The 57,671-nt window shown below is 34.1% G+C and carries 57 protein-coding genes and 1 tRNA gene (1 of these 58 running past the window's edge); 25 read left to right on the top strand and 33 right to left on the bottom strand.

Annotated elements, in window-relative coordinates:
• On the top strand, positions 1–310 hold the end of the coding sequence (locus ACFX5D_RS03185; protein WP_379856814.1) for a CoA transferase subunit B. It extends 350 nt beyond the left edge of the window; only the last 310 of its 660 coding nucleotides appear in the window; the start codon falls outside the window, past its left edge; it ends in the stop codon at positions 308–310.
• 116 nt (positions 311–426) lie between these two features.
• Here ACFX5D_RS03185 and ACFX5D_RS03180 read toward each other — a convergent pair whose 3' ends face one another.
• The 3 genes from ACFX5D_RS03180 to ACFX5D_RS03170 form a co-directional block, all read right to left on the bottom strand.
• Positions 427–1,866: a nucleoside recognition domain-containing protein gene (locus ACFX5D_RS03180; RefSeq protein WP_379856813.1), complete on the bottom strand. Its 1,440-nt coding sequence runs from the start codon at positions 1,864–1,866 to the stop codon at positions 427–429.
• A 102-nt stretch (positions 1,867–1,968) separates the two neighbouring features.
• Positions 1,969–2,682 (bottom strand): 3'-5' exonuclease, encoded by a 714-nt coding sequence (locus tag ACFX5D_RS03175; RefSeq protein WP_379856812.1) that lies wholly within the window; start codon positions 2,680–2,682, stop codon positions 1,969–1,971.
• 138 nt (positions 2,683–2,820) lie between these two features.
• A complete protein-coding gene (locus tag ACFX5D_RS03170; protein WP_379856811.1) occupies positions 2,821–3,291 on the bottom strand; it encodes a methylated-DNA--[protein]-cysteine S-methyltransferase in 471 nt (156 codons plus the stop codon).
• On the opposite strand from ACFX5D_RS03170, the gene ACFX5D_RS03165 reads away from it, so the two are divergent.
• On the top strand, positions 3,279–3,509 hold the full coding sequence (locus ACFX5D_RS03165) for a hypothetical protein (protein ID WP_379856810.1): 231 nt from the start codon (positions 3,279–3,281) through the stop codon (positions 3,507–3,509). The two genes, ACFX5D_RS03170 and ACFX5D_RS03165, sit on opposite strands and share 13 nt — an antisense overlap.
• A 19-nt stretch (positions 3,510–3,528) precedes the next feature.
• Here ACFX5D_RS03165 and ACFX5D_RS03160 read toward each other — a convergent pair whose 3' ends face one another.
• From ACFX5D_RS03160 to hemA, 10 genes are all read right to left on the bottom strand, one after another.
• Complete coding sequence (locus ACFX5D_RS03160; protein WP_379856809.1) at positions 3,529–3,915, bottom strand: c-type cytochrome; 387 nt, start codon at positions 3,913–3,915, stop codon at positions 3,529–3,531.
• Between the two features lie 37 nt (positions 3,916–3,952).
• Positions 3,953–4,462, bottom strand: a complete 510-nt coding sequence (locus ACFX5D_RS03155; RefSeq protein WP_379856808.1) for a DinB family protein — start codon at positions 4,460–4,462, stop codon at positions 3,953–3,955.
• Positions 4,463–4,464: 2 nt separating this feature from the next.
• On the bottom strand, positions 4,465–5,457 hold the full coding sequence (gene hemB / locus ACFX5D_RS03150; protein WP_379856807.1) for a porphobilinogen synthase: 993 nt from the start codon (positions 5,455–5,457) through the stop codon (positions 4,465–4,467).
• A gap of 109 nt (positions 5,458–5,566) precedes the next feature.
• A complete protein-coding gene (gene hemF / locus ACFX5D_RS03145; protein WP_379856806.1) occupies positions 5,567–6,469 on the bottom strand; it encodes an oxygen-dependent coproporphyrinogen oxidase in 903 nt (300 codons plus the stop codon).
• Positions 6,459–6,995, bottom strand: coding sequence for a GNAT family N-acetyltransferase (locus tag ACFX5D_RS03140; RefSeq protein WP_379856805.1), 537 nt, complete (start codon positions 6,993–6,995; stop codon positions 6,459–6,461). Before ACFX5D_RS03140 ends, hemF begins: the two co-directional genes overlap by 11 nt.
• On the bottom strand, positions 6,996–7,376 hold the full coding sequence (locus tag ACFX5D_RS03135; protein WP_379856804.1) for a hypothetical protein: 381 nt from the start codon (positions 7,374–7,376) through the stop codon (positions 6,996–6,998). It abuts the gene before it with no gap.
• Between the two features lie 145 nt (positions 7,377–7,521).
• On the bottom strand, positions 7,522–8,547 hold the full coding sequence (gene hemE / locus ACFX5D_RS03130) for a uroporphyrinogen decarboxylase (protein WP_379856803.1): 1,026 nt from the start codon (positions 8,545–8,547) through the stop codon (positions 7,522–7,524).
• Between the two features lie 22 nt (positions 8,548–8,569).
• On the bottom strand, positions 8,570–9,253 hold the full coding sequence (locus tag ACFX5D_RS03125; protein ID WP_379856802.1) for a uroporphyrinogen-III synthase: 684 nt from the start codon (positions 9,251–9,253) through the stop codon (positions 8,570–8,572).
• The gene (gene hemC / locus ACFX5D_RS03120) at positions 9,253–10,173 is read right to left on the bottom strand and encodes a hydroxymethylbilane synthase (RefSeq protein WP_379857212.1); all 921 of its coding nucleotides are present in this window, start codon (positions 10,171–10,173) and stop codon (positions 9,253–9,255) included. Before hemC ends, ACFX5D_RS03125 begins: the two co-directional genes overlap by 1 nt.
• Positions 10,170–11,426: a glutamyl-tRNA reductase gene (hemA, locus tag ACFX5D_RS03115; RefSeq protein WP_379856801.1), complete on the bottom strand. Its 1,257-nt coding sequence runs from the start codon at positions 11,424–11,426 to the stop codon at positions 10,170–10,172. Before hemA ends, hemC begins: the two co-directional genes overlap by 4 nt.
• A 228-nt stretch (positions 11,427–11,654) precedes the next feature.
• Here hemA and ACFX5D_RS03110 point away from each other — a divergent pair, with 228 nt between their 5' ends.
• The 7 genes from ACFX5D_RS03110 (at position 11,655) to ACFX5D_RS03080 (ending at position 18,325) form a co-directional block, all read left to right on the top strand.
• Positions 11,655–12,530, top strand: a complete 876-nt coding sequence (locus ACFX5D_RS03110) for a helix-turn-helix domain-containing protein (protein WP_379856800.1) — start codon at positions 11,655–11,657, stop codon at positions 12,528–12,530.
• A gap of 100 nt (positions 12,531–12,630) precedes the next feature.
• Positions 12,631–13,686, top strand: a complete 1,056-nt coding sequence (gene hemH, locus ACFX5D_RS03105; RefSeq protein WP_379856799.1) for a ferrochelatase — start codon at positions 12,631–12,633, stop codon at positions 13,684–13,686.
• Complete coding sequence (locus tag ACFX5D_RS03100) at positions 13,687–15,042, top strand: MATE family efflux transporter (RefSeq protein WP_379856798.1); 1,356 nt, start codon at positions 13,687–13,689, stop codon at positions 15,040–15,042. It begins immediately after the preceding gene.
• Entirely contained in the window at positions 15,029–15,583 is a 555-nt protein-coding gene (locus ACFX5D_RS03095) for a CopD family protein (RefSeq protein WP_379856797.1), read from the top strand. Before ACFX5D_RS03100 ends, ACFX5D_RS03095 begins: the two co-directional genes overlap by 14 nt.
• Positions 15,584–15,585: 2 nt before the next feature.
• Positions 15,586–17,058 carry a sensor histidine kinase gene (locus ACFX5D_RS03090; RefSeq protein WP_379856796.1) on the top strand — a complete coding sequence of 491 codons (1,473 nt, stop codon included), beginning with the start codon at positions 15,586–15,588 and terminating at the stop codon, positions 17,056–17,058.
• An 11-nt stretch (positions 17,059–17,069) separates the two neighbouring features.
• Positions 17,070–17,852 carry an enoyl-CoA hydratase/isomerase family protein gene (locus tag ACFX5D_RS03085; RefSeq protein ID WP_379856795.1) on the top strand — a complete coding sequence of 261 codons (783 nt, stop codon included), beginning with the start codon at positions 17,070–17,072 and terminating at the stop codon, positions 17,850–17,852.
• A gap of 74 nt (positions 17,853–17,926) precedes the next feature.
• Positions 17,927–18,325 (top strand): hypothetical protein, encoded by a 399-nt coding sequence (locus ACFX5D_RS03080; RefSeq protein ID WP_379856794.1) that lies wholly within the window; start codon positions 17,927–17,929, stop codon positions 18,323–18,325.
• A gap of 54 nt (positions 18,326–18,379) precedes the next feature.
• On the opposite strand, the gene ACFX5D_RS03075 is transcribed toward ACFX5D_RS03080, so the two are convergent.
• From ACFX5D_RS03075 to ACFX5D_RS03065, 3 genes are all read right to left on the bottom strand, one after another.
• Positions 18,380–19,033 (bottom strand): HD domain-containing protein, encoded by a 654-nt coding sequence (locus ACFX5D_RS03075; RefSeq protein WP_379856793.1) that lies wholly within the window; start codon positions 19,031–19,033, stop codon positions 18,380–18,382.
• 92 nt (positions 19,034–19,125) lie between these two features.
• Positions 19,126–20,115 (bottom strand): acyl-ACP desaturase, encoded by a 990-nt coding sequence (locus ACFX5D_RS03070; protein ID WP_379856792.1) that lies wholly within the window; start codon positions 20,113–20,115, stop codon positions 19,126–19,128.
• An 11-nt stretch (positions 20,116–20,126) separates the two neighbouring features.
• A complete protein-coding gene (locus ACFX5D_RS03065) occupies positions 20,127–20,861 on the bottom strand; it encodes a lysophospholipid acyltransferase family protein (RefSeq protein WP_379856791.1) in 735 nt (244 codons plus the stop codon).
• A gap of 126 nt (positions 20,862–20,987) precedes the next feature.
• Here ACFX5D_RS03065 and ACFX5D_RS03060 point away from each other — a divergent pair, with 126 nt between their 5' ends.
• From ACFX5D_RS03060 to ACFX5D_RS03050, 3 genes are all read left to right on the top strand, one after another.
• Positions 20,988–21,413, top strand: a complete 426-nt coding sequence (locus ACFX5D_RS03060) for a ribonuclease P protein component (RefSeq protein WP_379856790.1) — start codon at positions 20,988–20,990, stop codon at positions 21,411–21,413.
• Between the two features lie 104 nt (positions 21,414–21,517).
• Positions 21,518–23,155, top strand: a complete 1,638-nt coding sequence (locus tag ACFX5D_RS03055) for a S41 family peptidase (protein ID WP_379856789.1) — start codon at positions 21,518–21,520, stop codon at positions 23,153–23,155.
• Positions 23,155–23,961 carry an OmpA family protein gene (locus ACFX5D_RS03050; RefSeq protein ID WP_379856788.1) on the top strand — a complete coding sequence of 269 codons (807 nt, stop codon included), beginning with the start codon at positions 23,155–23,157 and terminating at the stop codon, positions 23,959–23,961. The genes ACFX5D_RS03055 and ACFX5D_RS03050 overlap by 1 nt, the downstream gene beginning before the upstream one ends.
• Position 23,962: 1 nt before the next feature.
• Here ACFX5D_RS03050 and ACFX5D_RS03045 read toward each other — a convergent pair whose 3' ends face one another.
• The 3 genes from ACFX5D_RS03045 to ACFX5D_RS03035 all read right to left on the bottom strand — a co-directional run bounded on the left by ACFX5D_RS03045 (position 23,963) and on the right by ACFX5D_RS03035 (position 26,812).
• A complete protein-coding gene (locus ACFX5D_RS03045; protein ID WP_379856787.1) occupies positions 23,963–24,406 on the bottom strand; it encodes a GNAT family N-acetyltransferase in 444 nt (147 codons plus the stop codon).
• Between the two features lie 50 nt (positions 24,407–24,456).
• Positions 24,457–25,434, bottom strand: coding sequence for a DUF4837 family protein (locus ACFX5D_RS03040; RefSeq protein WP_379856786.1), 978 nt, complete (start codon positions 25,432–25,434; stop codon positions 24,457–24,459).
• Between the two features lie 190 nt (positions 25,435–25,624).
• The gene (locus ACFX5D_RS03035) at positions 25,625–26,812 is read right to left on the bottom strand and encodes a phosphoglycerate kinase (protein ID WP_379856785.1); all 1,188 of its coding nucleotides are present in this window, start codon (positions 26,810–26,812) and stop codon (positions 25,625–25,627) included.
• 286 nt (positions 26,813–27,098) lie between these two features.
• On the opposite strand from ACFX5D_RS03035, the gene ACFX5D_RS03030 reads away from it, so the two are divergent.
• The 4 genes from ACFX5D_RS03030 (at position 27,099) to recA (ending at position 30,401) form a co-directional block, all read left to right on the top strand.
• Positions 27,099–28,247 (top strand): DNA polymerase III subunit, encoded by a 1,149-nt coding sequence (locus ACFX5D_RS03030; protein ID WP_379856784.1) that lies wholly within the window; start codon positions 27,099–27,101, stop codon positions 28,245–28,247.
• Positions 28,248–28,251: 4 nt separating this feature from the next.
• Positions 28,252–28,635, top strand: a complete 384-nt coding sequence (locus tag ACFX5D_RS03025) for a DoxX family membrane protein (protein WP_379852662.1) — start codon at positions 28,252–28,254, stop codon at positions 28,633–28,635.
• A 45-nt stretch (positions 28,636–28,680) separates the two neighbouring features.
• A complete protein-coding gene (locus tag ACFX5D_RS03020; RefSeq protein WP_379856783.1) occupies positions 28,681–29,190 on the top strand; it encodes an acyl-CoA thioesterase in 510 nt (169 codons plus the stop codon).
• Positions 29,191–29,393: 203 nt separating this feature from the next.
• Positions 29,394–30,401 carry a recombinase RecA gene (gene recA / locus ACFX5D_RS03015; protein ID WP_073209530.1) on the top strand — a complete coding sequence of 336 codons (1,008 nt, stop codon included), beginning with the start codon at positions 29,394–29,396 and terminating at the stop codon, positions 30,399–30,401.
• A gap of 50 nt (positions 30,402–30,451) precedes the next feature.
• Here the strand turns inward: recA and ACFX5D_RS03010 are convergent, their stop codons facing one another.
• Positions 30,452–31,219 (bottom strand): lysophospholipid acyltransferase family protein, encoded by a 768-nt coding sequence (locus tag ACFX5D_RS03010; protein ID WP_379857211.1) that lies wholly within the window; start codon positions 31,217–31,219, stop codon positions 30,452–30,454.
• A gap of 138 nt (positions 31,220–31,357) precedes the next feature.
• On the opposite strand from ACFX5D_RS03010, the gene trpS reads away from it, so the two are divergent.
• The 4 genes from trpS (at position 31,358) to ACFX5D_RS02990 (ending at position 35,650) form a co-directional block, all read left to right on the top strand.
• Positions 31,358–32,332: a tryptophan--tRNA ligase gene (trpS, locus tag ACFX5D_RS03005; RefSeq protein ID WP_379856782.1), complete on the top strand. Its 975-nt coding sequence runs from the start codon at positions 31,358–31,360 to the stop codon at positions 32,330–32,332.
• Between the two features lie 261 nt (positions 32,333–32,593).
• Complete coding sequence (locus tag ACFX5D_RS03000; protein WP_379856781.1) at positions 32,594–34,231, top strand: hypothetical protein; 1,638 nt, start codon at positions 32,594–32,596, stop codon at positions 34,229–34,231.
• A 2-nt stretch (positions 34,232–34,233) separates the two neighbouring features.
• The gene (locus tag ACFX5D_RS02995) at positions 34,234–34,878 is read left to right on the top strand and encodes a hypothetical protein (RefSeq protein WP_379856780.1); all 645 of its coding nucleotides are present in this window, start codon (positions 34,234–34,236) and stop codon (positions 34,876–34,878) included.
• 256 nt (positions 34,879–35,134) lie between these two features.
• Positions 35,135–35,650 carry a hypothetical protein gene (locus ACFX5D_RS02990; protein ID WP_379856779.1) on the top strand — a complete coding sequence of 172 codons (516 nt, stop codon included), beginning with the start codon at positions 35,135–35,137 and terminating at the stop codon, positions 35,648–35,650.
• A 42-nt stretch (positions 35,651–35,692) separates the two neighbouring features.
• On the opposite strand, the gene dprA is transcribed toward ACFX5D_RS02990, so the two are convergent.
• Positions 35,693–36,793: a DNA-processing protein DprA gene (gene dprA / locus ACFX5D_RS02985; RefSeq protein WP_379856778.1), complete on the bottom strand. Its 1,101-nt coding sequence runs from the start codon at positions 36,791–36,793 to the stop codon at positions 35,693–35,695.
• A gap of 102 nt (positions 36,794–36,895) precedes the next feature.
• Here dprA and ACFX5D_RS02980 point away from each other — a divergent pair, with 102 nt between their 5' ends.
• Positions 36,896–37,840: an HU domain-containing protein gene (locus ACFX5D_RS02980; protein ID WP_379856777.1), complete on the top strand. Its 945-nt coding sequence runs from the start codon at positions 36,896–36,898 to the stop codon at positions 37,838–37,840.
• Positions 37,841–37,897: 57 nt separating this feature from the next.
• Here the strand turns inward: ACFX5D_RS02980 and ACFX5D_RS02975 are convergent, their stop codons facing one another.
• The 6 genes from ACFX5D_RS02975 to ACFX5D_RS02950 form a co-directional block, all read right to left on the bottom strand.
• The gene (locus ACFX5D_RS02975; protein WP_379856776.1) at positions 37,898–40,168 is read right to left on the bottom strand and encodes a helix-turn-helix domain-containing protein; all 2,271 of its coding nucleotides are present in this window, start codon (positions 40,166–40,168) and stop codon (positions 37,898–37,900) included.
• Positions 40,169–40,463: 295 nt separating this feature from the next.
• Entirely contained in the window at positions 40,464–41,027 is a 564-nt protein-coding gene (locus ACFX5D_RS02970; protein WP_379856775.1) for an OmpH/Skp family outer membrane protein, read from the bottom strand.
• Positions 41,028–41,316: 289 nt separating this feature from the next.
• Positions 41,317–42,165: a class I SAM-dependent methyltransferase gene (locus ACFX5D_RS02965; RefSeq protein WP_379856774.1), complete on the bottom strand. Its 849-nt coding sequence runs from the start codon at positions 42,163–42,165 to the stop codon at positions 41,317–41,319.
• Positions 42,166–42,342: 177 nt separating this feature from the next.
• Positions 42,343–44,214 (bottom strand): tRNA uridine-5-carboxymethylaminomethyl(34) synthesis enzyme MnmG, encoded by a 1,872-nt coding sequence (mnmG, locus tag ACFX5D_RS02960; protein WP_379856773.1) that lies wholly within the window; start codon positions 44,212–44,214, stop codon positions 42,343–42,345.
• Between the two features lie 162 nt (positions 44,215–44,376).
• Positions 44,377–44,796, bottom strand: a complete 420-nt coding sequence (gene ybeY, locus ACFX5D_RS02955; protein ID WP_379856772.1) for an rRNA maturation RNase YbeY — start codon at positions 44,794–44,796, stop codon at positions 44,377–44,379.
• Complete coding sequence (locus ACFX5D_RS02950) at positions 44,793–48,101, bottom strand: DUF4175 family protein (protein ID WP_379857210.1); 3,309 nt, start codon at positions 48,099–48,101, stop codon at positions 44,793–44,795. Before ACFX5D_RS02950 ends, ybeY begins: the two co-directional genes overlap by 4 nt.
• A gap of 162 nt (positions 48,102–48,263) precedes the next feature.
• Here ACFX5D_RS02950 and gltX point away from each other — a divergent pair, with 162 nt between their 5' ends.
• Complete coding sequence (gene gltX, locus ACFX5D_RS02945) at positions 48,264–49,769, top strand: glutamate--tRNA ligase (protein WP_379856771.1); 1,506 nt, start codon at positions 48,264–48,266, stop codon at positions 49,767–49,769.
• A gap of 72 nt (positions 49,770–49,841) precedes the next feature.
• On the opposite strand, the gene ACFX5D_RS02940 is transcribed toward gltX, so the two are convergent.
• Together ACFX5D_RS02940 and ACFX5D_RS02935 are read right to left on the bottom strand one after the other, a co-directional pair.
• Positions 49,842–51,257 (bottom strand): hypothetical protein, encoded by a 1,416-nt coding sequence (locus ACFX5D_RS02940; RefSeq protein WP_379856770.1) that lies wholly within the window; start codon positions 51,255–51,257, stop codon positions 49,842–49,844.
• A gap of 250 nt (positions 51,258–51,507) precedes the next feature.
• Entirely contained in the window at positions 51,508–52,149 is a 642-nt protein-coding gene (locus tag ACFX5D_RS02935; protein WP_379856769.1) for a porin family protein, read from the bottom strand.
• A 77-nt stretch (positions 52,150–52,226) separates the two neighbouring features.
• Here ACFX5D_RS02935 and ACFX5D_RS02930 point away from each other — a divergent pair, with 77 nt between their 5' ends.
• Positions 52,227–53,219: an SPFH domain-containing protein gene (locus ACFX5D_RS02930; protein WP_379856768.1), complete on the top strand. Its 993-nt coding sequence runs from the start codon at positions 52,227–52,229 to the stop codon at positions 53,217–53,219.
• Positions 53,220–53,239: 20 nt separating this feature from the next.
• Here the strand turns inward: ACFX5D_RS02930 and ACFX5D_RS02925 are convergent, their stop codons facing one another.
• The 4 genes from ACFX5D_RS02925 to ACFX5D_RS02910 form a co-directional block, all read right to left on the bottom strand.
• Complete coding sequence (locus ACFX5D_RS02925; RefSeq protein ID WP_379856767.1) at positions 53,240–53,536, bottom strand: DUF6327 family protein; 297 nt, start codon at positions 53,534–53,536, stop codon at positions 53,240–53,242.
• A gap of 3 nt (positions 53,537–53,539) precedes the next feature.
• Positions 53,540–53,893, bottom strand: coding sequence for a competence protein (locus tag ACFX5D_RS02920; RefSeq protein ID WP_379856766.1), 354 nt, complete (start codon positions 53,891–53,893; stop codon positions 53,540–53,542).
• 40 nt (positions 53,894–53,933) lie between these two features.
• A complete protein-coding gene (locus ACFX5D_RS02915; protein ID WP_379856765.1) occupies positions 53,934–54,266 on the bottom strand; it encodes a YtxH domain-containing protein in 333 nt (110 codons plus the stop codon).
• A 304-nt stretch (positions 54,267–54,570) separates the two neighbouring features.
• Complete coding sequence (locus tag ACFX5D_RS02910) at positions 54,571–56,673, bottom strand: glutamine--tRNA ligase/YqeY domain fusion protein (protein ID WP_379856764.1); 2,103 nt, start codon at positions 56,671–56,673, stop codon at positions 54,571–54,573.
• A gap of 103 nt (positions 56,674–56,776) precedes the next feature.
• On the opposite strand from ACFX5D_RS02910, the gene folB reads away from it, so the two are divergent.
• Together folB and ACFX5D_RS02900 are read left to right on the top strand one after the other, a co-directional pair.
• Entirely contained in the window at positions 56,777–57,136 is a 360-nt protein-coding gene (gene folB / locus ACFX5D_RS02905; RefSeq protein ID WP_379852637.1) for a dihydroneopterin aldolase, read from the top strand.
• A gap of 105 nt (positions 57,137–57,241) precedes the next feature.
• Positions 57,242–57,312: transfer RNA gene (locus ACFX5D_RS02900), tRNA-Cys, on the top strand.
• The last annotated feature ends 359 nt before the right edge of the window (positions 57,313–57,671 follow it).

Raw genomic sequence — 57,671 nt, 5'->3', positions numbered from 1 at the left:
AATTCCTGGTAAAATGGTCAAAGGAATGGGAGGCGCAATGGATTTAGTGGCTTCGGCCGAAAACATTATTGTTGCTATGATGCATGTTAATAAAGCCGGAGAATCCAAAATACTTAAAAAATGTACATTACCATTAACGGGGGTCGGTTGCGTTAAAAAAGTAGTAACCGAGTTAGCGGTTTTAGAAATAACTCCCAAGGGTTTCAAATTATTAGAACGCGCACCAGGTGTAACCGTGGCACATATCATCGCTTCTACTGCAGCTGATTTAATTATTGAAGGTGACGTTCCGGAGATGGAAATTGATTAACACCTCCGCTTAAAATACACAAAAACCACAATCCCAGATAGTACTTAGATTGTGGTTTTTTTATACTTCGATATACGATTCCATCCAGTAATCAAATCGCTTCAAAATTCCTATTTTTAAAAGAACCAAGTCGCTACAAAAATTGCTGTAATCACACAAATCAAATCGACTATCAGCATTGTTCCTAGTGCGTAACGTGTGTTTTTAATGTTTACAGAACCAAAATAAACGGCTATCACATAAAAAGTACTTTCGGCACTACATTGAAAAATACTGCTCAATCTTGCCGTTAAGGAATCGGGACCAAAAGTGTTCATAGAATCAATCAAAAACCCTCTTGATCCGGCAGAACTAAAGGGACGAAGCAACGCAACCGGTAAAGCATCTGTAATTTCTTTACTTACTCCCATATTTGAAAAAATGAAAGCGATCCAATTGCTAATAATTTCAAATAAACCACTGTTTCTAAACAGAGAAATGGCTACTAACATGCCCAAAACGTATGGAAAAATAGTCACTCCGGTTTTTACACCATTATTAGCTCCCACTACAAAACTTTCAAAAACCGTAGTAGATGCTTCAGTAAATTTTTTCTCATGAATAAACGAAAAAATCAAGGTAAAAGCAATTATTCCAATTAATATTAAAGCAGAAAGATTAGAAGTAAAATAGTTTTTTCCAATTAAATCCAAATGATTGACATACATCAACAAACCAACAATTGCAGCTATTAATGTCATCAATACAATCACCAAAGAAGCACTTTTGAAATTGATTTTTTGTTTGATTCCAACAATTAAAAAGGCTGCAATCGTACCGATAAAAGAAGTGATGATACAAGGCAGCATCACATCAGCAGGATTACTCGCATTAGCCGCAGCACGATACCCTATAATAGAAGTAGCGATCAAAGTAAGACCCGAAGCGTGCAAACACAAGAACATAATCTGTGCATCACTGGCCTTGTCTTTATCTGGATTTATTTCCTGCAAACTCTCCATGGCTTTTAGACCAAATGGAGTTGCAGCAGAATCTAAGCCGAGAAAATTAGCAGCAAAATTTAAAGTCATATAGGATATCGACGGATGGTCTTTGGGAATACTTGGAAACACTTTTACAAAAACAGGACTCAATGCTTTAGCCAACTTTCCAGAGGCTCCTGAAATGATTAAAAGTTCCATTAATCCACAGAAAAAAGCCAAATAAGCCATCAGCGGAAGGACTAATTCTAGTAAAGTACTTTTACAAGTGGGCAATAAACCATCTGATTTTTGAACACCACTGTAAATTTTTACAGTTTTGTTTTTAAAAACATAGGTCGTGTCCGCATTTAGCGTGTCGCGATTGATAATCATGGTTTGTTCTGGTGCTTTCTTAATGCTGTCTTTAATAAAGGCAGGAAGTTCTTCGGCAAATTTCTCCGAAACTAGAATTGGATCATCTTTCTTTCCATTCAAAACGTGGTCAATGGTATAACTGTCTCCCGAAAACAAACTAAACACTACAAATACAATTGCTGAAATAAAAATGACCAACCAAAATCTACTCAATACCATAATCTATAATTTTTGTAAATGTAATTATTTAAGCATACAAAGCACCAAAAATTCAAACACAGATTGCACGGATTTACGCAGATTAAATCTAACTTCTTTCGTCTATACATGAATAATTTCGTCCTCAATCAACAATTCTTCTCTGCGTAATCTCAGGAAAATCTGTGCTACGGCGATCGTGTCTTTTTCACAATAGGTTACAATGCGGTCAATGTCTTTTTCTACATAAAACACATGTCCCACTTGACTGCCGTCGATATCGCCTTTTGGAGAAGGAATTCCAAGGACTTTACACATTAATTTTAAAGAAGTAAAATGCTTGTAATCGCCAAATTTCCACAATTCCAACGTATCCAAATGTGGGATTTCCCATGGTTTTTTTCCAAATAAATTCAGTTTGTTGGGAATGGCAATTTGGTTGATAATCATGCGTCGGGCAAGGAATGGAATATCAAATTCCTTGGCATTGTGACCACACAAAACGTGTTGTGGCTGATTGAAATGAGTGTTCAGCAAATTATTGAAATCCAATAATAGTTTCTTTTCTTCTCCAAAAAAAGAAGTCACCCTAAAATTCCGAATATCGCCTTTGATAGTAAAATAACCCACCGAAATACAAACGATTTTCCCAAACTCGGCCCAAATTCCCGCTCGGTCATAAAAATCCTCAGGCGTGTATTCGTCTTTGCGCTGGTATTGCGTTTTATGTTCCCAAAGATCTTTCATTTCAGCATCTAATGCATTAAAATCTTCGGCTTCTGGAACGGTTTCTATGTCAAGAAACAGGATGTTATTAAGATTTATTTTTTCTATCATCAGCTAGATTGGTTAGATTTTTTGACTTCTTAGAATTTTAGATTAAATACAAAAACCTAAATTAGTAAACTTGATCGATTTTTTTGAATCTGAGACAATCTAAATTTCTAACAATAAAAGAAATCTAAGAAGTCTCTTTTAAAACAAACTTTGTTGTGCCGTTGGATTCTCATATTCTAATAACCATTTTTTTCGCCATAAACCACCAGCATATCCTGTTAATGAACCATCTGTTCCAATGACTCTGTGACACGGAACGACAATCCAAAGCGGATTTTTCCCGTTGGCAGAAGCAACGGCTCGAATGGCTTTGACATCTCCCAAAATTTTGGATTGTTCTAGATATGTTCTGGTTTTCCCATAAGGAATGTCCAATAAAGATTTCCAGACTTTTTGTTGGAATTCAGTACCTTTTGGATTGAGTTCAAAGTCAAAATCGGTTCTCTTGCCTTCAAAATAATCGTTAAGTTGAGTAACGGATTCTTGCAAAACCGTTGGAATTGCGTTTGAAACTTCGCCCGCATCGGAAACTGAAATTTGGGATATTCCATTTTCATCGCCTGTTATTGTGGCAATTCCTAAAGGTGTTTTGATATATGCTATTTCCATATTTTAAAGATATAAAAATTACCCACATTGTTCCTAAAGAAGTAACAAAGTTCAGGAATAAATATGCTCAAAACGTTTTGAACATAAAAAAACCATTCGCAGAGACGAATGGTTCTTGTATTTTAGCCCCGATAGCAGCGGCATCTCCCGATTTAGAAAAACAAGTGTTTTTAGCCGTAGTTTTTGTTTATCGGGAATATAGCGTAGAGCGGGATTAGCTCCTGAAAAACCCCTGGATTATTTCAAATTTGAATATACGTAAGCTTCTAAGGCATTCAATTCCTCATCAGACATGGCTTTGGTAACAACGAAGTTTGTTTTCATTACTTCATATTGGCTTGGGTCAACAATAGGCTCACCTTCGCCTTTTAAAAACGTTACGATACTTGCGTTTTTATCTTTATAAATCTTAGCGATATCCTGCAGACTTGGCCCTATCACTTTCTTGTCTACTTGATGACAGGCAACACAATTCCCTTTTCCTTTGAAAATTTCTTCCCCTAATTCCTCTGGAGTTTGCGCAACTTCTTCGGTAGTAGTTGGGTATAAAGGTTCTTTTTTGACTTCTTCTTTTTTACAAGAAGCTAAGGCTAAAACGGCAAATAAAAACAACGTCTTTCTCATGTTAATTTGTTTAATTATAAGTATCTAAATTGCAAAATTACCAACCAATATACTTGGGAGGTCGAATTCCATTCAGGTTCAAATATACTAAAATTTGCGCTCTGTGATGGGTAACATGATCTTGCATCAAGTTGAGTATTTGTAATTTTGATTTTGGACCAGCAAAAAAATCTACTTTTTGGGACAGTTCAATATCATTGGTTTTTGCTACAAATGTCTTTGCTTTATCAAAAGAGGCTTTTATTTCTTGGATCATTTGAGCTTTTGAAAGTCCTTTTACCGCTTCTTTTTTTACATATTTCTCTCTCGAAAAATGCGTTGTGCCCAACCAATTCATATTGTCTTGTATGTGAAATAATTGTTCTCGAAAAGACATTTCCCGGGCAGCAGGCTTGTAATCGTATTTATCTTCCGGCATAGCTTCTGCAACGGCTACTAAATAATCTTTGGAATTATCCCATTTCTCAATGAAAGTGGAAACCACCTCAACTTGTGCAAAAATGCTATTGGAAAGCAATAAAACAGCGATTATTAAACATTTTATCATTTCTATTTATTTAAAAGTATCGCAGCTTCTTTAGCAAAATAAGTCGAAATTAAACTGGCTCCCGCGCGTTTGATACACATTAATTGTTCCATCATAATTTTGTCATGGTCCAACCAACCTCTTTCAGCAGCGGCTTTGATCATTGCATATTCACCCGAAACGTGATATACCGTTACTGGAACATTTACCGCATTTTTGACTTCACGAACGATGTCTAAATAGGCAATTCCAGGTTTTACCATGACCATATCAGCGCCTTCTTCAACGTCCCATAGCGCTTCTTTGATGGCTTCAATGCGATTGGCATAATCCATTTGGTACGTTTTTTTATCTGTTGGAATATCATTTGCATCAACTGGAGCGCTATCAAGTGCATCACGGAACGGTCCGTAAAAAGCTGACGCATATTTAGCCGAATAGCTCATGATACCTACGTTATGAAAACCGGCAGCGTCCAGACCTTCCCGCAAACGCAATACGCGTCCGTCCATCATATCCGATGGCGCCACAAAATCAGCACCGGCTTGCGCATGAGAAACAGCCATTTTGACTAAGGCATCATTCGTCGAATCGTTTTCTATGTCACCTTTTGCAATAATCCCGTCGTGACCATAAATAGAATAAGGGTCCAAAGCCACATCTGGCATTACAATCATTTCCGGACAAGCGTCTTTAATGGCACGAATGGCGTTTTGCATTAATCCGTTTGAATTCCACGCTTCAAGTCCAGTATTGTCTTTTAAATTCTCGCTTACTTTTACATAAATATTTACCGCACGAATTCCCAATGCAAATATTTCTTTGACTTCTTCTACGGTTAAATCTATCGAACGACGGAATATACCCGGCATGGAAGAAATTTCCACTTGTACATTTTCGCCCTCAGCTATAAACATAGGAAACATAAAATCCGATGGACTTAAACTGGTTTCACGAACTAAACTTCTTATGGATTCATTCGTTCTTAATCTTCTGCCTCTGTGTAATGGGAACATATTTTTTAGTTTAAAGTTAAACTTTAATTTATTTTTTGAACCATTAAGAAATTAAGGTCCATTAAGCTCTTTAACTTAATTTTTCTTTATCGCTTAATTGTTAAAGTATTTAAATCCAATTTTTTGGATTCTCTAATACGTTTACTAATTTTTTTTCTTCGCTTCCCGCTTCCGGATGATGATCGTACACCCATTGTACATTTGGTGGTAAACTCATCAGGATACTTTCGATTCTTCCGTTGGTTTTCAGACCAAATAAAGTGCCTTTATCGTGAACCAAATTAAACTCTACATAACGACCGCGACGGATTTCCTGCCACGTTCTTTGCTCTGGAGTATAGGGTAAATCTTTTCTTTTTTCTATAATTGGTATATACGCTTGGAGGAAACTATTGCCCACTTCTGAAACATAATTGAACCAATCTTGCATACTCATCTCTGGAGTTTCTTTGCAATAATCGAAAAACAACCCGCCAATTCCCCGAGCTTCATTGCGATGCGCATTCCAGAAATAGGCATCGCATTGTTTCTTATATTTTGGGTAAAACTCCGGATTGTGTTTGTCGCAAGCGTTTTTACAGGTCTGATGAAAATGAATGGCATCTTCTTCAAATAAATAATACGGTGTCAAATCCTGTCCACCACCAAACCATTGCTGTATTACATTTCCGTTGTCATCGTACATTTCGAAATAACGCCAGTTGGCATGAACCGTAGGAACCATTGGGTTTTTCGGATGTAAAACTAAACTCAGTCCACAAGCAAAAAAATCAGCTTCACCTACATTGAACATCTTTTGCATGGCTTCGGGTAATTTCCCGTGAACTGCCGAAATATTGACGCCACCTTTTTCGAAAACTTTTCCGTTTTCAATTACGCGTGTTCTTCCGCCTCCACCTTCCGGACGTTCCCAAAGGTCTTCACGGAATTTGGTTTGACCTTCAACTGCTTCTAATCCTTTACAGATTTGGTCTTGAAGGTTTTGTATGTAAGAGTAAAATTTATTTTTCATTCATATGTTCATATAATTCCATATCTAATGGAGCTTCATTTATAGGAGTGAATTCATTTAGCAACGTTTTTTTCCAAATAAAATTAGAATTTTGAGCAACTTTTATACTTGCAAGATTCGTTTTATGAGCAATAATTTGAAGTGTTTTCAAATCTAATTCATTGTAAGCAAAATCTGAAATGGCTTTAACTGCTTTTGTAACCAGACCTTTTCCTTCAAAATTACTTCCGATGCAATAAGCGAGTTCACCAATTCTTTTTGTCCAATTAATCTTTTTAATGATAATCAATCCTATGATTTTTTGGGAATCTATTTCTCTAATGGCAAAGGTGAAATTTAATTTTTGTTGAATTTCTCTTTCTTTAATTTCAATATATTCTGCTGATTTTTCTACTGTTGCGTTACAAGAAAGTGTAAGCGGAAAAAATCTGCGAAATCGTTCCGCATTGTTAATTATGAACAGATGCAACTCATTGACATCTGAATATTTCAATTTATCAATAATGAAATTTTCGAAGGTTATCATCTATAAATTTGATTTTGCAGCAGCTATTTTACTATTAATTCCAAATGAAAACACTTTGCTTTCTTGTTGGATATAATTATAAATGACAATCGATTTTTCAGAAAAATTAAACTGCTTCTCTTTTGAAAAGGCAATCAAAAAATCAGCAAATTGCTCCAGCTGATTCCAATCTAAATGGCAACGCAACAAATGCGTAATTAAATCGACTTCATTTAAATCAATCAGACTTTGAATGTTTAATCCAAAGTCTTTTAACTGCTCTTCTATATTTATTTTATCTTCTAAATTCCAAAATTTAGGTACAAAAACTATAGAAAGCAACGTTTTTAGTACATTGTCTATTCGAATACTTTCCTGGTCTCGTAATCCTTTGTTTAGCATTGTTTAATTATTTATTATTCCACGGATTAAAATCCGTTGCTACAAAACACGCCGTTCCTATGGAACTTTTACGTACTTCTCAGAGCCATCGGCTCGTTACATTTGGTAAGGCTGGACTTTAGTCCAGTTTTCTGAAAAATGTTTACTACTGATTGTATTCTTTTACTGCATCAATAAACGCTTTCGCGTGATCAACAGGAATATTTGGTAAAATACCGTGACCTAAATTCACGATGTATTTATCTTTTCCGAATTCATCAATCATTTCATGAACCATTTTCTTAATCACTGGAATTGGCGATAATAATCTGGATGGATCAAAATTTCCTTGTAGCGTAATGTTTCCACCTGACAAGTATCTTGCATTTCTTGGCGAACAAGTCCAATCCACACCAAGTGCCGAAGCTCTACTTTTCCCCATTTCGTTTAATGCAAACCAACACCCTTTTCCGAAAACAATTACCGGCGCATCATCAGCCAAAGCTTCAATGATTTGGTTGATATATTTCCAGGAGAATTCCTGATAATCAACCGGTGAAAGCATTCCGCCCCATGAGTCAAAAATTTGTACCGCATTTACTCCCGCTTTTACTTTTTCCTTCAAGTACATGATAGTAGTGTCCGTAATTTTTTGCAATAAAACGTGCGCTGCTTCTGGATGTTGGAAACAAAATCCTTTGGCCATATCAAAACTTTTAGAACCTTTCCCTTCCACGGCGTAACACATAATTGTCCAAGGAGAACCTGCAAAACCAATTAATGGCACATCATCGTTCAACATTTCTTTGGTCAATTTGATCGCGTCAAAAACGTACCCTAATGTTTCATGAACATCTGGAACGATAACTTTCTCCACATCCTGAATCGTACGAATAGGATTTGGTAAAAACGGACCAAAGTTTTCTTTCATCAAAACTTCAATTCCCATAGCTTGCGGAATTACCAAAATATCCGAAAACAAAATCGCAGCATCCGGAGCAATTCTTCGTATTGGCTGAACCGTAATTTCGGCAGCTAATTCTGGCGTTTGACAACGGGTGAAAAAATCATATTTATCACGTAAAGCGATAAATTCCGGTAAATACCTTCCCGCTTGACGCATCATCCAAACTGGTGGACGTTGTACAGTTTCTCCTTTTAGTGCTCTTAAAAATAGGTCGTTTTTGATCATTTATTTAAATTTTAGCAGATTGCTAGATGCTTTCCGGTGTATAATATTCAATAACTTCCAAAATCACCTCTTCGATGGTTGGTGTTTCGGCAATTACTATGTTTTTAATTTTCTTTGTTTCTAATGTTGATGCTGTAGTTGTGCCTACGCAAAAACAAACTTCATTCTTGATTGTATTATTTGTCAAATAACTTTCAACGGCAGATGGGCTAAAAAACATGATTCCGTCAAAATTTTCTTGGTCTGATATTTTAAAGGGCGCCAATGTTGTTTGATACACTTCGATTTCGTTAAAAGTTATTCCAGCGCTTTTTAATGCTGCTGGCAACGTTTCTTTACGCAAATTTCCGCTCAAAAAAGTATAGCTTTCCTTATTGTAAATTAAAGTGATTATTTCCGCTAATTCAGATGCGTAATCCAAATAAACATCAACTGTAAAGCCATTTAATTCAAGTAATTCTTTGGTTTTGATCCCTACACAAAAAACAGGTTTAGTCTTTAAAACTTCCCAACCGTTTTGTTCCATCAAACTTAAAACAGCATTCTGGCTACTAAAAATTAAGTTGTTGTTGATTGTATTCAATTCAAAAAGGTTGTTTTTTATTTCGATAAAATCTTGTTCTAAAAGATCAAAATTAGCATCAATAAATACTTGCCTTTGTTCTGCGGACAATGTTTTGGTGGATAAAATGCTTTTTTGACTCATTATTTCTTCAAATTAATTTTAATTTCTCTCATCAATTCTGCTCCGCCATCCTCTAAAATTTCTTGGGCTGATGCAAATCCTAATTTTTTCCATTCTTGCAAGGAAACCGTTTTTTCTATTTCGATTTTCTGCTTACCATCAATAGAAAACAAAACGCCCTTAAACACTATTTCATCTTCTATAAATACGGCCAAAGCACCAATTGGTGCCGTACAACCACCTTCGAGCGTTTTTAGAAACTGTCTTTCGATGTGCGTACATACTTCAGTTTCGATATCATTCAATTCAGAAACGGCTTCTCTGCAAAACTCATCATTTGCCATGGCTACAATCACCATAGCACCTTGAGCCGGTGCTGGAATCATCCAATCCAGATCGATATAATTGGAGGGTTTCAAGTTGATTCTTTCCAATCCCGCTGCTGCAAAAACAGCTCCGTTCCAATCGCTGTCCTGCAATTTCTGCAATCTTGTATTGACGTTTCCACGCAAATCAACTACATTGTGGTTGGGGTATTTATTAAGCCATTGTGCCTGACGGCGCAAACTACCTGTGGCAATTGTCCCTTCTCCATTAAGAAAATCAAGATTTCCTTTGTGCACTAAGATATCTAACGTATTGGCTCTTTCCAAAACGGCTGCTTGTACAATTCCTATTGGTAAAGCCGTAGGAACATCTTTCATCGAATGCACAGCTATATCAACCTGACCATTGATCATGGCGATATCCAGTGTTTTAGTAAAAATTCCTGTGATTCCTAATTCGTAAAGTGGTTTATCAAGAATGATATCTCCTTGTGATTTTACCGCTATGATTTCGGTTTTGTGTCCTAAATCGTTTAATCTTTTTTCGACAGTATGGGCTTGCCAAAGCGCGAGTTCACTATCGCGGGTTCCTATGCGTATGGTTTTATTCATTATTTTGTAGTCAATCCAATTTTAAAAACTTTTTCAATCCATTCGATACTTTCATCTACCATAGTGTCATCATCTTTTAAATGATTGGCAAAGTGTGTCGTTATTTTTTGGATGATTCGGTTGCTGATGATTTCCGCTTGCTCTTCATTGAAATTTAAAATTTTCTTACTTTGAAAATCCAATTCAGATGTTTTTATTGCATTCAACTTTGCTTTTAAAGCATTGATTGTCGGTGCAAATTTTCTGCCTTTGGTCCACGTAATAAATTCTTCTTTTATTTCTTCTATGATTGCTTCTGCTGCAGGAATGTGTTTTTTTCTGTTTTCTAAAGTTTCGTCTGTTAGTTGTGACAAATAATCCATGTGAATTAGCGTAACACCTTCAATTTCTTCCACATCCTCATTCACATTTTTGGGAATGGATAAATCCAAAATTAAAAGCGGTTTCTTCAAATTAAGAATGGCTTTATCAATCGTTGGATTTTGGGCTCCTGTTGCCACAACCACAACATCTGCATTTTGCAATTCCAAATGCAATTCCGAATAATCTTTTACAATTAAATTCAATTTTCCGGCCAGCTTTTCCGCTTTATCTTTGGTTCTGTTGATTAAAGTGATATGCTCATTTTTAGTATGTTTCACTAAATTTTCACAAGTATTTCTACCAATTTTTCCGGTACCAAATAAAAGGATGTTTTTGTTTCCAATGTCTTCTACATTCTTAATAATATATTGCACCGAAGCAAAAGAAACCGAAGTGGCACCAGAACTAATCTCCGTATCTGTTTTTATCTTTTTGCTGGCTTGAATGACTGCATTCACCAATCTTTCCATAAAAGCATTGGCCAAACCGAAAGATTTTGACTGGATAAAACTAGTTTTTATTTGGGAAATAATTTCGAAATCACCTAATATTTGGCTATCTAAACCCGTTCCTACGCGAAACAAATGACTGATCGCTTCTTGGTTTTTATAAACAAAGCCTACTTTTTGAAATTCTTCAATAGAACCTTGACTATTCTCGCAAATTAATTTGATTAATTGAAAGGGATGTTCCGCATACCCATAAATTTCAGTACGGTTGCAGGTAGAAGTAACTATTAAACTTTCTATTCCTTCATTCTTAGCTTGTTCCAGTAAACGCGTTTTTGCAGCTGCGTCTAAACTAAACTTACCTCTAATCTCAGCATCCGCTTTTTTATAGCTTAATCCAACTGCGTAAAAATAGTGATGCTTTGATGTGATATTTTTTTCCATATTTGTACTTTTCCAGAAAGTGGTACAAAATTATCACTATAGTATTTATAAAAGTAACGCTAGAAGTTCTTTTTGTGTCGCTAAGTGATTTTTTAGTACAAAATGCTTATTTTATGGTAAAAAAATCTATTTTTGTAGTGAAAACAAGTTGTTTGAAGCTCTCTATCTAGAGTCTTTCTAAATAAAATGACTTGATAAATATCATTTTTATTTTAAAAAAATATCGCTATGGGTTCTCAGGAAATTATAAAAATTGAGGATGATTTCACACTCATCCGCTTTCAGAACGACAGCAACGATTCCTTTAATGCGCAACGCGAAGTGGGCAGCGGTTTGATACAGTTTCATTTTGGATTAAAAGGAAGTGCCGAGTTCATCTTCAATCAGGGTAATTATGCTTTGGAATTAAAAGAAGAAAAATCATTGCTTTTATACAATCCTCAGAAAGAATTGCCTTTAAATCTGGAGTTAGCGCCAAATTCCTGGGTGATTTCTGTGATTATATCTATTAAAAAATTTCATGCCTTGTTTTCGACAGAAGCGGATTATATTACTTTTTTAAGCGCGGACAATAAGGACAAAAAATATTACAACGAAGGCAACATTAGTCCCTCGATGGCGATTGTTTTATCACAATTGTTTCATTATAATTTGCATCCCTCTATAAAAAACTTGTATTACAAAGGCAAAGGATACGAATTATTGAGTTTGTATTTCAATAGAACCGAAGATCCAAATGCAGAACAATGTCCGTTTCTAATTGATGAGGACAATGTCATGAAGATTAAAAAAGCCAAAGAAATCATCATTGCCAACATGGCCGAACCACCAGGATTACAGGAATTGGCGGATGAAATAGGTTTGAATCTTAAGAAACTAAAAATGGGTTTCAAACAAATTTATGGTGATACGGTTTACGGGTTCCTATTTGACTATAAAATGGATTTTGCCCGAAAATTACTCGACAGCGGTTCCTATAATGTAAACGAGGTCGGATTAAAAATTGGCTACAGCACCGGAAGTCATTTTATAGCGGCTTTCAAAAAGAAATTTGCAACCACGCCAAAGAAATATTTGATGTCAATCAACCCAAATATGCAATAAAGAATTGATTTTTTATATTAAACAATAAATAAAAAATAGTTAATCCCAATTTATAAAAAAGTAAGTTTATTTACTTTTGTACCAACAAAAAAAAGATAACATGAAAGGTGTATTATTAGTAAATCTTGGTTCTCCAGAAAGTCCAACTCCAAAAGACGTAAAACCATATTTAGATGAATTTTTAATGGACAAATACGTTATTGACGTTCCGTTTTTGTTACGAGCATTATTAGTTCGGGGCATAATTTTACAAACAAGACCTAAAAAATCAGCCGCCGCTTACGCCAAAATATGGTGGGACGAAGGTTCCCCGCTTGTGGTTATCTCCAAAAGAATGCATGCCAAAGTAAAAAAACTGGTTGATATTCCGGTTTCCTTAGCGATGCGTTATGGAAAGCCATCTTTATTATCTGGTTTACAAGAACTCCATGATAAAGGTGTGAATGAAGTATTACTTTTTCCATTGTATCCACAACATGCGATGGCTTCTACAACTACCATTCTGGAGCTGGCCGAAGAATTGCGTAAAAAGCACTTTCCAGAAATGAAATTTACTATCGTTCCTGCGTTTTACAACAAACCAGATTATCTCAAAAACTTGGCCGATTCCATTAAAGGTCATCTAGAAGGTTTTGATTACGATCATTTATTATTCTCCTACCATGGAATTCCGGAGCGTCATATTCGCAAAACTGATATCACCAAATCCCATTGTAAAATTGACGGTTCATGCTGCAACACGCCGTCGCCGGCACATGAGTTTTGTTACCGCCATCAATGTTATGAAACGACCAAACAAGTTGTAAAATTGCTGGGAATTCCAGAAGGAAAATACAGCCAGACCTTTCAATCGCGTTTAGCGGGAGACAAGTGGTTGACGCCTTACACGGACGTTGAAGTTAACAAAATGCCGGAAAAAGGAATTAAAAATCTTGCCGTTGTAACGCCTGCTTTTGTATCTGATTGCTTAGAGACTTTAGAAGAAATTGCCATGGAAGCCAATCATGAATTTAAGGCTCACGGAGGAGAAAATTTTAAAGCGATTCCATGTTTGAATGATGGGGACGATTGGTGTAAAACCGTGAGTAACTGGATTACGAATTGGTCTAACGCATCTTCGTCAGTTAAACTTGACTCCGAAAAAATAAACGCTTAAATGGCTGTTAGCGCCGATGAATTAGGAACACAAGACATCAAAAAACTCTTGATAAAGCAAGCGGTTCCGTCCTCTATTGGTATTTTATTCATGTCGGTTAATATTTTAATCGACACCATTTTTGTTGGACAATGGATTGGCTCTTTAGCCATTGCGGCAGTAACTGTTGTATTGCCCATTACCTTCTTGATTTCCTCTTTGGGAATGGCAATCGGTGTGGGCGGAGGATCCGTACTTTCAAGAGCATTGGGAGCAAATAAAAAGGAAAAAGCAAAAACTACTTTTGCCAATCAAATTATGATGACTTTTTTATTGTCATTCATTTTTGTTGCTTTTGGCCTTTTCTTTAGCAATGAGATGCTGTTGCTTTTTGGTGCAAAAGGAGCTATTATGAAACCCGCAAGAGAATTTTTCTTTCCGATCATAATATCGGTTCCATTCTTAGCACTTTGTATGATGGGCAACAATATTATTCGAGCGGAAGGCAAAGCTAAATTCGCCATGGTTGCCATGATTATTCCTGCTTTCATAAATATTATATTAGATATTATTTTTTTAAAATATTTGGATTTAGGAATGTTTGGCGCTGCTTTGGCTACAGCCATATCCTATTTTTCATGTTTCTTGTTTGTCCTGTGGTTTTTTCTTTTTAAAAGTGAATTAAAACTCCGAACAAGACATTTTAAGTTTAAACTTCTAATTGTAAAAGAAATATCGGAACTGAGCATTGTCACATTTTCCAGACAAGGCGTGGTTAGTATTTTAGCCATAATCCTGAATCATACTTTGTACACTTATGGCGGTGAACATTCCGTTGCTATTTATGGAATTATCAGCAGAATGTTGATGTTTGCTTTGTTTCCAATTCTGGGAATCACGCAAGGTTTTCTCCCTATTGCTGGTTTTAATTATGGCGCTCAAAATTATGAAAGAGTTAAAGAAAGTGTACAGCTTTCGATAAAATACGCAGCAATTTTAGCTTCACTTATTTTTGTAGTCATCTTACTTTTTGCTAAACCTATAGTATCCGTTTTTACCACAGACCCAAAAGTAATTGCAGAAACCCCCGAAGCGTTACGATGGGTTTTTGCGGCTTCCCCCGTTATTGCAATTCAGTTAATTGGTGCAGCCTATTTTCAAGCCGCTGGAAAAGCAAAAAAAGCACTGTTATTGACTTTGAGCAAACAAGGATTTTTCCTAATTCCGCTGGTGCTGATACTACCAAATTTTTTAGGTATTTTTGGAATATGGATTGCATTCCCAATTGCTGATATCTTATCAACAATACTGACCGGCTATTTTCTAAAAAAAGAAATAAATACTAAATTGATTCAAACTACCAATGGAATATTATAATTACCTTAAATCTTTGCACCTCATCTTTGTAATCACCTGGTTTGCGGGATTATTTTATATTGTCCGCTTATTTGTTTACCAAATTGAAGCCGCTCAAAAACCTTCTCCCGAAAAGGAAATTTTGCAAAAACAATACAAAATAATGACGTATCGTCTTTGGTATATCATAACTTGGCCATCGGCAGTTTTAGCGAGTATATTTGCTTTTTGGATGTTGTTATTTACTGATTTAGGTCAAGCTTGGTTAAAAATGCCTTGGATGCATGTAAAACTTGGTTTTGTATTTGCATTGTATTTGTATCATGGGAAATGCCAACAAATATTCAAACAATTGCAAAACGATGAAGTAAGACACACGACAACTTTTATGCGATTATGGAATGAAGGTGCAACTATTATCCTTTTTGCAGTGGTATTTTTAGTCATTTTAAAAAATGCGGTCAACTGGATTTATGGTGTAATTGGGATTTTTCTTTTTTCAATTTTAATTATGCTTGGATTTAAATTTTACAAACGCCTTCGCGAAAGAAATCAATCCTAATTATGTTCAATAACTTTAAAATGTCGATGCTTTCCTTACGAATCAGGATTTTCCTATCCATGATTGTATTGATAATCATGGCGTCCATTTTGTTAGCTTCTATTTCGATTATCCAATTCAAAAACGAAGCTAAAGAATACCATCAAGAGCGCTTAGAACGGAAAGAAGACGCGATAAAAGAACATATAAATTATGTGCTTTCTACCACAACATATCCTTTGACAACTGAGAATTTAGGTTTGATTTTTAAGGATAAAATTCACGAACTAGCTCAAATTCATAGTATTGAAATCAATATTTACAGCTTAGACGGAAAACTGTTGAAATCATCTAAAGAATCATTTTCTGTAGACAAAGTATCCCCTCCTATTCCTAAATATATCCTGAAATTAGTTCGTTCCTCCATAGAAAAAAGATATGTAGACATTAAAACTATCAATGGAGTAAAGAATCGATCCTCCTACAGCCAAATAAAAGATGATAAATTCAAAACGCTTGGGATTTTGAATCTGCCTTATGTGGAAGACGATGGTTTCTACGAAAATGAATTAAACAACTTCTTGATTCGTTTGGGTCAGGTGTATTCTTTTATGCTTATTGTAGCTTTTGCAATCGCCTATTTTCTTTCGACATATATTACAAAATCACTAAAAACGATTTCAGACAAGTTAAGCGAAACCAGTTTGAATCAAAAAAACGAAAAAATAGTATTAGAAGCCAGTAGCAAAGAAATTAATCTGTTGATAAAGGCCTACAACGGAATGGTGGACAAACTGGAAAAAAGTGCTATTAAACTGGCGCAAAGCGAGCGTGAAGAAGCTTGGCGCGAAATGGCAAAGCAAGTTGCGCATGAAATCAAGAATCCGCTTACCCCAATGCGATTGACCGTGCAAAGTTTCCAAAGAAAATTTGATCCAAATAATACCGATGTGATGCAAAAGATGAAGGATTACTCCGATACATTGATTCAACAAATTGATACCATGAGCGCCGTTGCATCAGCATTTTCAAATTTTGCTTCGATGCCGGCACAACAAAACGAAACACTAAATGTTGTTAACGTAGTTGATCTGGCAATGGACATATTCAATGAGGAATATATTATTTTTAAAAGCGATTCACCTGAAATAATTTCGAAAATAGATCGGACACAACTCATTCGAATCATTACAAATTTAGTTAAAAACGCAATTCAAGCCATTCCTGAAAACCAAGAAACCAAATCCATAATTGTAACGGTGAAAAAAAAGCAAAATAACGTCTTGATAACGGTTACTGATAATGGGATTGGAATTCAACCCAAAGATATCGGTCGTATATTTGAACCAAAATTCACTACCAAAAACAGCGGAATGGGTCTTGGCCTTGGTATTATTAAAAACATTATCGAAAATTATAAAGGAACGATTACCTTTGAGTCTGAATTTGGAAAAGGAACGACTTTTACAGTTTCCCTTCCAATAATTAACCCCTAAAAATTACAGTTATGAATTACGAAAATATTTTAATTGCAACAGAAAATAACATTGCAACAATTACCATTAATCGTCCTACAAAACTAAATGCGCTGAACGGAATGACTATTTCTGATTTGCATAAAGCAATTAAAACTTTAGGTAAAAACAATGAAATTCGGGTTATAATTTTAACGGGAAGCGGAGAAAAAGCATTTGTTGCCGGAGCAGACATTTCTGAATTTGCCAACTTTTCTATCGAAGAAGGAATGCAATTAGCCGCTGAAGGACAAACCAAATTATTTGATTACATAGAAAACCTAAAAACTCCTGTAATTGCAGCAATCAATGGTTTTGCTCTAGGTGGTGGATTAGAATTAGCCATGGCGTGTCATTTCAGGGTTGCTTCTGATAACGCTAAAATGGGACTTCCTGAAGTTTCACTTGGATTGATTCCAGGTTATGGAGGAACACAACGTTTGCCACAATTAGTAGGTAAAGGTCGTGCAATGGAAATGATTATGACCGCGGGAATGATTACCGCTGAGGACGCCTACAGAACTGGTTTGGTAAATCATGTGGTGCCACAAGCGGAACTTTTAGAATTTTGTACTGGAATTGCGAAAAGGATAATGAAAAATTCTCCTTATGCCATCGGCAAAGCCATAAAAGCAGTCAATACCAACTTTAAAGAAGGCAAAAACGGTTATGAAACCGAAATAAAAGCCTTTGGAAAATGCTTTGGAACCGAAGATTTTAAAGAGGGAACTACGGCATTTTTAGAGAAAAGAAAAGCGACTTTTAAAGGAAAATAAAAAATAAAAAGTCCGGATTGACCGGCTTTAATTGATATTTTACGAAATATAATACAATATCTTAAATTCAACTTATGTCATACCAACCTGTATTTGCCCAATTTTGGGAAAAGGTAAAAGAAAGCATCCAAAATGGAACATACGCTAAATTAACTTTAGCTAAAACGATTGGTGATACCGAATTAAAAAATATTTACGTTCGTCCCGTGTTGAACGATGACATTTTTAGTCTTTCGGTTACGGCGCGTTATAAAACAGAAGAAGTAGAAAGCTTTCATACCATGGATGAGACTTTTATTATATTGGCTCCTTATATGAATAACCCTTTTTTGACCGCTCTCCTATTTACAACGGAGAATGACATCACCTTTAAACTCAATAAAAAAAGAGTGGGAAGTATTGTTGAACAAGCACCAACTTTTAAAAACGCTGCAGATGTAATTATAGAAATGAAAGCAAAAGGAATTATTTAAAAATAATCGCACTGTAGAGACGCACTGCAGTGCGTCTCTACATATCGTGGATATTTATTTCTCCCCTTCCCATTCCGCATAAAACTGCGAAAGAAACCCTTGCATATAATTATGTCTTTCTTGTGCAATTTGTTTCCCAGTCTCGGTATTCATCTTGTCTTTCAAAAGCAATAACTTTTCGTAAAAATGATTTAAGGTTGGAGAATCATTTTTTTTGTATTCTTCCTTTGACATCTTCGTTTTTGGGGCTATTTTAGGATCATACAGCGCTCTATTCTTGAAGCCGCCATAATTGAAGGCTCTGGCAATCCCAATAGCTCCTATGGCGTCTAAACGGTCTGCGTCTTGAACAATATTCAATTCAATAGAAGAGAATTTCTTTTCGAAATTACCGCCTTTATACGAGATGTTTTCAATAATATTTATTACGTGTACTATTGTTGATTCGGCCGTGTTTTGAGATTCTAAAAATTCCCGGGCTATTCTGGGACCAATTGTTTCGTCTCCATTATGGAATTTACTGTCTGCAATATCATGAAGCAAAGCACCTAAACGAACGATTGTTGGATCACAAACTTCATTTTTGGAAATTAGAACCGCATTTTTATACACTCTTTCAATATGGAACCAGTCATGTCCACCTTCGGCATTTTGTAATTTTTCTTTAACAAAAAGAATGGTTTTGTCTATTATGTTTTCTTTGATCATGGATGACATCGGTTTTTATCAAAAATGTTGAATCCTGAAGTTAAACAACTTCAAAATTCAACATTATTTATTCTTAGTTCGAACTCAGAAATCTATCGTGCTAAAGCTGGCTCTACCCATTTGAAAATGTGGGATTCTTGCGGTATTACCATTCTTTCTGATATTCTCGCCATTCTTGCAGGCAATTTTATCAAATAATCACGTGCTTTCTCTGCTTCATCAGTCAAACCGGTAATCTTGTCAATTTCCCATTTTTCAACTAATTTTTGCATGATATCTACGTAATCCGCTGCTGTATAAACACCAATTCGTTGCGCCGAATCAGAAAACTGCTCAAAAGCTGTGCTGATCTTTTGTCCTGATTCTCTCAAGAAATGCGCTGGCATAACGATTTTTGCTTTCATCATGTATTGAAAAGCAAGCATCATTTCGCTAGGGTCTACTTGAAATATTCTGTTCACAAATTCGCTATACGCATGATGATGGCGCATTTCGTCACCAGCAATCATTTTACACATTTTAGACAATTTGTTATCCCCATATTTTTTAGCCATTTGCGCCACTCGATTATGAGAAACATAAGTAGCTAATTCTTGAAAACTGGTGTATACAAAATTTTTATAAGGGTCTGTTCCGGTACCAATATCAAAACCATCACTTATAAGATGTTGCGTCGTCATTTCGATTTCACGCATGTTTACACGACCGGACAAATACAAGTATTTATTAAGCAAATCGCCGTGACGATTTTCTTCACCAGTCCATTGTCTAATCCATTTAGACCATCCATTTCTCTCCACGTTATCAATACCATCTACATCCATTAACCAGGATTCGTAGGTTGGCAAAGCTTCTTCGGTAATGGTATCACCCACTAAAGTTACCCAGAAATCATACGGTAATTCTTTTGCAATTTCGCGTAATTCTTTAACCTCATCAAAAAAGGTATCACTTTCAGAATTAGGCAAAAAATCAGAAGGTTGCCATATTTTTTCTACTGGGATTAGATACTGATCAACAAAGCTATCCACGTTTTTTTCCAAAAACTGCATTACTTCTAATCGAATGTTTTTTATTGACATTATATAATAAATTAAATTTTTATTCCTTGAACAACCGTTTTTTCTGTTTTTTCCATCAGCTCTTCAAAACTATAATCTTTCACCGCTAACGGTTTATGAATTACAAAGGTAAGGTGATTTCCTAAACCTAGGGGAAAAAATCCGTATTTAACGATTTTCCAAGAATTGTTTATAGTTATCGGGACCACATAAGCAGATGGTGCATATTTACATAATATTTTTAGCCCGCTTTGAGAAAACTCCTTTGCTTTACCGGTTTTACTTCGCGTTCCTTCTGGAAAAATAACGGCTGAATGCTTATATTTTTCAATATATTCAGACAAACCTTTAATAGCAGGAATAGCCTGTTTTGGGTCTTTACGATCAATCAGTACGGAACCTCCATGTCGCAAATTATAAGAAACACTTGGAATCCCTTTTCCTAATTCTTTTTTGCTTACAAATTTACAATGAAAACGGCGTAAATACCAAATCATCGCGATAATATCGTATAAACTTTGATGATTCGAAACAAATATTAAAGGGACATTTTTAGGAATATCTTTTATATTTTCAAATTTATAACTAGTTCCTAAAATATTGGTACATCGCACTAAAAGAAAATTCATGTAGTCCACGCTTTTTTTGTGCGCCTGATAACCAAAAACAGTAAAGCAAAACCATTGAATGGGATGAAAAATGACCAATATAAGACCAAAACACAAGTAATAAATTATAGATATAGGATATGAAAATAGTTTTTGCATGCTTAAAAAATTAGCGACAAAAGTAAGAAATATATTTTTAGCCCGATTTTAAATCCCAAACAATATATAGACTCATGGTTTAATTGTAACTTTGTAGGCTAAAATCCATGTCTTTTTTCTCCAAAAATGAACTTCACCTATCCCAAAAACGAAAAGCTAAAAAGTAAAATCACCATTGGATTATTATTTTCCGCTGGGAAATCTGTATCCAAATATCCACTGCGATTGGTTTATTATTCTGGTTTTTTGGAGAATCCTGACACTTCGGGTCAAAAGATAAAAATGGGAGTTTCGGTATCAAAAAAACACTTTAAAAAAGCCGTTGACCGTAATTATTTCAAACGTGTACTTCGCGAAACTTACAGACTCAACAAACATCTCCTACTGGATAATCTAGATAAACCGCACGCATTTATGTTGTTTTACCAAAGCAAAGAGCGGTTGTCTTATCAGGAAATCAACACTAAGACAATACAACTGTTTGAGAAGTTTCTGCAACAAAATAACAAAACTACTTTACCAGAAAACACTTCGGATTTAGTAAAATTATAATTTTCTTCTTAGCCAAATTCACCAATATAGTATTTACATACAATACCTTAATTATTATTGGCGATTTATTCTTATTTTAGCGGTAACAAATTTAGTTAAACGCTATGAACTCCTTTTTTACAAAAAAATTCATAATTCCGGTTGCTGCTTCGGCATTTCTGTTTATTGGAGCGAGTTTCAAGGATGATTTTTTTGAAATTGCTAAGCAAATAGAAATATTCACAACACTTTTTAAGGAAGTGAATAAGAATTATGTTGATGAGACAAATCCAGGTCAGTTAATGGATAAAGCCATCAATGGAATGTTAGGAAGTCTTGATCCCTACACCGTATATTTTAACGAACAGGATGTAGTCAAATTTAAAATAAATAACACCGGAGAATATACCGGAATTGGCGCTTTATTAACTAGAAAAGAGGATAAGCTTACGGTAAAAGAAATATATAAAAACTTCCCTGCCGACAAAGCTGGCCTTAAGCCCGGTGATGAAATTATTCAAATTGGTGATGTTCTTTTATCAGATTTCAAAGAAGACGCCTCACAACTCTTAAAAGGCGCAAAAAACACCAAGGTCGATATTAAATATATTCGTCAAGGGAAAATCAATACTACCCAAATTGTACTAGATGAAGTCGAAATAAAGTCGGTACCATTTTTTGGAAAAATTGACGCTAAAACAGGCTATATCGTTTTACTGCGTTTCAATAAAAAAGCTGCCCTTGAAACCAAACAAGCACTAGACCAATTAAAAAGAGAAGGTGCAGAAAGAATTATTTTAGATTTAAGAGACAATCCAGGCGGACTTTTGAACGAAGCCGTAAATATTTGTAATCTGTTTGTTCCAAAAAATGAAATCATTGTAACTACAAAATCAAAAATAGAAAAACACAATAATACCTACAAAACAACCCAAGAGCCTATTGACACTCAGATTCCACTAATTATTATTGTAAATGGGAAAAGCGCATCGGCTTCTGAAATTGTTTCCGGTGCCCTGCAGGATTTGGACCGCGCAGTAATATTGGGAAGCCGAAGTTACGGAAAAGGATTAGTACAAAGACCCGTCGATTTAACGTATGGAACGCAGCTAAAAGTAACCATTGCACGTTATTACACGCCTTCAGGAAGATGTATTCAAGCCTTAGATTATGCCCATAAAGACAAAAATGGCATCGCTGTACGAACTGAAGAAAAAAACTATAATGCCTTTAAAACCCGAAAAGGAAGAACAGTTTATGATGGGGGCGGTATTCAGCCTGACATAGAACTTAACGAAACAAAATTAAGCCCGATCACCAATGCCTTAATCAAAAATGATGGGATTTTTAATTATGTAACTCGTTATTATTATAAAAATCCAACTTTAGGGGATCGCATCCCGTCGATTTCTGATTCCGATTATTCAGACTTTAAACAGTTTTTAAAATCCCAAAAATTCTCTTTTGACACGGAAACCGAGTTGGCATTGAAAAATACTTTGGCTGTAGCCAAAAAAGAAAAAATGGAAGAATCTATCGCTTTAGAATACCAACAATTGCTTAGCGCGCTTCAAAAAAGTGAAGACCTATTATTGGATAAAAATCAGAAAGAAATCAAAAATCTTATTTTAGATGAAATTATAAAAAGATACCAATACCAAGAGGGTTTGTATCAATATTACATCAAAAATAATGCAGAAGTTAAAAAAGCTATTACTATTTTAGATAGCAATTCAGAGTATAAATCTATTTTGAAAATTTAATGAATATTATTTTCCGAATACTCGTTTTACTGTTTTTTTGCCATCTATCAGCCCAAGTAAAACCGGTTGAGACGGTTTATTTTGAATTTGACAAATCCGATCTTTACAACTCCCAAATCAAAACCATCCTTGATTTTGCAAAAAATGCCGATACTTCTAAAATAGAATCTATACAAATTTACGGTTATTGCGATGATAGAGGTGACAACGGATATAACTATAAATTGTCTAAAAATAGAGTAAAAACGGTACAGGACATTTTGACTTACAATGGTTTTAATAAAAATAAAATTGTAATTATTGAAGGAAAAGGACGTGTAATTATACAAACGGACTCTATTGATGACCTTACGGAAATACGTAATAAAAACAGGAGAGTTGACTTATTTGTGGTTAAGAAAAATAGCTTTGAAAAAGGTATTTATAACTCCTTTCAGGAAAAACATAAGGTTGGAGATCGGATCTATTTAAAAAACATCTTTTTTGCATTAGGCCGAAGCGAGCTTACCGCACAATCTAAAAAAGAATTGGATAAAATCGCCATACTGTTGCAAAAAAACAGGACGCTTCAATTCGAAATTAGAGGACATGTCTGTTGCACGCCCAATTCGTTAGACGATGCAATTGATGAAGCTACTCATGAAAGAAAACTTTCGTTGAATCGAGCCCGAAATGTATTTAAATATCTGGTATCCAAAAACATTTATAGTCTTCGAATGAGCTATAAAGGTTGTGGCAATAAATTCCCTCTTGGGAAGGGGGAAGCTTTTGACAGAAGAGTAGAATTCCTTATTTTGAAAATATAATTTATTCTCGTTTCATCTCAATATGCGGAATATCATCCTCTAAATACATCTCGCTGGTTTGAACAAAGCCATGACTTTCATAGAATTTTTTAAGATACAATTGCGCTCCAATGGTAATTTGGCTTTCTCCAAAATGAAGCAGAACACCGGCAATAGCTTCACGCATTAAGTTGTGACCCAATTTCCTGTCGCGGTAATTTGCATCAACGGTTACCCTTCCAATAGAGGCATTATCAAAACTGATTCCAGCCTTAAAAAGTCGGGCATGAGCTACAATTTTTTCTTCGAATTCTCCAAAAAGATGCAACGCCACCTTGTCCTTACCGTCAAGGTCAAGATACACACAGTTTTGTTCTACTACAAATATTTCGCTTCGTAACCGTAGTAAATCGTATAGTTCGTGAACAGAAAGTGCCTCAAAAGGCTTTATACTCCATTTTAACATCGTGTGGTTTTTATACTATTTTATAGAATGCAAATTAAAGAAAATAAAAATCAGTTTTTCAAAACAGTGACGGATTTTATAATGGACTCTAATTCGTGCATTAAATCGCGTTTCTCTTTTGAAGGCGCGTAACAAAAACCCTCCAAAACTAAGATTCTATTATTATCCCTATCAATAATGGCATAATTAATAAAAGGTCCTGCCATAAAATCATTTTTTAGTTCCCAGGTTCCTTTCGTCTCATAGGTTTCTTTCCCGTCAAGGATAATCTTAAATATGTAGGGCGCATAGGCCTCTTCTGTAATCATATTAGATTGCAGCTCGGTACCACTGATATATAAAGCACCAATTGAATCTCGCATTTTAACAATACTGCTAATCAAATTTGAATTCTTTTTTAGGAAACTGATAGGAACTTGATAAATTAACAGGCTTGTGTTCCCACCGATTATTTCCCTTTTTAACCAAATAAATTTGCTTTTATGAAGTACATAAGCGTAGCAAGAGGGGATCTTTATCGATATCTTGAATTTGTTGGCAATAATTTTAGGATCGAGTAGCGATTGACTGTTAATTCTTTGGCTTTCGGCAATTTCCATTTGTTTGATCAACCTAATCATTTTGGGTGCATTTTTTTCAATGCTTTTTATAATATCAGTACTTGTTCTTCCTGAAATATGAAATATATTTTGAGGGGCTGCGTACTGATTTTTAATGATTTCAAACTTATTATCCTCTCCTTTTTTCACCACTATAATTGTCCTATTGTCGGTCATAAAACCTTCCAAAAGTTTAATAGGATATTGATTTATGGAAAAAAGGGGTTCTTCTTGGGGCAAACCAATGACTGGCGCGGCAAACTTATTGCGGATGCTATCGCCCACCTCACCATTCCATAACTGATCATCAATAATAACAGAAATCGTATTAATTTTTCCAGTTGTTTTTCGAGGTAAATTATCACTTTTCTTTGCACACGAAAAGAATAGAAAGAAAATAAACAGAAATAAAAAAAGGGCTTTATTCATTATAATTTAATTATGAAATAAAACCCAAATTTATAGAAGTTAATTGTATTATCCGTTTATTTTTAGCTTCATTCCGGGTTTAATATCTTCCCCGCGAATATCATTCCATTTTTCAGGACTGAAATTGCGAACAAAAAAATTATTCCGCTATTTTTTAATCGGCTGGTATAATTTCAAAGTTGTATTGTGATTATTCCAATATCGCAGCAATTCCTGGTAACACTTTTCCTTCAAGCATTTCTAACATAGCCCCTCCGCCAGTTGAAACATAGCTCATTTTGTCTTCTAACCCAAATTGTTTTACAGCAGCTACTGAATCTCCGCCACCTACAAGTGAGAAAGCACCGTTTGCAGTTGATTCAGCGATGAAGTTTCCAAGGGCAATTGTTCCGTTAGCAAAACTTTCCATTTCAAAAACGCCTAATGGACCATTCCAAAGAATAGTTTTAGACTCCATAATTACTTTTTTGAAGTTTTCCAATGATTTTGGCCCAGCATCAAGTCCCTGCCATCCATCAGGAATTTCTTTTACGTCAACAATTTGCGTATCGGCAGTATTTGAAAATGCATTTGCTGCAACAACATCAACCGGAATATGAATTTGAACTCCTTTTTCTTTAGCCAATCTCAAGATTTCTAACGCCAATTCTTGTTTGTCATCTTCACAAATAGAATCTCCAATTTTACCTCCTAATGCTTTCACAAAAGTAAATGTCATTCCACCACCAATAATCATGTGATCTACCTTATCCAAAATATTCTCGATAACCGTAATTTTAGAAGATACTTTCGATCCTCCAAGAACTGCTGTTACGGGTTTTTCACTGTTTTTCAACACTTTGTTTAAACTTTCGATTTCTTTAGCCAATAATAATCCGAAACATTTTTCAGTAGGGAAGTACTGAGCAATAATTGTAGTCGAAGCGTGTGCTCGGTGTGCTGTTCCAAATGCGTCATTTACGTAAATATCTCCAAGTGAAGCTAATTCTTTTGCAAAAGCAGCATCTCCAGCTTCTTCTTCACTATGAAAACGTAAATTTTCTAATAACAAAACTTCTCCAGACTGTAATTTTTCAGCAGCAGTTGCAGCTTCCTCTCCAACACAGTTTGAAGCAAACAGAACTGGAACTCCTAACACTTCCGAAGTTGTTTTTAGAATATGTTTTAATGAATATTTTTCTTCAACACCAGACGGTCTGCCTAAATGTGACATCAAAATTACACTTCCGCCTTGAGCAAGAATTGCGTCTATTGTAGGCTTTGCTGCTTCAATTCGAGTAGCATCTGTTACCTTGAAATTTTCGTCCAAAGGAACATTAAAATCAACACGTATTATTGCTTTCTTATTTTTGAAATCAAAATCGTTTAAAGTTTTCATTAGTTCTTTTTTTAGTTTGTTTGTTTTTGAAATGACAACAAATATAGAACTTTTAGACTAGTAATAAATTTGATGAAATAAAATAAATCCGATTCTAACGAACGAAATCGATATAAATTAATAAACAAAATTTCTTTTTAGTTTTATCACTGTTTTTAAATCCTATGATATGTTAAAATTAATTATTTAAAAACCACTTTGATTCAATTGTCAATTTGGAAGACCAAACCATAAAACTTTGCATGCTAAAATTTTTGACTAAACCATTTTCTTCTATCTTTGCTTCATGCAATTTTCAGAAATTTTAGGTCAGGAACATATTAAAAGTCATTTGACAAAAAGTGCTAATCTGGGTAGAATTCCCCATGCACAATTGTTCGTTGGTCCTGAAGGAACTGGTACTTTGCCCATGGCAATCGCTTATGCGCAATATATCATTTGCAGCAATGAGAACGCTGAGAACGACGGTTCAAATGAAGCGTGCAACCTGAAATTCAATAAAATTTCGCATCCGGATTTGCATTTTATTTACCCGACCGTAAGCACCGAAGAGGTAAAAACAAAACCAAAAAGTATTGACTTCATTACAGAATGGCGGCAGTTTTTAAGCGAAAATATTTACGGAAGTTTATTTGATTGGTATCAAACTCTTGGCGTTAAAAATAAACAGGGGGAAATTAGAGTAGACGATGCGCAGGAAATACTGAAATCTTTGGCTTTAAAATCTTATGAAGGCGGATACAAAGTGATGATTATTTGGATGGCTGATAAATTGAATATTGCCGCTTCCAATAAATTATTGAAATTACTGGAAGAGCCTACTGACAAAACTGTTTTTATCTTAATTTCGGAAAACGAAGAAGATATTATTCAAACGATTCGTTCCCGTTGTCAGGTTTTACATTTTAATGGTTTACCAGAAAAAATTATTTCTGAAGCCTTAATCACAAGAGAAAATATTGAATCTAAAACGGCTGTAAAAATAGCGCACCAAGCGCAAGGAAATTATAACAAAGCGCTACAATTATTGCAACCTGACAGCGAAACTGTTTTTTTTGAAAAATGGTTTGTTGACTGGGTTCGTGCCGCTTTTAGAGCCAAAGGAAATGCCGCAGCCATTCAGGATTTGATTCAATGGAGCGAGCAGATTGCGGGTTTGGGAAGAGAGACTCAAAAGAAGTTTTTACACTTTTGTATCGATATGTTCCGTCAAGCCTTATTATTGAATTACCAAACTGAAAGTTTAGTTTACATGGAGCCGCAAGTAGAGAAGTTCAAACTCGAGAATTTTGCGCCCTTTGTCAATGGCAATAATATAAATGATATCTTTAAAGAACTTTCGGATGCTATGTATCACATTGAGCGCAACGGAAATGCAAAAATAATTTTAACCGATTTATCAATCAAACTTACCCGCTTAATTCACAAAAAATAAAAACATGAACAACATTACTTCTATTTTAATTTTAATTTTTTTGGCCATTACTTTTCTTCAATCCGGTTACGACAAACTGTTTTATTGGAAAGATAATGTGGAGTGGCTAAAAGGTCATTTTGCAAAAACCCCATTAAAAAACCAAGTGCCTTTAGCCTTGCTAAATATTTTAATTTTAGAATTAATCTCCGGTATTTTATGTGTTGTTGGCTGTATCGAATTATTTGTAAACAACGGAAGAATTTTTGGCTTTTACGGAGCTGTTTTTTCTTGCGTGACTTTACTAATGTTACTTTTCGGACAGCGACTGGCTAAAGATTATGATGGTGCCAGAACTATTGTTATTTATTTTATCCCCGCTATACTGGCTGTGTATTGGTTAAACTAAAAAACACAAATTACATTACAAACAATAATTACATTGACAAAAAAAATGACTCCAAAACATCCTTCCGAATCTTTAACGACATTAACCGATTTAGTTTTACCAAGTGAGACCAATCCTTTGAACAATCTTTTTGGCGGTGAATTATTAGCCCGTATGGATCGCGCAGCAAGTATTGCGGCTAGAAGACATTCAAGAAGAATTGTAGTTACAGCATCCGTAAATCACGTGGCTTTTAACAGAGCTATTCCTTTGGGAAGTGTCGTAACTGTTGAAGCTAAAGTTTCCAGAGCTTTCAAGAGTTCAATGGAAATATACATCGACATATGGGTAGAAGACCGGGAATCTGGTAACAAAACCAAGGCTAATGAAGCTATTTATACTTTTGTGGCTGTAGATGACACCGGAAGACCGGTCGAGGTTCCCCAAATAGTTCCGGAAACAGAACTGGAAAAACAACGTTTTGATGCCGCTTTACGCCGCAAGCAATTGAGTTTGGTTTTAGCAGGAAAAATGAACCCTCACGACGCTACTGAATTGAAAGCATTGTTCTTCTAAAAAAGAAATAAATGTATTGCCTCATGACACAAAATAAGGTTTGAAAAATATTTTCGAAAGAAAAATTTCACATCAAAAAAAGAAGTATTTTTACGAAAATATAGGTTACTCTAATTGAAATTTTCAGGAGAATTATTCATCCTGTCAGTTTTTTACAATTATAAAAATAATACAAATAGATGAAAGAAAAGGTAAAAGAGAAGATGAGTACAGAGAAAGAAGCTAAATTAAAAGCGTTACAACTTACGCTAGACAAATTAGACAAAACCTACGGAAAAGGTACGGTGATGAAAATGGGTGACAAAGCCATTGAGGAAGTAGAAACTATTTCTTCAGGATCTTTAGGAATCGATTTAGCCTTAGGAGTTGGTGGATATCCAAGAGGAAGAATTATTGAAATATACGGTCCAGAATCGTCTGGAAAAACGACTTTGACACTTCATGCCATTGCTGAAGCTCAAAAAGCGGGTGGTATTGCTGCATTTATCGATGCGGAACATGCGTTCGACAGAAATTATGCGGAAAAATTAGGTGTAGATATTGAAAATCTAATCATTTCTCAACCAGATAATGGAGAACAAGCATTAGAAATTGCGGAAAACTTAATTCGTTCAGGAGCAATTGATATTGTTGTAATTGACTCCGTAGCGGCTTTGACTCCAAAAAGTGAGATTGAAGGTGAAATGGGAGATTCTAAAATGGGCCTACATGCTCGTCTGATGTCTCAAGCCTTACGTAAATTGACAGGAACAATTAGCAAAACACATTGTACTGTTTTCTTTATCAATCAATTGAGAGAAAAAATTGGAGTAATGTTTGGAAATCCAGAAACTACAACTGGGGGAAATGCACTGAAATTTTACGCTTCGGTACGTTTAGATATTCGTCGTTCTACTCAAATTAAGGATGGTGATAACGTGCTTGGAAACAGAACCAAAGTAAAAGTGGTGAAAAACAAAGTGGCTCCGCCATTTAAAATCGCTGAATTTGATATCATGTACGGTGAAGGTATTTCAAAAACTGGAGAGATTTTAGATCTTGCCGTGGAATTTGAAATCATCAAAAAAGCGGGATCTTGGTTTAGTTATGGTGAAACCAAATTAGGACAAGGTCGTGATGCTGTTAAGTCTTTAATAAAAGACAATCCAGAATTAGCTGATGAGCTTGAAGAAAAAATTAAAGCTAGAATAAAAGAATTAGCAGAAGCATAAAACTAAAAAAGAGTTCACCAAGGTGAACTCTTTTTTTTATATCATAGTTACTAAAAAGCAAACTTATTTTCATCTTCAGTCTTCTCAAATTCCTCTAATTGAGAATAAATGATGTCTCTAACTTTTTCCCTCATCTCTTTTCTGTTCTCCCCTGTCTTTCCCAATGTCTCTATATGAGGATGAATTTTGACCCTCATAAAACCAGGACTACCACTGAAAAAAGTATAGGAAAATCTTTTTTTATTGTCTGCAAAAGTAATGGGAACAATAGGGATTTTATGTTCTATAGCCAAACGAAAAGCACCGTCTTTAAAAGTATCTAATAATACCGATTCATCTTCGGGGACACCGCCTTCAGGGAAAATGCAAATACTTAGCCCTTGATTTATTCTTTTTTGAGCGCGATTAAAAACACCCATTTTACTTTTAGAACAATTCCTGTCCACCAAAATACAGGTTCTTTTGTAGAAAAATCCAAATAAAGGAATCTTTGACAGTTCTTTTTTGCCTACAAAAACAAAAGGATTTTTGATCGTAGCGAGCATCAGCATAATATCAGCCATTGAGGTATGATTGGCCACAATCATGTAACTTTTATCGGATTTCAGCTCTTGGTTTTCATCAATTTTATAGTAAAAACCCATTCCGAAAAGAATGAATTTTGCCCAAATTCGAGCCATCTTAAAAAAGTAAGGATAGCCACTTTCAGTCAAAATAGAAAGTACTAAAAAAGGAAACATAACCAATATAGGAATAGCCATTAAAACATAAAACCATACGCGCCAAAGTGTCCAAAAAATAATTTTTAATCCTCTCATAATGTCAAAAGTAAGGAATCGAACGTAAATACCGCTAAAAGAATTCAATTTGGCAACTTTAGTCTTAGAAAAAAATTACAATCCGTGCAAACTTTGCGAAAAACTTTGCGAACTTTGCGGTTAAAGTTAAAAATTACAATGGCAAAAATACTTACCGGCGTACAAAGTACCGGAACACCGCATTTAGGCAACTTACTTGGCGCAATCATTCCCGCAATAGCATTATCAAATAAATCCGAAAACGAATCATTTCTTTTCATTGCCGATTTGCACTCGATAACGCAAATAAAAAGCGGTGGAACCTTACGAACAAATACCTACAGTACTGCAGCAGCTTGGCTTGCCTGTGGCTTGAATGTAGACAAAGTTGTTTTCTACAGACAATCTGATGTGCCACAAACTGCGGAATTATCCTGGTATTTAAGTTGCTTTTTTCCTTTTCAACGCTTGACATTAGCGCATTCATTCAAAGATAAAGCGGACAGACTGGAAGATGTCAATGCCGGGTTGTTTTCGTATCCAATGCTGATGGCTGCCGATATTTTATTATATGATGCTGAGTTTGTTCCTGTTGGAAAAGATCAATTGCAACACCTTGAAATTACTCGTGATGTAGCCTCTCGCTTCAACCACCAAATGGGGGAAACGTTCGTAATTCCAGAAGCGATAATACAAAAGGACGGTATGTTGATTCAGGGAACAAATGGCGGAAAGATGAGTAAATCAGCTAATAACATTATCAATATTTTTCTGGATAATAAAGCGCTGCGCAAACAAGTGATGAGTATTGAAACTGACAGCACGCCGCTGGAAGATCCAAAAAATCCAGAAACTTGTAATGCGTTTGCTATTTATAAATTACTAGCAAATGAAGAACAAATAGCCACAATGACTGCCAATTATCTGGGTGGAAATTACGGTTACGGTCACGCGAAACAAGCCTTGTTTGAACTGATAACTGAAACCTTCAAAACTGAAAGAGAAAAATACAATTATTATATGAACAACCTTCCTGAAGTAGATGCTTTGCTAAAAATTGGTGCCAAAAAAGCAGCAGTTGTTGCTAATGGCGTTTTGGGAAAAGTAAGAGAAAAATTAGGATTTGAAGTGTAAACTTTTTTTTTAACCATATAAGTCATTTAAGTTTTTTTGCGGTTTAATATTATTTTACAAAAGCTTATATGACTTATATGTTAAAATCTATATCGCCTCAAACAATTTCCCCGGCAAAGGTCGAATCAAGCCTTTCAATTCCATATTCTTAAAATATCACCAAAAGTGGGTATTTTTTCACAATCTATTATTCTATATTTTTGGTAAAGCCTATTCAAAAGAATAGAAATAACTTTAACCAACCAAATTATTAAACAAATCGTGAAAAAATTTAAGCAATTATCATTGCTATTTATGGTATTGTTACTAACAAACTGTCAAGTAGATGACATAATTGTTAATGAAAAACCTGTTGAAAAGAGTATTCAAAAAGGAAATGCAATTAAATATGTATCTTTATCTTTGATTCCAGAGATAAAAGAACAGTTAGACGGTTTAAAAAGAATTAAAAAAGAGAAATCTGTTCAAAATAAATCATTAAGTTATTTTGAATTAAATGAAAAAAAAATTATTGAATTAATTAACCCAAACGGTGATGCAAATTATAGTTTTATTATTGAAAAACCATATGTAGAAGACGAACCTTATACTGTAGAAAATTTAAATATCACGTTAAAAAATGGTGAATACCAATCCTTTATAACAAAATGGATACCATCCGATGGAAAAGAATTTTATGATATAAAAAAATTTAATGGCGAAGTGCAATATTTAGATTTAAATGGTGTCATACTGCATAGTTTTAAATACCCATATGCAAACAAAACAGCAAAATCCCTATTACAATACGCCTTTACAATAGGGTGTTATAGTTATGTTATAGCATCTTTTGACGTGAATAATGAAAATTGGTTTGTTTATAGTTCTGAAAACATTTGTGGTGGTGGTGGTGGTGGAACGCCTTCAGGTGGTGGAACAACTTCAGGTGGTGGAACAACTTCTGGAGGAACTACCAGTAGTAGTGATTCATCGGGTCTTTCTGGATTAATCGGAGGTGGTGGAAGTACTAATTATTCAGGTAGTGGCACAACTTCTCTTGTCCCCAACTTACCAAGTCAAGACGAAGTTGAAATAAAAAAATACAACACTTTTTTAAATTCATTAACTACTACTCAATATAATTATTTATCACAAAATCTAAACTTCAATGATTTGTTTTTTAATTATTTGCTAGACAACTTTTTTTCTACTAATAGTAAAAATTTTGAAAAATGGGCTATAAACTATATGATTTCAAATCCTGATACATCTGTATTTGATTTATTTACTACTAGAACTTCTTTTGATTCTAGTACAGGAGACATAGATAACAATACTGTGGGGGGTTATGACAATACTGTTTATAGTGAATTTAATCCACAACAAACACCTTGGTCGATTATCCCAAATGTAATTCCAATAAGTCAATTTGTTGGATGGAATAGAAGTTTACATCCAACGTGGCAATGTATGGAATATGCAAAAGACCAAATTGCAAAAAAAGGATATAAAATATCTAATTATTATGATGTTGGGCAAACTTTTCAAATCTACAAAGAACAAACAGGGGTAAATCAAACAGAACTTACAAAAGGACTTAGTTATTTGAAATACGCTTTAACAAATGGAATTCCTGTAATTGTTGGTGTCGACGATGCTTCTGGAAGTCCTGGCAATATAGATAATACAACTGATCATTTCATCGTAATTGTTGGAATGGGTTCAAATAGCACTGGTAATTATTTTCAATTTTATGATAATGCATCTGGGGATGTTTCACAAGGAGCAAATTCTGCTAATTTATTATACTATAATTCAAATACTGGTCTTATTAGTGGTAGAACACAATGTTCTGCTTATCGTGATCGCTTTACAACTCACAACTATATTCTTACTCACATTAGAAAAAGTAAACTGTAATTATGAAAAAATTAAATCTCTTTGTTATTGCTACCGTGATAAATTTACTATCAAGTAATTTATTTGCTCAAAATGTGACTGATACTATTTTTTTATTAAAAGAAAAAAGTCATAATATTTTTATTGAACCAAATAATAATTCTGTAAATTATGATTACTTATTGGATTTTAGTTCATTTCCTAAAAAATCGAAAACTAACAAAAATAAAATTCTAAATTTACCAACAAAATGGATTCCTATATATTTGTATAATAATAATTACTATTTATACAGACCTTGTAATCTGGGCACTAGTTCAAGAATTTCTTTTTCAAATAATAAAATTGCTTTTGATGGATTTGAAATTTATAGTTTCGAGATAGATTCGAAGATAAAAAAAATTGAAAATTCTTATTATAAATTTACCTATAAAAACCCTCTAAAAGAGATTACAAATGTTGAAATTCATATAATTGATAAACAAAAAGGAATTGCGGTTTTTAAATTTATATCTAACACCAATCAAATTTCATATGATTTAATGTTGGATTCTGAAAAAATTAAAGCATTTTCAATAATCGTAAATAATTGTGAATATGAACGAACTGAAGAAGTAGTTTTTGATAAATTAAACTTTGAAGAATTATTAAACAGGAAGAATAATTAAACTCAGGCATCTTCAACCACAAACAAAAAGCAGTTTCCGTATTTAGGAACTGCTTTTTTTATATAGCCTCAAACAATTTCCCCGGCAAAGGCCGAATTACGCCTTTCAGTTCCATATTCTTAAAATATCACTAAAAATGGGTATTTTTTTATAGTTTAAAATTTAATAAATTTATTTACAACTATTTAGTACTCTTTTAAAGACAAATTATGTCTCTAATTGATTAAATAGACATATGGATTTAAAATTAAAAAGTATGAAAAAGTTAATGTTTTCTCTGATTATTCTATCAAATTTAATTTCTTATTCCCAAGAAATAAGAAATACAGATAGATTCTTTTTTAATAGTCAAAAATATAATTATTTGCATTTTAGTTGGGGTCAGAGTAGCTATAGCAAACCATTTAAAATAATTGTCTGTTCTTCTAATGATTTAAAAACTATAGAAACTAATTTAAGAATATGTCAAAAATTTAAATTAGAATATACAGATTATTATATTTTATCTCTAACAGATTTCTCCAAAAGCCACCAATATATTAAAATAATTAAAGCTTTTCTACTAAGAGTAGATGAAAAGAGAATAGCTAGAAATCTTTCAAGGGTAATTGTTAGAGAAAAAATGAAAAATAAAACTAAATTTAATACAGAAACTAAAAATTTTAAGGAAGTTTTTGAAACTACTAATCTGAATGACGTTGAAGATTTATATATAAATATTAAACCTGAATTAATATGTAATACTGTTAGAGGTTTAGTCTTACCGAAATAAAAAAACGATGAGCAGTTTGAGAAAACCCTGAAACTGCTTTTTTTATATCGCCTCAAACAATTTCCCCGGCAAAGGTCGAATCACGCCTTTAAGTTCCATATTCAACAGCATTCCTGAGATTTTATAAATAGGGAAATCACAGCGCAAAGCAATAATATCCATCAGTTCTTTTCCAGTTTTTAAAAGGTAATCGTATACTTTTTGTTCATCGTCCTCTAAGGTCACAAACAATTGTTTTTGTACCGCTTTTGTTTCTTTTTGAATATCCCAATTCAATATATATATTAAGTCGGCTGCACTGGTCAAGACATTTGCTTTTTGAGTTTTTATCAGGTTGTTGCAACCTTGGCTGTATTTGTCCGTAACACGGCCGGGAACGGCAAAAACATCGCGGTTGTAATCATTGGCCATGTTGGCCGTAATCAATGAACCTCCCCTGTCTGCGGACTCAATTACAATGGTCGCTTCAGACATTCCAGCTACGATTCTGTTTCTTCGAACGAAGTTTTCTTTATCCGGATTCGAGGAACTCCAAAACTCGGTCATGAAACCGCCGTTTTGCTCGACTTTAGCGACATATTTTTTATGGGTTTTCGGGTAAATTTGGTTCAAACCATGAGCGACGACGCCTATCGTCTGCAAATTATTTTCCATTGCCAGTTGATGCGCCACAATATCAACACCGTAAGCAAAACCACTCACGATTATGGGATCAAGCGGTGCTAAATCTTCTATTAATTTTCTACAGAATTCCATACCGTAAGACGTAATTTGGCGCGTTCCTACAATACTGATTATTTTTTTATTCTTTAGATTGATATTTCCTGATGTGAATAATAAAAGTGGTCCGTCAATACAATGTTTTAAGCGATCGGGATAATTTTCGTCCTGAAAATAAACTGCATTAATTTCATTCGATTTTATAAATTCCAGTTCCTGAGTCGCTTTTTCGAACACCGATTTGTCTTTTAAATTTTTCAGTAAAACAGATCCTACTCCATCAATAGCAGCAAGTTGCGATGCTTTTGTATTAAAAACTGCTTCCGCACTTCCAAAATGAGTAAGCAGTTTTTTGGCCATTATATCTCCCACTCCTTCTATTCTTTGCAATGCCAATAAATAAAATAAATCTAGTTCGTTCATGCTAATTATTTGAAATTGAAATGTATAAAATTTAAAGCGGATTGTTAATAAAAATTGTGAATAAAATTTTGATACCTATATTCGTTGTATAACTTTGTAAGTATGAAAATCGAACTATACATCGCGCAGCTTTTATACCGTTATCAATGTGTAACCATTCCGGGTTTAGGAGCTTTTTTGACCGAAATTCAATCGGCTCAACTGAATGAAAGCTCGAATTCATTTTCTCCGCCAAAGAAAATGATTTCTTTCAATGCCAACCTTAAAAACAATGACGGTTTATTAGCCAATCATATTGCCCAAGCCGAGAAAACTTCTTATGAATATGCCGTTAGCGCTATTCAGTATCAAGTTTTCAATTGGAAAAAAGCATTAGAAGAAAACGGTGTTTATGCAATAAAAAATGTAGGTGATCTTTGCCTGAATGCTGATTCCAATTTAATATTTACTCCATACGACCAAACCAATTATTTGACTAATTCTTTTGGTTTAAGTCCGTTTGTTTCTCCACTTGTGAAAAGAGAAATCTTCGAACAAAAGATACAGGCGATTGAAGAAAAAGAGCCAATTGTTTTAATTCCGGAAACAAGAAGAATGAATCCGTATTTAAAATACGCTGCTATTTTTGTTTTGGGACTAGGTTTAACAGGAAGTGTTGGTTATCCAATATACCAAAACCAAATAGCAGAACAAACTACACTTGTTGAAACTGCCGTTCAAAAACAGGTTCAAAATAAAATACAGGAAGCTACTTTTTTTATCGAAACTCCAATTCCGGCTGTAATACTATCTGTAAAATCAGCTACGGAAGTAAAAATGTCCTATCATATTATGGCAGGAGTTTATAGAGAAGAAAAAAATGCACAAAAAACATTTAATCAATTAATTCATTTAGGATACAAAGCCCGCCGAATTGCTACTAATAAACATGGATTATTCCCAGTACTTTACGGAAGTTATGCTACAATTGCAGAAGCAGAGAAAGCAAAACAAGAAATTCAGAAAAAACACAATCCAGAAGCTTGGATATTGATTCAATCACTATAACAACAACAAAACCTATTCTGAACGAATAGGTTTTTTTTAGCTGTTCTTTAACGATACTTAATTCAAACTCGCTTTATACATTCGAGCCTCATCCCAAGTGAATTTTTCGCTGTTTTTTTCCATTAAAGCGTTCAGCGATTCTTCTTTATATCCTCTAAAAGCATCGGCTAATTCCTCAATTCTGTCTTGCGGCAAAACCTCCTTTATATCTATTGCTTTTTCCTGAATCAATTTGACGAAATGACTGTAAATCGTTTGTTTGGTAAGCACTCGTATGGTTGCGATATCTTGAATAGAATTTTTCTCAATCCACAATTCATAGGTTTCCTGAACCGTTGATTTTTTTGGCGCTTTTTTAGTTGCCTTTTTCGAAGTATATCGTTCTATATCTTTTTCATCATCAATCAAAGTGACATTTACATTTTTGAATTCTTCTCGAATCGCATCCGTTTTTTTGATTATATATTGCTTTATCTCTGCTGATGTCAGTTTTTCTTTGGAAATAGTTTCTCCGGAGACAACGGTTTCTATCAATAATTTGGCTTTCATTAAACGCAAAACCGCTTTCGTTTGCAACTCTTCCAAAACGATTAATTCATCGTAATAGGCTTTCACTTTCTTGATGCGTCTCACTTCTTCTAATTTCCAAAGGATTTCGTAAACTAATTTATCCATTGGAACCAGAAAATAACTGAATGCTGCTTGTATTCTGTCAAAAACATGATTTAAATCGACTGTTTCCTGTGCAAAGAGTTTATTCAATTGCAAAATGAATTTTTTGGATGGTTCCAAAAGCTGATCGATACTTTCCGTTTGCTTTTTAGCCCAAAGCGACTGTTTTGATTTGGCTGAACTTTCCGATTTATCGTTGTAACTGTATTGATGATTGCGCCATTCCTGTGCTAAATCTTGCCAATCGAAGGTGTTTATCAAGTAATTATGAATGAAATTTTTAGTCTCGAAATGCAAGGCATTCTTTAATAATTCATCAGAAGCTTTGTTTAGCGCATAATCCATCACATCCTGATCATTCAAAATCCCATTCATTCGCAGTGGAGACAGCAAAATAAGCCCCTCTAACGAACGCAAACGCGACAATGCGACATATGCCTGTCCCGGAAGGAAAACTTGCGAAACATCAAGCGCAGCTTTATCAAAAGTTAATCCTTGACTCTTATGAACCGTTATGGCCCACGCCAGCTTAATGGGATAATGAACAAAAGTCCCTAACACCTCTTCAGCAACTTCTTTGGTCGTTTCGTCTATTTTATATCTAATGTTTTGCCATTCGTATTTTTCGACTTCTATGGTTTTGTTTTCTTCAGGAAAATGTACCAGAATTTCATGGCTGGATAGCGATTTGATAACACCCATTTTTCCATTGAAATAATTTTTATCCAAAGACAAATCGTTTTTCACAAACATAATTTGCGCCCCGATTTTGAGTTTCAAATGCTCCTCAACAGGAAATATTTTATCGGGAAAATCGCCAACAATTTCCGGCTTATACGTTACCTCTTTGCCCGATAAATCTTTCAAAGCTTGTGAATTCATAGTATCTGCCTTGACATTATGCGTCGTTAGTGTAATGTAACCTTTGTTGGCTTTTAAATCAAAATCCGGTTTTACATATTGATTTAAAGCCTGGATATCTTCCTGTGAAATCTGATTGTTCCGTAAATTATTTAAGACGGCAATAAACTTATCGTCCGTTTGACGGAAAATTTTAGACAATTCAATATACAAAGGAGGGTTTTGCTGCACGACATGCGAATGGAAAAAGAACTTCCCTTTGTAATAATTGCGAAGTGTGCGCCATTCTTCATCACGGATTACGGGAGGCAATTGCAACAAATCGCCAATAAATAATACCTGAACACCGCCAAAAGGTGTGTTTCTTTTGCGAACGGTTTGCATCATATAATCCATCGCATCCAATAAATCAGCCCGAAGCATACTTACTTCATCTATGATCAGCAATTCCATATTGCGAATAACAGATTTCTTCAAACCGCTCATTTTGAAATGCCGGCGCAACGTATCTTTAGACTCGAATTTTACGCTTTCGGAAAATTGAGAATTTACATTGAATTCCGGGATAAAACCTCCAAAAGGCAACTGAAACATCGAGTGAATCGTAACACCCCCTGCATTTAAGGCCGCTATTCCCGTAGGTGCAACAACTACAGTATTCTTGTGGGTAGTTTGGATAATTTCCCTCAGCAGCGTGGTTTTTCCAGTTCCTGCTTTGCCGGTAAGAAACACCGATCGATGCGTTTGATTAATGAATTGTAAGGTATAAGCTGCGGCTTCAGAGATTGTTTGCATTTGGCGTGTATAGAGATAGCTAAAATATTGAAAATAGCAATAGTATTTTAATTTAATCGAATATTTTTTGTTTTGATTCCAATGTTTTTCAGCCCCGATAACAGCAGAAATCCAAGAGATTTATAAAGTTATTTTTTTCGGTCGGAAAAGAGCGACCGAAGCAAGCTCCTTTTAAGGGTCAGAAAAAAGTATTGTAAACGTGAGGTTGAAATGAAAAACAGGATTAAGCTACCAAAAAAAAGCCTCCAATCTAAATTTAGATGAAGGCTATATTTTGAATTAATAGTAAAAAATATTATTTTTTAACTTCTGCTTCTTTTGGAGTTACAGATTTGTATTTATCGTTCAAAGCCTTGACGATCACTTTTGTGATATCATATTTGTCTTCAGCATATAATATAGAGGCAGCATCACCTGTACCATAGATGTAAGAATATCCATTTTCTTTACCGTAGGTTTTGATGAATTTTTTTACACCACTAACCAAAGAATCCATTTCTTTCCCACTTTCTTGTTGCAACTCTTGTGATAATTGTTGTTGAGCCGCACCCAGTTGTTGCTCTCTTTTTTGTAATTCCGCTCCTTTTTGTTGCGCCCAAGCTTGACCGTTAGCTTGTGCCTGTGCTTGAAAACCGGCAGCTTCTTGCTTAAATCTTGCAATCTCAGCATCTAGTTGTCTTCCTTTTTCCGCTGATTTAGCTTTGTATTTGGCTTCAAGATCTTTTGCTTCGGTATATTCTTTCATTAACACTGAAGTATCTACGTATGCTGTTTTTACTTCCTTAACTGCAGTGGCAGGTTTATTACAAGATAGTACTGTAATTGAAAGTGCGATAATTACTAATGCTTTTTTACTCATATTTTTAATATTTCTTTTTTGATATTCGTGAATCTTCAATTTCATTTGGTGAATTTCTAATTTTTAAGTGCGTCTGACAAAAATATAAAAAAATAAGTAGCATTGACATAAAGTTTAAAAAATGCTTAACTATTTGTTGTATCGATTTTTATTATCGCAAATATCTTATTAATAATTTAAAATTATAGAAATCAGATTGTCTAGCCTTTAATTTAGCGCTCTTTCCAAAAAAAACACCCGGAAATCGGTTTTAAATATAAACAGGGCTTAAATGTGCCTACAATGCGATTTAGCTGTTTTTTATGATGTAAATATGAGAGGAGTACTCTAAATTCTTCTTGGCTTTCCAATTCGACTGTAATCCGACAAAAAACGCTTTTATAAAATTCATTTTCCCAGTTTTATATTTTTCTGAAAGCAAGGCAACGTAAAAAGAATCAAACTTCATAGGAAGTACTTTTATCAATTTCATTTTTTCTTTTTGGAAAAGAGATTGTATTGCCGTTTTGGAAAAATGCCAAAAATGAATCGGCACATCATAAGCCGCCCAAAATTTTCCATAATGTTTTGCGTCAAAAGATTTGAAATTTGGCACTGCAATTATTATCGTACCATTTGGTTTTAACAGACGTTTCAATTCTTTTATTTGTTCGTCTAAATTAGGAACATGTTCCAAAACATGCCACATCGAAATAACATCAAAAGATTGATTGTCCAATTCCGTTGTTTTCTCTACAAAAGAAACGCCCTTGTTTTTTGCGATTACTTTTGCTTTATCACTAGGCTCTACTCCTATTGTTTGCCAACCGTCTTGTTTTGCCACCGATAAAAAATCACCTGTCCCCGCTCCGATATCCAAAACCCTTCCTTTATCAGGTTGTAATGAATTAATCAAATCGAGTTTGTTTTTTAGCGCAATGTTTTTCACAAAGTGATACGCTTTTTCAAAAAACGAACGTCTACTGTCTGTATGCGAAATATAATCTACGCTTTCGTAGTATTTTCCTAAATTTTCTAAACTAGGTTGTGGAGATGTAATCAACATGTCTAAATCTTCATCATGATACAAATCAAATGTTTCTTTAGAAACGGAATAATCTTTAACGGTTAAAAAATGCTTTTTGTTTAAAATATCCATTTTTAGTTTTCAGTGGTCAGTTTTCAGTAGTCCGTTTAATAGGATTTCTAAAATTATTTTTTTAAATTAGTTAATAGTTTCACGTGGAACAATTTTTACTATTCAGTTTTCATTATCAGTATTCGTTATAAGTCACAAATCAAACTGACGACTGTACACTGATTATTGAAAACTTTCTCAACGTCCCATATAAATCAGCAGCACCGAAACATCACTTGGTGAAACACCACTAATTCGCGAGGCTTGGGAAATAGTAATCGGGCGAATCTTGCTTAACTTCTGCTTTGCCTCTATCGACATCGATTTGATTTTATTGTAATCGAAATTTTCCGGAATCTTCACATCTTCCAATCGAAGCAATTTATCAGCGTTATTTCTTTCCTTTTCGATGTATCCCGAATACTTCACCTGAATCTCGGCTTGCTCACATATTTCCTGATCTACATCATTTGCTGCAACATAAGCCGCAACTTTCTCAAATTTCATGATGTCTCCCAAATCAATTTGTGGACGCGAAAACACTTTAAACAGTTTGTCTCCTTGTGTAATTAGGGCCGTATCCTTTGATTCTAAAATAGGATTTGCTTCTGCAACTGAAACACTCGTTTCTTTGAAAAAAGCCACCATTTTTTCAGATTCATTTAATTTATGTTCCATTCTGCGCAAACGCGCTTCTGAAGCCAAACCAATTTCATGTGACATTGGCGTTAATCTAAAATCGGCATTATCCTGACGAAGTAATGTTCTATATTCTGCACGAGAAGTAAACATTCTGTATGGTTCTTCTGTACCCTTGGTAATTAAATCATCGATTAAAACACCAATATATGCTTCATCTCTTTTCAATATTAACGGCGCTTTTTCATGCACTTTTAAATGCGCATTAATTCCCGCCATCAATCCTTGAGAAGCCGCTTCTTCATATCCTGTAGTCCCATTTATTTGCCCTGCAAAATACAACCCTTCCACTAACTTTGTTTCTAAAGTATGTTTCAATTGTGTCGGAGGAAAATAATCATATTCAATAGCATATCCCGGACGGAAAAATTTCACCTTTTCAAAACCCACAACAGAACGCAATGCTTTAAATTGAATATCCTCCGGAAGCGATGTAGAAAAACCATTTACATAAACCTCACAGGTATCCCATCCTTCTGGCTCAACAAACAACTGATGTCTTTCTTTGTCAGCAAAACGATTAATCTTATCTTCAATTGACGGGCAATATCTAGGGCCCAGACTTTTTATTCTACCGTTAAACATTGGAGAACGATCAAAACCTTCTCTCAAAATATCATGCACGTCAAGCGAAGTATAGGTCATGTGACACGATCTTTGATGAATTAAAGGCGAGGTGATATCCGAATAAGAAAACTTATCTGGCTTAGCATCTCCCTTTTCTTCATTCATTTTAGAATAATCCAAAGAACGGCCATCCACTCTTGGAGGCGTTCCTGTTTTCATTCTTCCTGCTTGAAATCCTGCATTCACTAAATCTTCCGTAATTCCATAAGCGGCACTCTCGCCTGCTCTTCCTCCACCAAATTGTTTTTCGCCAATATGAATCAAACCATTTAAGAAAGTCCCATTGGTTAACACAACCGATTTAGATCGAATCTCCACTCCAAGCGAAGTGCGAATTCCCTTTATCTTATCATCTTCTATAATTAACCCTTTTACCATTTCCTGATAAAAATCGAGATTTGGAGTTCCTTCTAACATCATCCGCCATTCCTCAGCAAAACGCATACGGTCACTTTGAACCCTTGGCGACCACATTGCAGGACCTTTGGACTTGTTCAGCATCTTGAATTGAATTGCCGTTTTATCGGAAACAATTCCAGAATAACCACCTAGCGCATCAATCTCGCGAACTATCTGTCCTTTGGCAATTCCACCCATGGCAGGATTGCAAGACATTTGAGCGATGTTCTGCAAACTCATTGTAACTAATAAAGTTTTGGAACCCAAATTAGCGGCCGCAGCTGCAGCTTCTGAACCGGCGTGACCCGCACCAACAACAATTACATCGTATTCTTCTTCAAACATTTTTATATTATTTTGTCCTGAGAAAACGCAGGATTAAGATTTAAGCTTTATATAAACCGCCCAAACCTTGAGTTAATCTATTGTTCCACGTGAAACATCTAATGCAAATCTATTTTAAAACTGTTCCACGTGAAACAACCGCTCTTTTTTTCTAAACCCAACCTATAGTTCCACGTGGAACAACACAATCTTTTCATCTTCTTTAGAACGCATCAGCAGTTCCTCAGCTTCCCCTTTGTCTTTATACCCGCAATAATGCAAAATGCCATGAACCAATACGCGCTTCAATTCATCTTCAAAAACAACACTAAAATCCTTAGCATTATCCTTTACACGTTCAATAGAAACAAATATGTCACCACTCAACTCATTGCCCATAGTATAATCAAAACTAATGATGTCGGTTAATGTATCGTGATTTAGATATTCTAAATTGATTTTGTGTAAGTACTCGTCATCACAAAAGATATAATTTATTTCGCCCTCTTTCTTGTTTTCTGAAGTAATTACGTTAGTCAACCAAGCAGCAATTCCTTCTTCGTTATCTAAAGTAAAATCAGTTTCGTAATTAAAATTGATCATTTTTTATTAAAATATTCTTGAACTTTTTGATTAAAATTCGAGCGCAAAGGTAAGGATTGTCTATTTAATATTTCGATGCTATTCAAATAATCTAATAAAGCGGATGGCAATGCGTTAGATTGATTACTAAATTCCTTTTTATTGATTTCTGATTGACGCTTATTTTCTTGTCCTTGTTGCTGAACCGCTGTATTTAATTTCAATAATTCTTGTTTCACATTCAGGATTTTTTGAAGCGTCTCGTTTTTAAAACCTTTACTCAAAAGCTGTTTTTCTATTTGCTTCATCTGCTCCAAAGCACTTTGACCGTTCCCTCCTAATCCTTGTTTGTTTAATTCGTTTTGCAACGCTTCACGCAATTGCTTTTGTTCATTATAAATTTCCATAATCGCTTTAGCATCTCCTTCACCATCTTCGCCGTTTTCTCCGTTTTCTCCATTTTGACCAGTTCCCTTTTTACCTTTTTCACCTTCCCCTGGTTTTTGACCTTCTCCTGATTTCTTCCCTTTCTCTATTCCATCTTTCATTTTTTGGCCAAGTCCTTCCTGCTTTTTAATAATATCCGGCAACTGCATTCCTTGTCCCTCACCTAGTTTAGGTTTACCGGAACCCATTGCGGACAATGACATTTGCATCCCATTTAAAATTTCGCTCAAAAAATCAGCCAGTTTATTGGCCGCCGAAATCGTATACTGCTGATGTGACAATCCTTTTGAAATTTGTGAGTCCGATAAAGTCTCCAGCGATTTATCAATATTGTAATGAACATTACCTATTTCTTTCGTTACCTCCTCCGCAATTTTTTGGTTTCGTAAGGATAGCGCAAACAAACTATCATCGACATGTTTGAATTGTTGTTTTAATTTTTGCTGTACTTTAATATTTTTATTAAAAGAAGGAGACCCGGTTTTCAGCCCTCTGAACTGCAGCATCACATCTTCCTGAGACAATGAAAATGCCAACAAATTATCTAAAATTTGTCTCAACATTTTCACATCTTCGTCCAGTTGTTCTTTCTCTGCACCTTCCATCCCTTGTTTCATTTTCATGGACATCTCTTTCATTTTCTTAGAAGCACTTTTTTGTTTAGGTTTAGCTTTAGATTGACTTTCCTTTTTTAATTCTTCGAAAGCTTTCTTCAAATCATCATCAATGCTTTTTTCTTTCTCCGTATCTTTTGGAAGATCCATTGGGGATTTAAGATCCTTATTTTCCTTTTCCAAATCTTTTAAATCGTCTTGAATTTTATCAAAAGTATCATTTATTTCCTGCTGTTTCTCTGATTTATTTTCCTTTTCGTTATCCGATAATTCATTTTGTTTCTCAGAAAGCTTGCTTAATTTATCCGAAATTTGTTTCGCTTTTTTATCGACATAATAACGCTTAGTCAGTTCAACTAATTGCGCTAAGTTTTTAGTTTGGTTTTTACTATTTTGCTTAAATTTTTCTAATTTATCCAGCAAGTCTTCATTTTTGATTTTATCATTTAATGCTTTTAATTCCTCTAATAATTTTTGATTTTTATCTAAATCTTTATCGGCTTTATCTAATCGTTTTTGTAAATCTTCTTTTAGTTCGTCTTTTTTATCTGTTTTGAATTTATCTAAATTGTCTTTCATTTTCTCCGCAAATTCCTTCATCATTTCATCTTGTTGCATTTGACGCTGGATAAAATCATTTACTTTCTGCTGATCATTAAATTCTAAATTGTCTTTTTCCTTTCCGCTCTTTTGAATTTTTTCAATGGCAGAGATTTGTTTGTCCTGATTTTTTAAAGACTTCTCTAAACTATTAATATTATCATTTTGTTGTTTCAAAACCTGATCATCCTTTTCTTCATCTGTAGAAACTCGATTTGAGAAAACAGATGATTTCGTGCTTTTAAAACGATGGATTGCATCATTATCAAAAACCTCAAAATAATAATCATACGACTTGCCTTGCTCTACCGGAAGGTTTCCAGGAAAAGTAAATACGAACTGATCAAATACAGATGCCTTCACAACAATTATTCCACGTTTGGCCGTTTGTGGCTTGTCTCTTTCATAATAAACCACTTGCAGTTTAGACAACCCATAATCGTCAGAAATTTGTCCCAATACATAGTTTTTATCCACCTTCAAACTGTCAGGAGCAGTATTGACTCGGATAGTTGGGAACTGATCTTTAATTATTGAAAGCTGATAATCCAACTTTTCATAGTTTTTTACTTTATCATTCGAGGTAAGAATTTGATATTCTGTATTTTGAAGAATATATTTTGATAAAGTGAACGTGTTTTCAGCTTTCGAAAAAGGAAAAATGGATGATGCCTCCTTCAAAACCACATTCTCGGTTGCTTGAGTGTTCATTTTCCAAGTAACTCTGGTTCCTTCCGGAATTATAGCGTTTCCGGTTCCTTTGATGTATTCCGGTTTTCTATTCAGATAAGACGGAAAATTTAATGACATTTCAAAATTAGAAATAGATGGTACAGTCACTACTTTCAATTCATAATCCTCAGAAGAAATCCCATTGGCCTCCACGTGAAACAAAATATCTTTCGCCGGTTTCGAAATCTTAAATTGGAAATCCCCGGATTTAGTGGTTTCCATGAAATAACTTTCATCGTTAATAAAGATTGTGGCGTTTTCAGGAACAACTTTCCCCTCTGTTTTTACATGAACGACGAAATCTTTACTTTGTTCTGTTTGCAGATTCTCATTTAAAAGAATGAATTTGAATGGTGCCGGAGGTAAAAATGGAGAATTAAAATGCACTACTCTATTCAAACTTTGAGAAAGTATTGTACTGTTACCCGACAAATAAAAGAAAGATAACACCACGATAGGAAACAAAGCCAGCGGCAAAAACTTCTTATTCTTATTTAAATTAATCGCGTTCCCAAAAGGAATTGGCTGCAAAGTTTTCGCTTTCTGTTCTATTGAAGCTATTAATAATTCGGATTGATCTGTATCATTTGATAATTGTAAAAAATTAGTCAGCTTATCACTTACTTCGGTAAAATGATTTCCGATAATGTTTGATGCCTGTTTGTAATCAATTCCTTTTTGAAGCTTGAACAGTTTAAATATTGGAAACAAAATAAATCGGAACAACAGTAAAACTTCAATAGCAACAAAAGTCCAAAACAAGAACCTTCTTCCCATTGGCTTAAGCCAAAGAAAATACTCCACAAAAAGAGTGAACAAAAAATACAACAACCCTAAACCGACGAAGAATAACAATCCTCGTATCAGTTCATTGGTGTAATACTTTTTGATAAAAGCCTCCAATTTTTTAAAAATAACATTTCCTGTCTCCAAAATTTCTAACTTATTTGTAATAACCAATAAAAGTACTAATTTTTAATTAGAAAATTTATCAAATAGAAGATTAGAAAATGAACCAATTGTCTGAATTATCCAATTACAAACATTTTCTCATTGTCTAATTAGAGTTGTATCTTTGCCACAAAATTTATAAAAATGTCGAAGCAAGTTCGTGTGCGTTTTGCACCAAGTCCAACTGGACCTTTACATATTGGCGGAGTTCGTACCGCATTATTCAATTATTTGTTTGCAAAAAAAAATAATGGTGTATTTTTCTTAAGAATTGAAGATACCGACCAAAACCGTTATGTTCCAGGTGCCGAAGAATATATTATGGAAGCACTGCAATGGTTAGGAATTGCACCAGATGAAACGATTGGAAAGAATGAAAAATTTGGTCCTTACCGTCAAAGCGAAAGAAAAGATTTGTACAAACAATATGCTGATCAGTTAATCAATTCCGGTAATGCGTATTATGCTTTTGATACAGCAGAAGCTTTGGATGCAGCAAGAAAAGTCAAAGAAGAACAAGGTAAAACCTTTATATATAATCACAATAACAGAGAAAAATTAGATACTTCTTTAGTCATTTCTTCTGACGAAACTGCCAAAAGAATTACTGATGGAGAACATTATGTGATCCGTTTTAAAACTCCGGTAAACGAAACATTGCATTTACAAGACATCATTCGTGGTGCCGTAAAATTTGAAACAAATCTTTTAGACGATAAAGTTTTGTTTAAAAGCGATGGTATGCCAACCTATCATTTAGCTAATATCGTGGATGATCATTTAATGGAAACTAGTCACGTGATTCGTGGTGAAGAATGGTTGCCATCGATGCCTTTGCATGTTTTATTGTACAGAGCTTTTGGTTGGGAAGCACCAGAATTTGCACATTTACCATTGATTATGAAACCTATCGGCAACGGAAAGTTATCCAAACGTGATGGTGACAAAATGGGATTCCCTGTATTTCCATTGGATTGGAAAACCGAAGAAGGCGTTTCATCAGGATACAGAGAAAAAGGGTTCTTTCCAGAAGCCGTTATCAACTTCCTGGCTTTATTAGGATGGAACGACGGAACGGAAAAAGAATTATATACGCTTGAAGAATTAGTTCAAGCATTCGATTTGAGTCGAGTACATAAAGCCGGAGCTAAATTTGACCCGGAAAAAAACAAATGGTTCAATCATCAATATTTGGTTAAACAGAAAAATGAAGATTTGGCGAAAGCCTTCGCTCCTATTTTGATTGAAAAAGGTTTCAATGTTTCTGAAAACGTAGTAACAAAAGTGGTTTCTTTAATCAAAGAACGCGCTCATTTTGTTTCGGAATTTTGGGAACTATGTGATTTCTTTTTTGTGGCTCCAACATCGTATGATGAAAAAGCAAGCAAAAACTGGAAAGCAGAAACACCGGCATTAATGCAAGAATTGATATCCGTTGTAAAGGAAATAACTGATTTCACCTCAATGAATATCGAAACCATCGTAAAAGACTGGATGACGAAAAACGAAATAGGAATGGGCAAAGTAATGCAACCGTTTCGATTGAGTTTGGTTGGCGCACTGAAAGGTCCTCACCTATTTGATATCGTTGAAGTAATTGGAAAAGACGAAACGATTAATAGAATTCAGAAAGCGATAGCTACTTTATAAAAACAAGAAGAATAAAAAAAGCTTCCAACCTTTTGAAGGCTGGAAGCTTTTTAATTAGACCCTCTTTTACGATTAGGCTTTAAAGAAAGTTACTTTATAATAGTCTTTATTATCTGATTCTAGTAACCAAATGCCTTTATCTGAAAATATCGTACTGAAATATAATTTGTTTTTATTGTCAATGCTTTTTAAATAGTCTGCCACTTTCATATTGGAATCTATAGCAACTAAACCGTCATAATCAAACACTTTGTTTTTATATCCTTCATATTCATAAAAAGAAAGAAGAAAGTATCGAACGTCCGACATTAGTGTAAAAATTTTATCTTTCTTATAAGAAATCTTGTTTTTGTTTAAAATAGTACCCGTGTTTTTATTTAAAAAACTATAGTGAACGTACTCTTTTGAAAAATCAGTACCTGTAGAAAAATACAACTTATCTTTAGAAAACTTGAGGTTAGAAAACAATCGTAACAAATGTGTTTTGTCGTTAAACTCTTTCTTATCATCTATAGTATTAATAGATTCCCATATTTTTTTTCCTGTTTTATCAAATTTAAAAATATAATAACCTAAAGCAGAATTATCATAATTTAATCCTTTTGATTTTTCTCCAAACAAACCATAAATATATACCTCTCCTGTTTTCGCATCTTGCAAAAAATTATTAATAGACAAATCATCTACAAAAATTGGAATTGAATAACTATTAGCTCCAGTCCCACTAGTAGTTCCTGCAAATCCACCACCATTATTAGAATAAATTAAGAAATAATTATTTAAATTGATTACAAAAGAGGTTTCATTAAGTTTCTTCCCTTCCATATTATAATTTGTTCTATATAAAATAGTTGTTTTATAATCTTTAGAAATAGACTTGGTAATAATTTCAAAAGCTTCTGTGTTAGTTATAATAGCAGCAAACCCCAAATCCTTGTCAGGTTTTATAAACGAATCTCCCTTTAATCTAGTGATATCAGGTTTTTCTATACTGAATCTATTATTTACTCTAGTGAAAATATCAGTAACTTCTAAAAAAAGATCGTCTTTTTCAAAATCAATAGTGTTTTTCGATTTTTGATCAGTAAAACCAAGCTCATATTTATCGTTAAAACAATTAATTTTTTTATTATTAAATTCTGTAGAATTAGTCAAATATGCAGCTGATTTCATCATTTGATCTCTAATTATTTCTGCAGAACTAATGTGGGAAAGTGAGTTTATAAATAGCCTATGATTGCTCTTTTTTAATTCAGAAAAATCAGTGAAAGAAGTTGAATTCTCATTCACAATATATTTATACGATTTTCCATATGAAAACTTTGAAAAATCACTAATTTTAATAGTGTTTTCTGCAACAGAAAAATTAGAATTCATAAGTTCAGCATTTTCAACCAAAATCTCTTTTTTTCCATTACTATCAAATTTATTAATATTAGTAATCAATCTATTAGTAGACATAGATTTATATTCTCCTTTTTCTATCACTAACTTATCACTTTTTGGAAGATAATTGTAGCTCAATGGTACATTATCCTTTTCAAACTTTTCCTCTACAATAGTGGTCTGAGCATTCATATAAATGCTAGAAAGTAATACAAAATAAAAAAGTGGCTTCTTCATAAATAAGTTTAGTTATTAAGTTAAAAATAGAAATCCCTCAAATGTTTTACATTTGAGGGATTTCTATTTTAATTTTTTAAGATATTTTAATAAAATTTTTCCTATAATTAAAATTTTATAAATAAAGAATCAAATTACCATTGATAATTCCAGGATTTCCTTTGAAATTTACACCTAAATTCTTCGTGTTCAAGTTACCCAACATATTGTTCAGACCATATTGATAAGATACATTAACCCGGAAATGGCGAACTCCCGCGGTTATTCCTACGGTTGGATAGAAATTAAATTTAGAAATATCCACAATATCTTTGGCTAACAATGTGGTTCCTGAAATGTTGTTATTTTCTTTATTAGAATCAATTTTAAATTTTCCGTTCACTTGAACCAGAGGCCCAAATTCAACACTTAAATGATTTTCGATCAATTTATAACTCAACTGCAGCGATATCTGAGCTGATGATAATTTGTAATTCACGGCTTCATTTGCTAAAAAAAAGCTTTTGGTGGCAACCGTAAAATTGTTTTCGCTAAACTGCAAAGCATAAACCATATCCCAATTATTATAGAAATTTCCTCTCACGGAAAGTCCACCGTTCCATCCTGAACCAGCATTCGTCTGGAAATTACTAGTATTCAATGTAAACTGATTTACTCCAAAAGTAATCCCGATCCTATTGGCATCTCTATAATTATATTGCGCAAAACCAGCAATTGAAATGAGTATAAAAACACTAGTTAAACCTATCTTTTTCATGTTTTAAAATTTAATTAGAACAAACCTAAAGTTTTTTTGTAATTTAACGGTAACTTATTAATTAAATTATTCATACTATGAACATTACACTAATTATTATTATTGTCTTCGGATTATTTATTTTACTATCTTCCTTTTTTACGGTCAAACAGCAAACCTCGGTTATCATTGAACGCTTTGGAAAATTCTTAAGTGTAAGGCAATCGGGGCTTCAACTTAAAATTCCTTTAATCGACCGAATTGCCGGACGCGTTAATCTAAAAATCCAACAGTTAGATGTTATCATCGAAACCAAAACGAAAGACAATGTTTTTGTAAAACTAAAAGTATCAGTACAATTTATGGTGATCAAAGAAACCGTTTATGATGCTTTTTACAAATTGGAATATCCTCATGACCAAATTACTTCTTACGTATTTGATGTCGTGCGTGCCGAAGTTCCAAAATTAAAACTAGATGATGTTTTTGAACGAAAAGATGACATTGCAATTGCTGTAAAAAGAGAATTGAACGAGGCAATGACTACTTATGGATATACCATTATCAATACTTTGGTTACTGATATTGACCCGGATATTCAAGTAAAAAATGCGATGAACAGAATTAATGCAGCGGACAGAGAAAAAACAGTAGCAGAATTTGAAGCTGAAGCATCCAGAATTAGAATTGTGGCTAAAGCCAAAGCAGAAGCAGAAAGCAAACGTTTACAAGGACAGGGAATTGCGGATCAACGCCGTGAAATTGCAAGAGGTTTGGTAGAAAGTGTGGATGTTTTAAACAAAGTGGGGATAAACTCTCAGGAAGCTTCGGCGCTTATTGTGGTGACACAGCATTATGATACTTTGCAAGCCATTGGCGCAGACGCTAACTCTAATTTAATATTGTTACCCAATTCTCCCCAAGCCGGAAGTGACATGCTGAATAACATGGTGGCTTCTTTCAGCGCATCTAATCAAGTGGGCGAAATGATGAAAAATAAGAATAAAAAAAGAAAACCAAAAGCGGGTGAGGAATCTCATACAGCTCATCAAACACCTCCCACTCCGGAAGAACCTGAAATAGAAATATAACACTACACAAAAAAAGAGGCTTAATTGCCTCTTTTTAGTTTTGATACCCATTTGAGAACCTTTGGAAAAACCTTGGAAACAAATGGAACTGCTTTAATAACGTACGGTATTGCAAGATTTACTAGCGTCCCATAATTACCTGAAAACGCATTCAACGAAGAACCTATTACTCCACTAACAATGTTTTGTGGTGTCAAACTCTCTTTGGTTTTTTTGATCCCGCAAACCAATTTTTGATAACTGATTTCTTTTTCTATTTTCAATATTTCCAATTCCCTATCAATCTGAGCATAGGATGAATATTTTCTTGTTTCCATGATTTAGTCGTCGTTAAAAAATATTTCAGAAAATTTTTCTAATACTGATCCTTCAAAAAACCGATCTCTGATTGTAAATAAAAGACCTGTTAAGACAAGGTATACCCCTGCTATACTTAAAAATCCTAATGGATAACTGTCTAAATATTTGCCTATTGCCAAAGCTCCAGCTATGGAACAAAATAATAAAACAATACCAAAACATATAAAAATCAACGTGAACTTAAGAATCATGGTAGTTGATTTCATAGCAACCTTAAAACCCCATAATTTGTAATAAGCCACATTGCTTTCCAAAAAAGACTGCAGCTGTTCTTGAATATTCTCTGTGTTTTCTTTCAACTCTTCAAAAGCCATATATCTGTTTTTTAATATTAATTAGTACTGGTAACCAATATTATTTTTGAAGCTTCGCATTTTGCGCTTTCAAACTAGCTAATTTTTCTTCTAAAAAAGAAATTACATCTTCGGTTTTATGACTCACATTGGAAAGCATCTCATCATAAGTATCCTGCAAATTATTTTGCTTGAAAAGAGAAATTTTATGTTTCAACTCATCAGCTGCATTTTCATATTTATGTTTCAAATTATTTTTGGTATCATCATAGCCATCTTTAATTTTTTCTCTGGTTTTGGAACCTTTGTCTGGTGCATATAAAATTCCGAATCCAGCGCCAATAGCTGCACCCGTTAATAAAGCCAATAATGTACTTCCTGCGTTATTTGACATAATTTCTGTTTTTGTTGTTAATAACCTAAATCTACGGATTTTATTAACATCGTGTTGTTAACAAGCCGTTAAATTGTTTTTCGTAAGACCAAAACAGTAAATAAAGGACGCTGTTGTTCAAAAAACAACAAAATATAACCCAAGTGGTGAAACTTAAAAAACTACTTTAAATTCAATTTATGTAAGTTGTTTTTAATTGCTAAATCTTATGTTTATTACTTTTTTAATAAGAATTTACTATAATAACAAAAAGCGCCTTTTAAGGGCGCCTTCAATTAAAAAAATCTATATTGTTTATAGAGCGCTATAATTTTAAATCATTTAATAATTTTAAAACTTTCTCGTTTTTTTCAACATTTTTAATTTCTGAAAGTTGAGTTTCAAAAAGACTGTAATTATTTAAATCATTTTGTAAATTCTGAATCGCTAAAATTCTAACGGTGGCCATTTGACTTTTTATAGACATCGAATACAATTTAGTCAACGACTCTTCTTCTATGTCTTTAATTTTAACTTTATCAGAATAGTACAAAATCAAATTAGAAAACAACAGGGAGTTATTATCATTCTTAATATTTTTGACAATTGTCTGAATAATTAAACTGTAATTATCAATACTTTTTATGTTTTGAATAATAGAATTTAAAATCAAAACCGCATTATTCTCGTCTTTTTCCTTTACATATTTATTGATTTCCTTTTGAGTATTCATCAATAAATTTTCTTCCTTCTTGCCTTTTTCTTCCCAAGCATCTTTCAAACCAACCGTTTTATTAAAGACAATTTTACCTTCGGTTGTATCTTTATCAACATTGAAATAACCCAAACGTTGAAACTGAAATTTTTCATCCGCTTTTATGTCTAATAAACTTGGCTCAACAAATCCTTTTACAATTTGCAATGAACTAGGATTGATAAATTCTAAGAAATTTTTCTCTTTATGACTGTCTGGCGCTTCATCTATAAACAAACGATCATACAAACGAACTTCGACCTCTAAAGCATGTTGTATAGAAACCCAATGCAAGGTTCCTGCCACTTTACGCTGACTGGCTTCACTCCCACTTCCACTTCGGCTGTCTTCATCATAAGTAACATGTATTTCCTTTATGTTTCCAGCAGCATCTTTTACAACACTTTCACCTTTGATGATATAAGCATTTTTAAGACGAACTTCTCTGCCTAAACTCAAACGGAAAAATTTAGCTGGTGCTTCTTCAAGAAAATCTTCTCTCTCAATGTATAATTCTCTTGAAAAAGGAACTGTTCTGAATCCTGCACTTTCATCTTCCTGATTATTTTCGGCTTCAAGCCATTCTTCTTTATCTGCTTGATAATTAGTAATAATCAATTTTATTGGATCCAAAACTGCCATAACTCTCGGAGCCGTCTTGTTTAAATCTTCCCGTAAGCAAAATTCCAAAAGTGAAAAATCGATGACATTTTCTCTTTTGGCAACCCCAATGATATCACAAAATTTACGAATAGAAGCAGCTGTGTAACCACGTCGTCTCAATCCTGAAATGGTAGGCATTCTGGGATCATCCCAACCATTTACTATATTTTCCTTAACCAGTTGCAGTAGTTTTCTCTTACTCATTACCGTGTAATTCAAGTTCAAACGAGCAAATTCATATTGATGTGGCCTTACTTTTGTATCATCATAAATTTGGTCTAAAAACCAATTGTATAATTCACGGTGCATAACAAATTCCAGCGTACAGATAGAATGCGAAATCTGTTCGATATAATCACTTTCACCATGTGCGAAATCATACATAGGATAGATTTTCCAATCGTTACCAGTTCTGTGATGATGACGGTGTAAAATACGATACATCAAAGGATCACGCATCAACATATTAGTTGATTTCATATCAATTTTGGCACGTAAAACATGACTTCCTTCCGGAAAATCACCCTTTTTCATTCCTTCAAATAAACTAAGATTTTCTTCTATTGAACGGTTTCTATAAGGACCATCAATACCCGGTTGTGTTGGCGTCCCTTTTTGAAGCGCCATATCTTCGGAAGATTGACTGTCTATATACGCTTTTCCGTTTCTAATCATGGCAACCGCCCAATCGTATAACTGCTCAAAATAATCAGAAGAGTATAATTCTTCCGTCCAATTATAACCCAACCATTGCAAATCTTCCTTGATAGCGTCAACATATTCCTGCTCTTCTTTGGCTGGATTAGTGTCATCAAAACGCAAGTTAACTGGCGCATTGTACTTTAACCCCAAACCAAAATTTAAGCAAATCGATTTGGCGTGACCAATATGCAAATACCCATTAGGTTCCGGCGGAAAACGAAAACGTAATTTATCTTTAGGAAAACCGCTTGATAAACTGTCTTCAATGATTTGTTCTATAAAATGGAGCGATTTTTCTTCGGTTGACATATTTTTTCTTAATTTTAGCAAAGATAAAAAAAAGGTTTAAGGTTTACGGTTTAAACTTCATACTAAGAACCCTAAAATTTAAAGCCAAAACAGTAGATAAAAAATGGGATTTATAAAATTAAAAAACATCAGAACCTTCTCCTATCATGGTTGTTTAATTGAAGAGAGCAAAATAGGTTCCGATTACAGAGTAGATTTAAAAATAAAAACAGATTTACGACAGTCCTCATTATCAGATGAATTAAATGACACCGTAGATTATGTGCATTTAAATCGAATTGTAGAAGAAGAAATGGCCATTAGATCCAACTTATTGGAACATGTGGCACAACGTATAATCACTAGGACATTCAAAGAAATTCCTTCTATTTCCAGAGTAATTTTAGAAGTTTCAAAATTAAATCCTCCTATTGGTGGTGATGTTGAAGCAGTTACTATAGAAATGGATGAAACTAGAAGTTAGGTTAATTACGAATTACGAATTGGCGATAACAAATTTTAAAAACTTTGTGGTTATTGGCTTTCCTCTTTTAACTTTTTTAGTATATTTGCACACCAATAAATAATTGGCGTCGTGGCCGAGTGGCTAGGCTGGGCTCTGCAAAAGCTCCTACTCCGGTTCGAATCCGGACGATGCCTCTAAAACCTTCAAAGCAATTTGAAGGTTTTTTTATGTCAAATTTTTAGGAAAAATTAAGTAAAGATAGGGTTCGAATCCAGACACAACTCTAATCTTTCAAAGCAATTTGGAGATTTTTTTATGGCTAATTTTTAGGAAAAATTAAGTAAAGACAGGGTTCGAATCCAGACACAACTTTAATCTTTCAAAGCAATTTGGAGGTTTTTTTATGGCTAATTTTCAGGAAAAATTAAGTAAAGATAGGGTTCGAATCCAGACACAACTTTAATCTTTCAAAGCAATTTGGAGGTTTTTTTATGGCTAATTTTCAGGAAAAATTAAGTAAAGATAGGGTTCGAATCCAGACACAACTTTAATC

The sequence above is a fragment of the Flavobacterium fructosi genome, assembly GCF_042787335.1.
GTDB lineage: Bacteria > Bacteroidota > Bacteroidia > Flavobacteriales > Flavobacteriaceae > Flavobacterium > Flavobacterium fructosi.
The sequence above is the reverse complement of the archived record's forward strand: the minus strand, read 5'-3'. Positions and strand labels throughout refer to the sequence as shown.

Excerpts from the sequence above, each read along its gene's own strand:
- ACFX5D_RS02965 (WP_379856774.1), bottom strand. The coding sequence starts at position 42,165 with ATGGATATTTTAAACAAAAAGCATTTTTTAACCGTTAAAGATTATTCC.
- ACFX5D_RS03155 (WP_379856808.1), bottom strand. The coding sequence starts at position 4,462 with ATGATAAAATGTTTAATAATCGCTGTTTTATTGCTTTCCAATAGCATT.
- ACFX5D_RS03040 (WP_379856786.1), bottom strand. The coding sequence starts at position 25,434 with ATGAATAAAGCCCTTTTTTTATTTCTGTTTATTTTCTTTCTATTCTTT.
- ACFX5D_RS03080 (WP_379856794.1), top strand. The coding sequence starts at position 17,927 with ATGTCATACCAACCTGTATTTGCCCAATTTTGGGAAAAGGTAAAAGAA.
- ACFX5D_RS03060 (WP_379856790.1), top strand. The coding sequence starts at position 20,988 with ATGAACTTCACCTATCCCAAAAACGAAAAGCTAAAAAGTAAAATCACC.
- hemB (WP_379856807.1), bottom strand. The coding sequence starts at position 5,457 with ATGTTCCCATTACACAGAGGCAGAAGATTAAGAACGAATGAATCCATA.
- ACFX5D_RS03175 (WP_379856812.1), bottom strand. The coding sequence starts at position 2,682 with ATGATAGAAAAAATAAATCTTAATAACATCCTGTTTCTTGACATAGAA.
- ACFX5D_RS03035 (WP_379856785.1), bottom strand. The coding sequence starts at position 26,812 with ATGAAAACTTTAAACGATTTTGATTTCAAAAATAAGAAAGCAATAATA.
- ACFX5D_RS03070 (WP_379856792.1), bottom strand. The coding sequence starts at position 20,115 with ATGTCAATAAAAAACATTCGATTAGAAGTAATGCAGTTTTTGGAAAAA.
- ACFX5D_RS03010 (WP_379857211.1), bottom strand. The coding sequence starts at position 31,219 with ATGAGAGGATTAAAAATTATTTTTTGGACACTTTGGCGCGTATGGTTT.
- ybeY (WP_379856772.1), bottom strand. The coding sequence starts at position 44,796 with ATGATCAATTTTAATTACGAAACTGATTTTACTTTAGATAACGAAGAA.
- ACFX5D_RS03050 (WP_379856788.1), top strand. The coding sequence starts at position 23,155 with ATGAATATTATTTTCCGAATACTCGTTTTACTGTTTTTTTGCCATCTA.
- ACFX5D_RS03140 (WP_379856805.1), bottom strand. The coding sequence starts at position 6,995 with ATGATAACCTTCGAAAATTTCATTATTGATAAATTGAAATATTCAGAT.
- ACFX5D_RS03045 (WP_379856787.1), bottom strand. The coding sequence starts at position 24,406 with ATGTTAAAATGGAGTATAAAGCCTTTTGAGGCACTTTCTGTTCACGAA.
- ACFX5D_RS03085 (WP_379856795.1), top strand. The coding sequence starts at position 17,070 with ATGAATTACGAAAATATTTTAATTGCAACAGAAAATAACATTGCAACA.
- ACFX5D_RS03170 (WP_379856811.1), bottom strand. The coding sequence starts at position 3,291 with ATGGAAATAGCATATATCAAAACACCTTTAGGAATTGCCACAATAACA.
- ACFX5D_RS03090 (WP_379856796.1), top strand. The coding sequence starts at position 15,586 with ATGTTCAATAACTTTAAAATGTCGATGCTTTCCTTACGAATCAGGATT.
- ACFX5D_RS02980 (WP_379856777.1), top strand. The coding sequence starts at position 36,896 with ATGAAAATCGAACTATACATCGCGCAGCTTTTATACCGTTATCAATGT.
- ACFX5D_RS03100 (WP_379856798.1), top strand. The coding sequence starts at position 13,687 with ATGGCTGTTAGCGCCGATGAATTAGGAACACAAGACATCAAAAAACTC.
- ACFX5D_RS02995 (WP_379856780.1), top strand. The coding sequence starts at position 34,234 with ATGAAAAAATTAAATCTCTTTGTTATTGCTACCGTGATAAATTTACTA.
- ACFX5D_RS03065 (WP_379856791.1), bottom strand. The coding sequence starts at position 20,861 with ATGCAAAAACTATTTTCATATCCTATATCTATAATTTATTACTTGTGT.
- recA (WP_073209530.1), top strand. The coding sequence starts at position 29,394 with ATGAGTACAGAGAAAGAAGCTAAATTAAAAGCGTTACAACTTACGCTA.
- ACFX5D_RS02925 (WP_379856767.1), bottom strand. The coding sequence starts at position 53,536 with ATGGAAACAAGAAAATATTCATCCTATGCTCAGATTGATAGGGAATTG.
- ACFX5D_RS03030 (WP_379856784.1), top strand. The coding sequence starts at position 27,099 with ATGCAATTTTCAGAAATTTTAGGTCAGGAACATATTAAAAGTCATTTG.
- folB (WP_379852637.1), top strand. The coding sequence starts at position 56,777 with ATGGGATTTATAAAATTAAAAAACATCAGAACCTTCTCCTATCATGGT.
- ACFX5D_RS03025 (WP_379852662.1), top strand. The coding sequence starts at position 28,252 with ATGAACAACATTACTTCTATTTTAATTTTAATTTTTTTGGCCATTACT.
- ACFX5D_RS03125 (WP_379856802.1), bottom strand. The coding sequence starts at position 9,253 with ATGAGTCAAAAAAGCATTTTATCCACCAAAACATTGTCCGCAGAACAA.
- ACFX5D_RS02935 (WP_379856769.1), bottom strand. The coding sequence starts at position 52,149 with ATGAAAAAGATAGGTTTAACTAGTGTTTTTATACTCATTTCAATTGCT.
- hemA (WP_379856801.1), bottom strand. The coding sequence starts at position 11,426 with ATGGAAAAAAATATCACATCAAAGCATCACTATTTTTACGCAGTTGGA.
- ACFX5D_RS02970 (WP_379856775.1), bottom strand. The coding sequence starts at position 41,027 with ATGAGTAAAAAAGCATTAGTAATTATCGCACTTTCAATTACAGTACTA.
- ACFX5D_RS03075 (WP_379856793.1), bottom strand. The coding sequence starts at position 19,033 with ATGATCAAAGAAAACATAATAGACAAAACCATTCTTTTTGTTAAAGAA.
- ACFX5D_RS03110 (WP_379856800.1), top strand. The coding sequence starts at position 11,655 with ATGGGTTCTCAGGAAATTATAAAAATTGAGGATGATTTCACACTCATC.
- hemH (WP_379856799.1), top strand. The coding sequence starts at position 12,631 with ATGAAAGGTGTATTATTAGTAAATCTTGGTTCTCCAGAAAGTCCAACT.
- ACFX5D_RS02910 (WP_379856764.1), bottom strand. The coding sequence starts at position 56,673 with ATGTCAACCGAAGAAAAATCGCTCCATTTTATAGAACAAATCATTGAA.
- ACFX5D_RS02930 (WP_379856768.1), top strand. The coding sequence starts at position 52,227 with ATGAACATTACACTAATTATTATTATTGTCTTCGGATTATTTATTTTA.
- ACFX5D_RS02990 (WP_379856779.1), top strand. The coding sequence starts at position 35,135 with ATGAAAAAGTTAATGTTTTCTCTGATTATTCTATCAAATTTAATTTCT.
- ACFX5D_RS03055 (WP_379856789.1), top strand. The coding sequence starts at position 21,518 with ATGAACTCCTTTTTTACAAAAAAATTCATAATTCCGGTTGCTGCTTCG.
- ACFX5D_RS02920 (WP_379856766.1), bottom strand. The coding sequence starts at position 53,893 with ATGGCTTTTGAAGAGTTGAAAGAAAACACAGAGAATATTCAAGAACAG.
- ACFX5D_RS02915 (WP_379856765.1), bottom strand. The coding sequence starts at position 54,266 with ATGTCAAATAACGCAGGAAGTACATTATTGGCTTTATTAACGGGTGCA.
- ACFX5D_RS03095 (WP_379856797.1), top strand. The coding sequence starts at position 15,029 with ATGGAATATTATAATTACCTTAAATCTTTGCACCTCATCTTTGTAATC.
- ACFX5D_RS02975 (WP_379856776.1), bottom strand. The coding sequence starts at position 40,168 with ATGCAAACAATCTCTGAAGCCGCAGCTTATACCTTACAATTCATTAAT.
- mnmG (WP_379856773.1), bottom strand. The coding sequence starts at position 44,214 with ATGTTTGAAGAAGAATACGATGTAATTGTTGTTGGTGCGGGTCACGCC.
- hemE (WP_379856803.1), bottom strand. The coding sequence starts at position 8,547 with ATGATCAAAAACGACCTATTTTTAAGAGCACTAAAAGGAGAAACTGTA.
- ACFX5D_RS03020 (WP_379856783.1), top strand. The coding sequence starts at position 28,681 with ATGACTCCAAAACATCCTTCCGAATCTTTAACGACATTAACCGATTTA.
- ACFX5D_RS03160 (WP_379856809.1), bottom strand. The coding sequence starts at position 3,915 with ATGAGAAAGACGTTGTTTTTATTTGCCGTTTTAGCCTTAGCTTCTTGT.
- ACFX5D_RS03180 (WP_379856813.1), bottom strand. The coding sequence starts at position 1,866 with ATGGTATTGAGTAGATTTTGGTTGGTCATTTTTATTTCAGCAATTGTA.
- ACFX5D_RS03135 (WP_379856804.1), bottom strand. The coding sequence starts at position 7,376 with ATGCTAAACAAAGGATTACGAGACCAGGAAAGTATTCGAATAGACAAT.
- gltX (WP_379856771.1), top strand. The coding sequence starts at position 48,264 with ATGTCGAAGCAAGTTCGTGTGCGTTTTGCACCAAGTCCAACTGGACCT.
- dprA (WP_379856778.1), bottom strand. The coding sequence starts at position 36,793 with ATGAACGAACTAGATTTATTTTATTTATTGGCATTGCAAAGAATAGAA.
- trpS (WP_379856782.1), top strand. The coding sequence starts at position 31,358 with ATGGCAAAAATACTTACCGGCGTACAAAGTACCGGAACACCGCATTTA.
- ACFX5D_RS03165 (WP_379856810.1), top strand. The coding sequence starts at position 3,279 with ATGCTATTTCCATATTTTAAAGATATAAAAATTACCCACATTGTTCCT.
- hemF (WP_379856806.1), bottom strand. The coding sequence starts at position 6,469 with ATGAAAAATAAATTTTACTCTTACATACAAAACCTTCAAGACCAAATC.